This is a genomic window from Cupriavidus sp. 01T418, from assembly GCF_056398885.1.
In genome coordinates this window covers 1-54653 of sequence record NZ_JBFTQG010000027.1, presented here as the reverse complement: position 1 = coordinate 54653, position 54653 = coordinate 1, and the positions used below count along the sequence as shown (strand labels likewise).

At 66.2% G+C, this 54653-nt stretch carries 57 protein-coding genes, 1 tRNA gene and 1 pseudogene (1 of these 59 running past the window's edge); 25 read left to right on the top strand and 34 right to left on the bottom strand.

Features of this window, described 5'->3' with window-relative positions; all coding sequences use genetic code 11:
• Nucleotides 1–43 carry the 3' portion of an indolepyruvate ferredoxin oxidoreductase family protein gene (locus tag AC1DQ3_RS23330; protein ID WP_477122525.1) on the top strand. The gene continues 3551 nt to the left of window position 1, outside the view, so 43 of the gene's 3594 nt are visible here — the last part of the coding sequence; its start codon lies off the left edge, out of view; it ends in the stop codon at nucleotides 41–43.
• Nucleotides 44–92: 49 nt separating this feature from the next.
• On the opposite strand, the gene AC1DQ3_RS23325 is transcribed toward AC1DQ3_RS23330, so the two are convergent.
• Nucleotides 93–707, bottom strand: coding sequence for an HD domain-containing protein (locus AC1DQ3_RS23325; RefSeq protein WP_477122524.1), 615 nt, complete (start codon nucleotides 705–707; stop codon nucleotides 93–95).
• Between the two features lie 275 nt (nucleotides 708–982).
• Here AC1DQ3_RS23325 and AC1DQ3_RS23320 point away from each other — a divergent pair, with 275 nt between their 5' ends.
• Together AC1DQ3_RS23320 and AC1DQ3_RS23315 are read left to right on the top strand one after the other, a co-directional pair.
• Nucleotides 983–1393: a VOC family protein gene (locus tag AC1DQ3_RS23320; RefSeq protein WP_477122523.1), complete on the top strand. Its 411-nt coding sequence runs from the start codon at nucleotides 983–985 to the stop codon at nucleotides 1391–1393.
• A gap of 141 nt (nucleotides 1394–1534) precedes the next feature.
• Nucleotides 1535–2794: an MFS transporter gene (locus AC1DQ3_RS23315; RefSeq protein ID WP_477122522.1), complete on the top strand. Its 1260-nt coding sequence runs from the start codon at nucleotides 1535–1537 to the stop codon at nucleotides 2792–2794.
• Nucleotides 2795–2807: 13 nt separating this feature from the next.
• On the opposite strand, the gene AC1DQ3_RS23310 is transcribed toward AC1DQ3_RS23315, so the two are convergent.
• Nucleotides 2808–3701, bottom strand: coding sequence for a DODA-type extradiol aromatic ring-opening family dioxygenase (locus AC1DQ3_RS23310; RefSeq protein WP_477122554.1), 894 nt, complete (start codon nucleotides 3699–3701; stop codon nucleotides 2808–2810).
• A 316-nt stretch (nucleotides 3702–4017) separates the two neighbouring features.
• Here AC1DQ3_RS23310 and AC1DQ3_RS23305 point away from each other — a divergent pair, with 316 nt between their 5' ends.
• Both AC1DQ3_RS23305 and AC1DQ3_RS23300 read left to right on the top strand, forming a co-directional pair.
• Nucleotides 4018–4341 (top strand): hypothetical protein, encoded by a 324-nt coding sequence (locus AC1DQ3_RS23305; protein ID WP_477122521.1) that lies wholly within the window; start codon nucleotides 4018–4020, stop codon nucleotides 4339–4341.
• A 226-nt stretch (nucleotides 4342–4567) separates the two neighbouring features.
• A complete protein-coding gene (locus tag AC1DQ3_RS23300) occupies nucleotides 4568–5884 on the top strand; it encodes an MFS transporter (RefSeq protein ID WP_477122520.1) in 1317 nt (438 codons plus the stop codon).
• A gap of 112 nt (nucleotides 5885–5996) precedes the next feature.
• Here AC1DQ3_RS23300 and AC1DQ3_RS23295 read toward each other — a convergent pair whose 3' ends face one another.
• From AC1DQ3_RS23295 to AC1DQ3_RS23285, 3 genes are all read right to left on the bottom strand, one after another.
• Nucleotides 5997–8804 carry a DUF2339 domain-containing protein gene (locus tag AC1DQ3_RS23295; RefSeq protein WP_477122519.1) on the bottom strand — a complete coding sequence of 936 codons (2808 nt, stop codon included), beginning with the start codon at nucleotides 8802–8804 and terminating at the stop codon, nucleotides 5997–5999.
• A 161-nt stretch (nucleotides 8805–8965) separates the two neighbouring features.
• The gene (locus tag AC1DQ3_RS23290; RefSeq protein WP_477122518.1) at nucleotides 8966–9178 is read right to left on the bottom strand and encodes a hypothetical protein; all 213 of its coding nucleotides are present in this window, start codon (nucleotides 9176–9178) and stop codon (nucleotides 8966–8968) included.
• Nucleotides 9179–9190: 12 nt separating this feature from the next.
• On the bottom strand, nucleotides 9191–9313 hold the full coding sequence (locus AC1DQ3_RS23285) for a hypothetical protein (RefSeq protein WP_477122517.1): 123 nt from the start codon (nucleotides 9311–9313) through the stop codon (nucleotides 9191–9193).
• A 121-nt stretch (nucleotides 9314–9434) separates the two neighbouring features.
• Here AC1DQ3_RS23285 and AC1DQ3_RS23280 point away from each other — a divergent pair, with 121 nt between their 5' ends.
• Nucleotides 9435–10121, top strand: a complete 687-nt coding sequence (locus AC1DQ3_RS23280) for a DNA-3-methyladenine glycosylase I (protein ID WP_477122516.1) — start codon at nucleotides 9435–9437, stop codon at nucleotides 10119–10121.
• 575 nt (nucleotides 10122–10696) lie between these two features.
• Nucleotides 10697–11083, top strand: coding sequence for a hypothetical protein (locus tag AC1DQ3_RS23275; protein ID WP_477122515.1), 387 nt, complete (start codon nucleotides 10697–10699; stop codon nucleotides 11081–11083).
• 144 nt (nucleotides 11084–11227) lie between these two features.
• Here the strand turns inward: AC1DQ3_RS23275 and AC1DQ3_RS23270 are convergent, their stop codons facing one another.
• The gene (locus tag AC1DQ3_RS23270; protein ID WP_477122514.1) at nucleotides 11228–12283 is read right to left on the bottom strand and encodes a CAP domain-containing protein; all 1056 of its coding nucleotides are present in this window, start codon (nucleotides 12281–12283) and stop codon (nucleotides 11228–11230) included.
• A gap of 1177 nt (nucleotides 12284–13460) precedes the next feature.
• On the opposite strand from AC1DQ3_RS23270, the gene AC1DQ3_RS23265 reads away from it, so the two are divergent.
• The 3 genes from AC1DQ3_RS23265 (at nucleotide 13461) to AC1DQ3_RS23255 (ending at nucleotide 17097) form a co-directional block, all read left to right on the top strand.
• Entirely contained in the window at nucleotides 13461–14837 is a 1377-nt protein-coding gene (locus AC1DQ3_RS23265; protein WP_477122513.1) for a hypothetical protein, read from the top strand.
• Nucleotides 14838–15315: 478 nt separating this feature from the next.
• Nucleotides 15316–16299, top strand: coding sequence for a hypothetical protein (locus AC1DQ3_RS23260; protein WP_477122512.1), 984 nt, complete (start codon nucleotides 15316–15318; stop codon nucleotides 16297–16299).
• A gap of 339 nt (nucleotides 16300–16638) precedes the next feature.
• On the top strand, nucleotides 16639–17097 hold the full coding sequence (locus tag AC1DQ3_RS23255) for a hemerythrin domain-containing protein (protein WP_477122511.1): 459 nt from the start codon (nucleotides 16639–16641) through the stop codon (nucleotides 17095–17097).
• Nucleotides 17098–17167: 70 nt separating this feature from the next.
• Here the strand turns inward: AC1DQ3_RS23255 and AC1DQ3_RS23250 are convergent, their stop codons facing one another.
• The 20 genes from AC1DQ3_RS23250 to AC1DQ3_RS23155 form a co-directional block, all read right to left on the bottom strand.
• On the bottom strand, nucleotides 17168–17677 hold the full coding sequence (locus AC1DQ3_RS23250) for a CinA family protein (RefSeq protein ID WP_477122510.1): 510 nt from the start codon (nucleotides 17675–17677) through the stop codon (nucleotides 17168–17170).
• On the bottom strand, nucleotides 17677–17925 hold the full coding sequence (locus AC1DQ3_RS23245; protein ID WP_477122553.1) for a hypothetical protein: 249 nt from the start codon (nucleotides 17923–17925) through the stop codon (nucleotides 17677–17679). The genes AC1DQ3_RS23250 and AC1DQ3_RS23245 overlap by 1 nt, the downstream gene beginning before the upstream one ends.
• 150 nt (nucleotides 17926–18075) lie before the next feature.
• The gene (locus AC1DQ3_RS23240; protein WP_477122509.1) at nucleotides 18076–18399 is read right to left on the bottom strand and encodes a DUF2188 domain-containing protein; all 324 of its coding nucleotides are present in this window, start codon (nucleotides 18397–18399) and stop codon (nucleotides 18076–18078) included.
• 204 nt (nucleotides 18400–18603) lie between these two features.
• Nucleotides 18604–18679 (bottom strand) — tRNA-Ala (locus AC1DQ3_RS23235).
• Between the two features lie 40 nt (nucleotides 18680–18719).
• Nucleotides 18720–20441, bottom strand: coding sequence for a thiosulfohydrolase SoxB (gene soxB / locus AC1DQ3_RS23230; RefSeq protein WP_477122508.1), 1722 nt, complete (start codon nucleotides 20439–20441; stop codon nucleotides 18720–18722).
• Nucleotides 20442–20514: 73 nt separating this feature from the next.
• Nucleotides 20515–21030 carry a TlpA family protein disulfide reductase gene (locus AC1DQ3_RS23225; RefSeq protein WP_477122507.1) on the bottom strand — a complete coding sequence of 172 codons (516 nt, stop codon included), beginning with the start codon at nucleotides 21028–21030 and terminating at the stop codon, nucleotides 20515–20517.
• A gap of 8 nt (nucleotides 21031–21038) precedes the next feature.
• Nucleotides 21039–21731, bottom strand: a complete 693-nt coding sequence (gene soxX, locus AC1DQ3_RS23220) for a sulfur oxidation c-type cytochrome SoxX (RefSeq protein ID WP_477122506.1) — start codon at nucleotides 21729–21731, stop codon at nucleotides 21039–21041.
• 16 nt (nucleotides 21732–21747) lie between these two features.
• Nucleotides 21748–22572, bottom strand: coding sequence for a sulfur oxidation c-type cytochrome SoxA (soxA, locus tag AC1DQ3_RS23215; protein ID WP_477122505.1), 825 nt, complete (start codon nucleotides 22570–22572; stop codon nucleotides 21748–21750).
• A gap of 124 nt (nucleotides 22573–22696) precedes the next feature.
• On the bottom strand, nucleotides 22697–23152 hold the full coding sequence (locus AC1DQ3_RS23210) for a DsrE family protein (RefSeq protein WP_477122504.1): 456 nt from the start codon (nucleotides 23150–23152) through the stop codon (nucleotides 22697–22699).
• A gap of 145 nt (nucleotides 23153–23297) precedes the next feature.
• Nucleotides 23298–23609, bottom strand: coding sequence for a thiosulfate oxidation carrier complex protein SoxZ (gene soxZ / locus AC1DQ3_RS23205; RefSeq protein ID WP_477122503.1), 312 nt, complete (start codon nucleotides 23607–23609; stop codon nucleotides 23298–23300).
• 63 nt (nucleotides 23610–23672) lie between these two features.
• A complete protein-coding gene (gene soxY, locus AC1DQ3_RS23200) occupies nucleotides 23673–24128 on the bottom strand; it encodes a thiosulfate oxidation carrier protein SoxY (RefSeq protein WP_477122502.1) in 456 nt (151 codons plus the stop codon).
• Nucleotides 24129–24272: 144 nt separating this feature from the next.
• The gene (locus AC1DQ3_RS23195; protein WP_477122501.1) at nucleotides 24273–24602 is read right to left on the bottom strand and encodes a c-type cytochrome; all 330 of its coding nucleotides are present in this window, start codon (nucleotides 24600–24602) and stop codon (nucleotides 24273–24275) included.
• A 136-nt stretch (nucleotides 24603–24738) separates the two neighbouring features.
• On the bottom strand, nucleotides 24739–25779 hold the full coding sequence (locus AC1DQ3_RS23190) for a c-type cytochrome (protein WP_477122500.1): 1041 nt from the start codon (nucleotides 25777–25779) through the stop codon (nucleotides 24739–24741).
• The gene (gene soxC, locus AC1DQ3_RS23185; RefSeq protein ID WP_477122499.1) at nucleotides 25763–27136 is read right to left on the bottom strand and encodes a sulfite dehydrogenase; all 1374 of its coding nucleotides are present in this window, start codon (nucleotides 27134–27136) and stop codon (nucleotides 25763–25765) included. Before soxC ends, AC1DQ3_RS23190 begins: the two co-directional genes overlap by 17 nt.
• A 135-nt stretch (nucleotides 27137–27271) precedes the next feature.
• A complete protein-coding gene (locus tag AC1DQ3_RS23180) occupies nucleotides 27272–27679 on the bottom strand; it encodes an ArsR/SmtB family transcription factor (RefSeq protein WP_477122498.1) in 408 nt (135 codons plus the stop codon).
• A 111-nt stretch (nucleotides 27680–27790) separates the two neighbouring features.
• A complete protein-coding gene (locus AC1DQ3_RS23175; protein WP_477122497.1) occupies nucleotides 27791–29059 on the bottom strand; it encodes an FCSD flavin-binding domain-containing protein in 1269 nt (422 codons plus the stop codon).
• A 28-nt stretch (nucleotides 29060–29087) separates the two neighbouring features.
• Nucleotides 29088–29414: a c-type cytochrome gene (locus AC1DQ3_RS23170; RefSeq protein WP_477122496.1), complete on the bottom strand. Its 327-nt coding sequence runs from the start codon at nucleotides 29412–29414 to the stop codon at nucleotides 29088–29090.
• Between the two features lie 247 nt (nucleotides 29415–29661).
• Complete coding sequence (locus tag AC1DQ3_RS23165; RefSeq protein ID WP_477122495.1) at nucleotides 29662–30492, bottom strand: BON domain-containing protein; 831 nt, start codon at nucleotides 30490–30492, stop codon at nucleotides 29662–29664.
• 68 nt (nucleotides 30493–30560) lie between these two features.
• Nucleotides 30561–31148 (bottom strand): phosphoheptose isomerase, encoded by a 588-nt coding sequence (locus AC1DQ3_RS23160; RefSeq protein WP_477122494.1) that lies wholly within the window; start codon nucleotides 31146–31148, stop codon nucleotides 30561–30563.
• 109 nt (nucleotides 31149–31257) lie between these two features.
• A complete protein-coding gene (locus AC1DQ3_RS23155; protein WP_477122552.1) occupies nucleotides 31258–31626 on the bottom strand; it encodes a YraN family protein in 369 nt (122 codons plus the stop codon).
• Between the two features lie 39 nt (nucleotides 31627–31665).
• Here AC1DQ3_RS23155 and rsmI point away from each other — a divergent pair, with 39 nt between their 5' ends.
• Nucleotides 31666–32613 carry a 16S rRNA (cytidine(1402)-2'-O)-methyltransferase gene (gene rsmI / locus AC1DQ3_RS23150; RefSeq protein WP_477122493.1) on the top strand — a complete coding sequence of 316 codons (948 nt, stop codon included), beginning with the start codon at nucleotides 31666–31668 and terminating at the stop codon, nucleotides 32611–32613.
• A gap of 84 nt (nucleotides 32614–32697) precedes the next feature.
• On the opposite strand, the gene AC1DQ3_RS23145 is transcribed toward rsmI, so the two are convergent.
• On the bottom strand, nucleotides 32698–33447 hold the full coding sequence (locus AC1DQ3_RS23145) for a septal ring lytic transglycosylase RlpA family protein (protein WP_477122492.1): 750 nt from the start codon (nucleotides 33445–33447) through the stop codon (nucleotides 32698–32700).
• A gap of 317 nt (nucleotides 33448–33764) precedes the next feature.
• Here AC1DQ3_RS23145 and AC1DQ3_RS23140 point away from each other — a divergent pair, with 317 nt between their 5' ends.
• From AC1DQ3_RS23140 to AC1DQ3_RS23130, 3 genes are all read left to right on the top strand, one after another.
• A complete protein-coding gene (locus AC1DQ3_RS23140) occupies nucleotides 33765–34415 on the top strand; it encodes an MBL fold metallo-hydrolase (RefSeq protein WP_477122491.1) in 651 nt (216 codons plus the stop codon).
• 3 nt (nucleotides 34416–34418) lie between these two features.
• Nucleotides 34419–35111, top strand: coding sequence for a 3'-5' exonuclease family protein (locus AC1DQ3_RS23135; protein WP_477122490.1), 693 nt, complete (start codon nucleotides 34419–34421; stop codon nucleotides 35109–35111).
• 158 nt (nucleotides 35112–35269) lie between these two features.
• Complete coding sequence (locus tag AC1DQ3_RS23130) at nucleotides 35270–35497, top strand: hypothetical protein (RefSeq protein ID WP_477122489.1); 228 nt, start codon at nucleotides 35270–35272, stop codon at nucleotides 35495–35497.
• 102 nt (nucleotides 35498–35599) lie between these two features.
• Here AC1DQ3_RS23130 and arsC read toward each other — a convergent pair whose 3' ends face one another.
• From arsC to AC1DQ3_RS23115, 3 genes are all read right to left on the bottom strand, one after another.
• Nucleotides 35600–35959, bottom strand: a complete 360-nt coding sequence (gene arsC / locus AC1DQ3_RS23125; RefSeq protein ID WP_477122488.1) for an arsenate reductase (glutaredoxin) — start codon at nucleotides 35957–35959, stop codon at nucleotides 35600–35602.
• Between the two features lie 349 nt (nucleotides 35960–36308).
• Nucleotides 36309–37577: a M20/M25/M40 family metallo-hydrolase gene (locus AC1DQ3_RS23120; RefSeq protein WP_477122487.1), complete on the bottom strand. Its 1269-nt coding sequence runs from the start codon at nucleotides 37575–37577 to the stop codon at nucleotides 36309–36311.
• 82 nt (nucleotides 37578–37659) lie between these two features.
• Nucleotides 37660–38925: an allantoate amidohydrolase gene (locus AC1DQ3_RS23115; RefSeq protein ID WP_477122486.1), complete on the bottom strand. Its 1266-nt coding sequence runs from the start codon at nucleotides 38923–38925 to the stop codon at nucleotides 37660–37662.
• A gap of 426 nt (nucleotides 38926–39351) precedes the next feature.
• Here AC1DQ3_RS23115 and AC1DQ3_RS23110 point away from each other — a divergent pair, with 426 nt between their 5' ends.
• The 5 genes and pseudogenes from AC1DQ3_RS23110 (at nucleotide 39352) to AC1DQ3_RS23090 (ending at nucleotide 43839) form a co-directional block, all read left to right on the top strand.
• Complete coding sequence (locus AC1DQ3_RS23110) at nucleotides 39352–40764, top strand: C4-dicarboxylate transporter DctA (RefSeq protein WP_477122485.1); 1413 nt, start codon at nucleotides 39352–39354, stop codon at nucleotides 40762–40764.
• 45 nt (nucleotides 40765–40809) lie between these two features.
• Nucleotides 40810–41499, top strand: coding sequence for a GntR family transcriptional regulator (locus AC1DQ3_RS23105; protein ID WP_477122484.1), 690 nt, complete (start codon nucleotides 40810–40812; stop codon nucleotides 41497–41499).
• Between the two features lie 400 nt (nucleotides 41500–41899).
• Entirely contained in the window at nucleotides 41900–42676 is a 777-nt protein-coding gene (locus AC1DQ3_RS23100; RefSeq protein ID WP_477122483.1) for an enoyl-CoA hydratase-related protein, read from the top strand.
• Nucleotides 42677–42694: 18 nt separating this feature from the next.
• Nucleotides 42695–42994, top strand: a pseudogene (locus AC1DQ3_RS23095) (AMP-binding enzyme); the annotation flags it as partial.
• Nucleotides 42991–43839, top strand: a complete 849-nt coding sequence (locus AC1DQ3_RS23090) for a crotonase/enoyl-CoA hydratase family protein (RefSeq protein WP_477122482.1) — start codon at nucleotides 42991–42993, stop codon at nucleotides 43837–43839. The pseudogene AC1DQ3_RS23095 and the gene AC1DQ3_RS23090, both read left to right, overlap by 4 nt.
• Before the next feature lie 48 nt (nucleotides 43840–43887).
• On the opposite strand, the gene AC1DQ3_RS23085 is transcribed toward AC1DQ3_RS23090, so the two are convergent.
• The 3 genes from AC1DQ3_RS23085 to AC1DQ3_RS23075 form a co-directional block, all read right to left on the bottom strand.
• Complete coding sequence (locus AC1DQ3_RS23085) at nucleotides 43888–44271, bottom strand: DUF2784 domain-containing protein (RefSeq protein ID WP_477122481.1); 384 nt, start codon at nucleotides 44269–44271, stop codon at nucleotides 43888–43890.
• On the bottom strand, nucleotides 44268–45185 hold the full coding sequence (locus AC1DQ3_RS23080) for a LysR family transcriptional regulator (RefSeq protein ID WP_477122480.1): 918 nt from the start codon (nucleotides 45183–45185) through the stop codon (nucleotides 44268–44270). Before AC1DQ3_RS23080 ends, AC1DQ3_RS23085 begins: the two co-directional genes overlap by 4 nt.
• A 136-nt stretch (nucleotides 45186–45321) precedes the next feature.
• Entirely contained in the window at nucleotides 45322–46260 is a 939-nt protein-coding gene (locus AC1DQ3_RS23075) for a LysR family transcriptional regulator (RefSeq protein WP_477122479.1), read from the bottom strand.
• A 351-nt stretch (nucleotides 46261–46611) separates the two neighbouring features.
• On the opposite strand from AC1DQ3_RS23075, the gene AC1DQ3_RS23070 reads away from it, so the two are divergent.
• Together AC1DQ3_RS23070 and AC1DQ3_RS23065 are read left to right on the top strand one after the other, a co-directional pair.
• Nucleotides 46612–47922 carry an MFS transporter gene (locus tag AC1DQ3_RS23070; RefSeq protein ID WP_477122478.1) on the top strand — a complete coding sequence of 437 codons (1311 nt, stop codon included), beginning with the start codon at nucleotides 46612–46614 and terminating at the stop codon, nucleotides 47920–47922.
• A 40-nt stretch (nucleotides 47923–47962) separates the two neighbouring features.
• Nucleotides 47963–49174, top strand: a complete 1212-nt coding sequence (locus AC1DQ3_RS23065; protein WP_477122477.1) for a M20 aminoacylase family protein — start codon at nucleotides 47963–47965, stop codon at nucleotides 49172–49174.
• On the opposite strand, the gene AC1DQ3_RS23060 is transcribed toward AC1DQ3_RS23065, so the two are convergent.
• The gene (locus AC1DQ3_RS23060; protein ID WP_477122476.1) at nucleotides 49159–50049 is read right to left on the bottom strand and encodes a hypothetical protein; all 891 of its coding nucleotides are present in this window, start codon (nucleotides 50047–50049) and stop codon (nucleotides 49159–49161) included. The two genes, AC1DQ3_RS23065 and AC1DQ3_RS23060, sit on opposite strands and share 16 nt — an antisense overlap.
• Nucleotides 50050–50413: 364 nt before the next feature.
• Here AC1DQ3_RS23060 and gcl point away from each other — a divergent pair, with 364 nt between their 5' ends.
• The 4 genes from gcl to AC1DQ3_RS23040 form a co-directional block, all read left to right on the top strand.
• On the top strand, nucleotides 50414–52189 hold the full coding sequence (gene gcl, locus AC1DQ3_RS23055) for a glyoxylate carboligase (protein WP_477122475.1): 1776 nt from the start codon (nucleotides 50414–50416) through the stop codon (nucleotides 52187–52189).
• A 115-nt stretch (nucleotides 52190–52304) separates the two neighbouring features.
• Complete coding sequence (gene hyi, locus AC1DQ3_RS23050) at nucleotides 52305–53087, top strand: hydroxypyruvate isomerase (RefSeq protein ID WP_477122474.1); 783 nt, start codon at nucleotides 52305–52307, stop codon at nucleotides 53085–53087.
• A gap of 16 nt (nucleotides 53088–53103) precedes the next feature.
• Complete coding sequence (gene glxR / locus AC1DQ3_RS23045; protein WP_477122551.1) at nucleotides 53104–54072, top strand: 2-hydroxy-3-oxopropionate reductase; 969 nt, start codon at nucleotides 53104–53106, stop codon at nucleotides 54070–54072.
• Between the two features lie 86 nt (nucleotides 54073–54158).
• A partial coding sequence (locus AC1DQ3_RS23040; RefSeq protein WP_477122473.1) for a DUF4147 domain-containing protein occupies nucleotides 54159–54653 on the top strand: 495 nt, incomplete at its 3' end.

Below are 54653 nucleotides of genomic sequence, written 5' to 3'. Positions count from 1 at the left end.
GGAGCAGTTCAGGCATCCGGAGACGGCGCAGCGGGTGGCTTGAGCGGATGCGGGGTCGGTAGCGGGGTTGGTAGCGCTCCGGGCAGGCCGGCTCAGGCCGGCTGCGCCAGCGTGCTCTCGTTCTCCTTCACGTACATCGAGTTACGCGGACGCGCGAACACGCGGCGCACCATCGGCTCGAAGAAGGACAGCGGCAACGTGTCGTAGTCCTGCATGAAGGCCGCGCCGTCGTACTTGGCGCAGAACTCGGCGGTACGCTCGAACAGTTCGGGCTGGCTGCGGAATTGCTCGCGCAGGTTGCGGTCCAGGCCGAGGTGATGGAAGAAGTAGTAGCCCTGGAACACGCCGTGCTTCTCGACCATCCAGAGGTTTTCAGGGCTGACGAAGGGCTTGAGGATGGCGGCGGCGATGTCCGGATGATTGAAGCTGCCGAGCGTGTCGCCGATATCGTGCAACAGCGCGCACACCACGTATTCCTCGTCGCGCCCGTCGCGGTGAGCCAGCGTGGCGGTCTGCAGGCAGTGGGTCAGGCGGTCGATGGGAAAACCGCCGTAGTCGCCGTCGAGCAGCTTGAGGTGATCGAGCACGCGGTCCGCCAGCGCCTGCGCGAACGGCATGAATTCCGCGGAGATCGCGGCCCAGTCCTCGCGCGTGCCTTGTTCCATGTGACTGAAGGTGGCACGGGCGTGCGCGGTCGTATCGCTCATTGTGGGGTCTCCGTGCAGCGTGATCCTGCATGTTTTGATGGGGATGAACGCCGATTCTGGCACAGGTTTCGCGGCTACACTGTCAAGGACTTGACAATGCCGCCGCGTGCCGCGGCGCATCACTGCCTTGCCGTGGATCCCGGCCACCAGCGCCGCGAGCATGGCCGACGACTGATGGCGCATGCCGGGCCATTGCTGATCGAGCGCGGCTGATTCCGGATCTGCGGCAACGCGCACTTGGCACCTGACCCGGCACCTGAAGAGGCAAAGCCACCATGTTCCGCATCCTCGGCATCGATCATCTGGTCCTGCGTACCGGCAATGTGACGGCGCTGATGCGCTTCTACGTGGACGTGCTCGGCTGCAGTGTCGAACGCGTACAAGCCGGGTTCGGCCTGACCCAGCTGCGCGCCGGCAGCGGCCTGATCGACCTGGTCGCGCTGGACGGCCCGCTCGGCCGCGCCGGCGGTGCCGGACCGGGCAGGGAGGGTCGGAACCTGGACCACTTCTGCCTGCGTCTCGATCCCTTCGACGCCGACGGGCTATACGCCCACCTGCGCGCGCACGGGGTGGAGCCGGGACCGATCGAGATGCGATTCGGCGCCGAGGGCAAAGGCCCGTCGGTCTATGTGCAAGATCCCGACGGCAATGTGGTGGAGCTGAAAGGACCGCCCGCAAACCTGTGACACAACATGTGATGCAAGGCAGGCATTCCGCCTGGATGCCCGCTACAATTCCCGCTTACCCCCTCGCCGCCGCTCGCGTCAGCCGCCTCCCCCTTCGCGGCGGTCGCCAGCGCGGCGGCAACGACCGCGTCCAGGCGCGCCATGACAAGACAAGACGCCCCACCCGGCCTGCCCCCCATCTCGCCACGCCAGCTGATCTGGACCCTTGGCGTCACCGAAACCGTTTCCTGGGGCACGCTGTACTTCGCCTTCACCGTCTTTATCGCGCCGATGAGTGCGAAGCTGGGCTACTCCAAGCCCTTCCTCGCCGGCGGTTTTTCGCTGGGCTTGCTGGTCTGGGCCATGTGCTCGTTCGCGGTGGGCCGGCTGCTCGACCGCGTGCAGGCGCGCATCGTGATGTGCGCGGGCTCGGTACTGGCAGGCTGCGGTTTGCTGCTGTGGGCCTGGAGCCCGAACCAGACGGCCTTCCTGCTGATGTGGATACCCCTCGGGCTGGCCATGGCCACCACCTTGTACGAGCCCGCCTTCGTGGTGCTGCGCCAGGCCTTTGGCGACGGCTATCAGAAGCCCATCGTTACCGTCACGCTGATGGCCGGCTTCGCCAGCACTGTCTTCGTGCCGCTGGCCCAATGGCTGGTGCTCCACCTCGGCTGGCGCGAGACGCTGCTGTGCTTTGCCGGGCTCAACCTGCTGGTGTGCGCACCCTTGCACGCGCGCCTGCGCTACGCGGCGCATGCCACCTACTCCGCAGCCCCTGCGCCAAACCCGTTGGCGGATGCCGCGCAGCCCGGCATCGCCCAGCTTGCCTTGCGCCAGCCGGTGTTCTGGGCGGTGGTGCTGGCCTTCACCGCGCTGGCGATGATTGCCTCGCTGCTGGGCGCCCACCTGATCCCGTTGCTGACCGAAAAAGGCCTGCCGCTGGGCGAGCAACTGGTGGTGGCGGCGTTGATCGGCCCGGCGCAGGTGGTCGGGCGCCTGGTCATGATGCGCTTTCCGGTGCGCCACCCGTTGCGGCTGTCGCTGCCGGCGTACCTGGTGATGAGCGTGGGGCTGCTTTGCTTTGCCCTCGGCTATGGCAAATGGCTGATGCTGGCGGCGGTGCTCTACGGCTGCGCCAACGGCATCAACACCATGCTGCGCGCCATGGCCATGCCGGAACTGATCTCGCGCCACCATTACGCCACGCTCAACGGGCTGATGCTGACGCCGGTGCTGCTGATGCAGGCCGCCGCGCCCTGGCTGGGCGCGCTGCTGTGGCGGGCCGCGGGCGGCTACTGGCTGATGCTGTGGGTGATGGTGGCCCTGGCGCTGGCAGCGCTGGCGGCCTTTGGCTTCGCGCTGCACCGGCGTGGGCTGTTGCGTGCATCCAGCCACCCGGCGGCGGTCAGGGACATGGCCTAGCGCCCCGGCAGGCTCACGCCGCCTTGCTCAGCGTGGGGTCAGGATGCGCGCCGATGCCCTCGAACATGAAGGTGTCCATCGCCAGCACACCGTAGGTCACCGCGTCGGCCACGCGAGCCACCCCCACTGGCGCCTGCGGCGCCGGCACGCCTTCGCGCGAACCCAGCGCTGCGCCCAGCGCCACGAAGAACGGCAGCAAGTGCTCGTCGGAAGGATGGGCGCGGCGGGCGTACGGCGCCTGCGCGCGGTAGTCCGCGATGCGCGCGGTATCGCCGCTGGCGAGCGCCTCGTCCAGCGCATCGATCATCCAGCCGCGAAAGGCTTCCACATAGGGCTCGACGGGCGCGCCATGCTGCTCGCGCCGGCCGCCGGCGCCGAAGACTTCCTGCAGGTTGTGGGTAAAGCTGCCCGAGCCCAGCACCAGTACGCCTTCTTCGCGCAGCGGCGCGAGCGCGCGGCCAATCTCGATCTGGGCCGCTGGCGGGAGATACGGATTCAATGCCAGCTGCACCACCGGGACGTCGGCATCCGGGAAGAAATGCCGCATCGGCATCCATGCACCGTGGTCCAGCGGGCGTTCGTCGTCCTGCAGCACCACCGCCGCGCCGGGAATGTGCGCAGCCTCCACCAGCGCCTTGACACGGTCGGCCAGCTCTGGCGAGCCGGGGGCGTCGTAGCGCAGTTTGTAGAGCGCGCGCGGGAAGCCGCCGAAGTCATGCCAGGCCTCCTGCCGCCGGCGGGTGCCGACCACCAGGGTGCTGTAGATCCAGTGCGCCGAGATGATCAGCACCGCGCGCGGCTTGCGCTGGCGCAGCACATCGCCAAGGGCGTCGAAGGCGGCGCCGCTCGGGCCCGGCTCGAGCGCGAGCATGGGGGAACCGTGTGAGACGTAGATGGCGGGGAGCATGATGTCGGCCTTCGAATCCATTGGATAACGGCATCAAGTGTGACAAAACTGGCCGCCGCTGACGGTAGACGTTTGCGGATACCTTCATCAAAAAACTTGAAGCGAAGACGTTGCGCCCGCCCTCCCGTCCAAGGATGTGGGGTGCCCCACACAGCGCTTCAAAGATTCGGCCGCTTTGCGGACAAACGGCTTATGATTCCATCACAAGGTCCCGTCCGGTTGCGCGGCGAGCGATGCGTCGTCCGCGCGAGCCGGGGCCAAACCCCGCAATGAATGGACACGATGCGCCACGAAGCGCGTCAGGCTGGAGAACACCGTGGTCAAGCGCACAGCCCACAGGACCTGGCTGCCCCATGCAAACTGGTGGCATCCAGGCGTGTATGCAAGCGGACCGGCTGTGCTCCTCTGGATTGCAGCCCGCCTTCCCGCCCCCTGGCTCACCGACCTGTTCAACGCGCCCGGCGCAGCCGCGCTGCTCAACCACTGCGGCGATACCGTTTTCGTGGCTGGCTGGGTAGGCAGCGCGCTGTGGCTGTGGCTCACGCGCCAGCGGCCCGAAGCACCGGCCCAGCAGCAGGAAAGCAGCCCGGACAAGCCCTCCGCGCGCAACACGCCGCGGCATCACGCCAGCCGGCCCTGAGCCTGCTGCCGCTGCCGGCACCTGACCAGCGCAGCATTCCGGCATTGGATGCGTGCTTCACGTGGAACACGTCACGGCAGCACGGCAGCGCGGACCACGGAGTCCCGGAATCACACGCCGTCATCCTGCCGGCTAATTAAAGAATCGCTTACTATTCTGCCCTTTAGGGCACATGCCCCGTTCCGGGGCGGGCCACCCACCGCTTTCTCATCGAGTCAAGAGCATCATGGAAGCCTCCGCTGCAATACCGCACGTTCACGAAATATCCAAAAACCAGCGACGAAAGGCGATCCTGGCCGCCACCATCGGCAACGGCCTCGAATGGTTCGACTTCACCGTCTACAGCTTCTTCGCGCTGATCATTGCCAGGCTGTTCTTTCCCACCGGCGACGACCTCACCTCCTTCCTGCTGACCGTGGCCACCTTCGGCGTGGGCTTCTTCATGCGCCCGGTCGGCGCCATCGTGCTCGGCGTCTACGCCGACCGCGTGGGCCGCAAGGCGGCGCTGACCCTGACCATCCTGATGATGGCGCTGGGCACGGCCATCATCGGCCTGGCCCCCACCTATTCGTCGATCGGACTGTGGGCGCCCGCGCTGATCGTGCTGGCCCGCCTGATCCAGGGCTTCTCGGCCGGCGGCGAGGTGGGTGGTGCCACCGCCTTCCTGATCGAGCACGCGCCCGATGCGCAGCGCGGTGTCTACGCGAGCTGGCAGCAGGCCAGCCAGGGCATTTCCTTCATGCTGGGCGCGGCCATGGGCGCGCTGGTGATCAATGGCCTGGAGCCGGAACAGATCGACGCCTGGGGCTGGCGCATCCCGTTCCTGTTCGGCCTGCTGATCGGCCCGGTCGGCATGTATATCCGCTCGCACCTGGAGGAGCCGCCCGCCTTCGAGGAGCGCCGCGCCGAGCGCGCCGCCAGCAAGGTCGAGTTTTCCCCGCTCACGCAGGTGCTGCGCGACCATCCGCGCGAAGTGCTGGCCGGCCTTGGCGTGACCATCCTGTGGACGGTATGCACCTATGTGCTGGTGTTCTACATGCCGTCGTATGCCAAGCAGCAGCTCGGCCTGCCGCTGGGCGCCACCTTCCAGTCCACCGCCCTGTGTGGCGCCATCATCCTGGTGCTGTGCCCGCTGATGGGCATGCTGTCCGACCGCGTGGGCCGCAAGCGCATGCTGGGTACCGTGGCCCTGGTCATCGGCGTGGTGGCCTATCCGCTGTTCCACTGGCTCAACGTCTCGCCGACCACCCAGACCCTGTTGATGGTCCAGGTGATCCTCGGCATTCTGCTGGCGGCCTTCACCGGCCCGGCGCCGGCAGTGCTGGCCGAACAGTTCCCCACCGAGGTGCGCTCGACCGGCCTGTCGCTGGCCTACAACTTCGCGGTGACCATCTTCGGCGGCTTTGCCCCGCTGATCGTGACCTGGCTGATTGCGTCGACCGGCAGCAAGCTGGCGCCGGCGTACTATGTCATCGCAGCTGCCGTGGTGAGCTTCATCGCACTGCTGTTCATGCACGACCGTACTGGCAAGCCGTTGCAGTAACCCGTCCTGCCGGCAAAGATCTGGCGCACGAAATGAAGAAGCCCAACCCTCCGCGCGGGTTGGTCTTTTTTATTGGCAGCAGCGCGCGCACCAGCCACGGAGACAGCCGGCGTCAGGTTGCCTCCTTTGCCTTCGGCGGCAAGGGCGAGAAGTAGCCGATCAGCAGCAGCAGCACGCCCACGCCGATAAACGAGATGATCCGCTCGACCCCCTTGACGAAGGACAGGTCGAACAGGAACAGCTTGACCACGGTCACGCCCAGCAGCGCGCCGCCGATGAACCATAGGGTGCGCGTGCCGCGCCGGGTAGCCACTACCATGGCGATCAGTGCCAGCACGGTCCAGAACACCGACAGCGAGGCCTGCACCAGCGTCGAGCTGCCCAGGTCCTGCAGCGTGTAGGGCACGCCGGTCCAGTGATGGAGCGTGCGCAACAGCATCGCGTTGAACCACAGGAACACCGTGGCCGACGCGGCATGCTCGAGGACGCGCGGCCGCGTTGCCAAGCCTTGGGCGGCAAGCCGGCGCTGCCAAAGCACCACCGCCACGATGGCCAGCAGTTGGGCGACGTCGAGCGGGTTGAGCAGCGGCAGGTAGAACAGCGGCGGCGCGTTGCCGTCGCTGGCCACGCTGGCGATGCTCCACAGCCACAGCAGCAGCGCCAGCGGCAGCGCGCCCCACAGCAGGTAGGCCCGCGCAAAGCGCGCCACCGGCCAGCGCAGGCGCCAGCCCCTGGCCGACAGCAGCGCCAGCAGCCCGCCATGGCCGTAGGCCCAGGCGCTCCAGCTCCACGCCCCTTCCGGCACGTAGGCGCGCAGCCGCCAGTAGGCTTCGGTGGAAAGCAGCACGCACAGCGCCCAGAACAGCAGCGCATGCATCGGTGCCAGCCGGACATCGCCTTCGCGGCCTTGCTGGCGCCACAGCAACAGCCAGGCCGCGCCAAAGACCACCAGCCAGGCCAGCGCGCCGACGCCGAGCAAGGGCGACGCCGACCAGATCGCGCAACTGGACATGGCCAGGATGGCAAGCGCCGGCGCCATGGCCAGCGCCGGCGTGCCGGCCAACGGCCACGCCAGCACGCGCCTCGCCAAATGCGCGAGCCACGCGCTCGATACCGCGAACAGGGCCAGCATGGCGATCAGCGTGCGCAGCTGCCAGTCCAGCCGGTCGTACCAATGATGGATCTCGGCCACGCCGCCGCCCAGCCACCACGACAGGCCCCACGCGGCGGCGGCAATGCCCAGCGGCGCGGCGGGCGCGAACCAGGCGCGCGCCTCGGGCCGCCCGTGCAGGCGCCAGCCGCTGAAGACGCCGGACACCGCCAGCAGCAGCGTACCCACGTAGCGGCTGTTCAGCACCGGCCACGCCAGCTGCGCCGTCTCGAGCAGGCTGCCCGCTGCGAAGGCCGCGCCCGCGGCCAGTTGCAGCAGCAGACCGGATGCCAGCGCCAGGCGGCGCTGCTGGCGCACGCTCACCCACACCACGGCTGCCCCTTCGACCGCCCACACAGCGCTGGTGGTACGCCCGTCGAAGGCCAGCGGCACGGCCAGCGCGGCAAAAATGACGCCCAGTGCCAGCATGGCCTCGAACAACATGCCCAGGCGATCGCGGCGCGCCGACAGCCACGCCGCCAGGCCAAGATAGAACACCGCCAGCGCCACCGAACTCCACGCCATGGCGAACGGGATATGGCGCACCAGCGCCGCTTGCAGTCCCATCGCCAGCAGCGGCGTGCCGAACACCAGCGTGCCGTCGACGTAGTCCTTCAGGCTGACCTGGCGGTGCAGCGCGTAAAGCAACGCAATGCCTGTGTACATCAGGAAAAACAGGATCAGGAAAGGCTCGGTGGTAGCCAGCAGATCGGAACGGTAGTTGAACATGCCCCACGCCGTGCCAATGCCGAAGGTAAACGCAAAGCCCAGCAGGTTCAGCTGGCGCCAGGCCCTGAACCAGGCAATGGCAAAGATGCCGGCATTGAGCAGCGCGTAATAGCTGAACAGCGTCACATGGTTGCCCCCGCCGGTCGAAATCAGCACCGGCGCGAGGAAGCCACCCGCGCTGCCGGTAAACGCCAGCACCGGGGCGTTCTGCAGTACCGCGAGGCCGCCCGCCAGCCCGCAGACGACCACCAGCAGCGGGAAGGCAGCCGCGGCCGGCAGCAGGCCATAGAGCTTGGTGGCGGCGAACACGGTGAGATACAGCACCCCGACGCCGCCGCCCTGCAGCACCAGCGCATAGGCCGCGCGCCGCTTGCGCAGCAGCCAGCCCGCCACCAGCAGCGCGACCGCGCCGGCGGCCACGCCCGCCAGCCGGATCTCGATGGGCAGCATGGCATTGTCCGACGCGTACTTGAGCAGGAACGCCACGCCGAAGAAGAGGATCAGGATGCCGACCCGCACCACGCTGTTGCCGCCCAGCAGCCAGTCGCGCGCGGCGGACACCACGCGTTCGATGAAGTCGGGCTCCTGCGGCGCGAATGCGGACGAGAGCGGGGGTTCCACGTGTTGGGCGGACTGATGCACGGAGCCGGCGGGGATTGGCGCTGACGCCGCGGGTGGCGGGACGAACGCCGGCTCGGGCATCGCCGTCGCAGCCGGTGCGGGTTCGAATGCCGAAAATTCCTCCTCCGCTACCGTACCCGCCGCTGCGACAGCCTGCGGCGGCGTTGCCGCGGTCTCGCCCCGCATGCGCGCCATTTCGCGCTTCAGCGTGGCCAGCTCCCGCTCGAGACTCGCCACGCGCGCTTCGAGCGTGGGTGCCACGGGCGCACCCTGCGATTCGCCATCGGTGCGTGGCCGTGTGGGCCGGTCGCTGATCATCCAGCCGAAGCCGAAGCCCAGTATCGCCCCCGTCAGGGCACCGCCAAACCCGGCCGCCGCGGCGCCGAGCAGCAAGCCAATCACCGCGAATATCCAACGCATCGGATGAGATTTCGCCTAGGAAGGTTGGGAAGAACGGCGGCGGCCAGCGGCGCGAAACCATGTGTTTGCCGGCATGGACAACCGCCTGCGTCATGCGCGCCCAGTGTAGCGCGGGGACGACATGCTCGGGCCCTGTCAGCCGATGGCGGCCGGCCGGGCGGTCACTCTTCGTCGCTATGGATATTGATCACGTGCCGCGGCTCGAACCACAGCGGCATGCCGGGCTCCATCTCCTCCGTGCAATAGGGCTGGTTGTCGAGATCGCCGCTATAGAGACCGCCCTCGCGGCCAGTGACGACCACCCACATGCGCTCCACGTGCTGCTCCTCGCGTTCCTTCTCATCGGTGGTGGTGATGCGAAAGATCAGTTTCACCAGTTGGCCGGGCTACAGCGCCTGCCGGGCCGCCAGCGGCGGCACCCAGAAGGTCTCGGGATGCGCCGCGCCGATGACCTCGCCGTCGTCGAGCTGCCAGCCGTCTTCTTCGATGGTCGCCAGTCGTTTGTCCATGTCAGTCCTCATCGGAAACGTTCCTCACGGCCGGCATGGTAGCAAATGCATCCTGCGCCAGCGCGGCAGGGACATGCCGCGCGAGTCGCTTTAAGATGGCGGATCAAAGGAGAACGCACTCATGGCAGCAGACAGCAACGTGGCAAGAAAGGCATCGAAACAGAAGGTGCGAAAGGAGACTCTGGAGACCCTGGACGTGCCACAGGCGGAGCGCGTGCGCTGCGGATGGTGCGGCACCCTGGAAGACTATTGCCACTACCACGACAACGAGTGGGGCTTTCCGGTTGACGACGACCGCCGCCTGTTCGAAAAGCTATGCCTGGAAGGTTTCCAGGCTGGCTTGAGCTGGCTCACCATCCTGCGCAAGCGTGAAGCGTTCCGCCGCGCCTTTGCCAATTTCGAAATCGAAAAAGTGGCGCGATTCGGCGAGCGCGATATCCAGCGGCTGCTTGGCGACGCGGGCATCGTCCGTCACCGGGGCAAGATCGAGGCGGCCATCAACAACGCGCAACGCGCTCGCGAACTGCTGGAGACGGAGCCGTCGCTGGCTGCCTACTTCTGGCGCTTCGAGCCCGATCCCGCCAGCCGGCCCGCGCGGCTGACGCCGGATGTCCTGCGCACCATGGCCATCTCGCCCGAATCCACCGCGTTGTCCAAGGACCTGAAGAAGCGCGGCTGGCGTTTTGTGGGCCCCACCACGATGTATGCATTGATGCAGGCCATGGGCCTCGTTAACGATCACATGGACGGCTGCACGACGCGCGAGGAGGCTTTGCTGGCGAGAAAGACATTCAAGGTGCCGCGCTAAGCCAAGGCGGCGGAATGCATACGTGGCGTGGCCTCCGAGAGGGTCACGTATACGTTCCGCGCAATGCTTGCCTTATTTCTGTCTGTATTGTTTACGTATACCAATATAGTAGTAGTAGGTAAACGGACCGTTTTTCCGTGGATAAGCCGTCTTTTCCCTTTCGGCTCAAGGACTTGCCAATAAGATAAGCTCCGGGGATTGCCCTGAGTTCACGGGATATCCCGGCAGCGTATACGTAGCGCGCAAAAACCGCCCGGAAGTTGTACGTATACGCCCACAGTCCACCCCCAGCCGGGGCACAGCTTTCCTGCCTGTTTATCCCCAGGGTTTTGCGCGGTTATCCACAGCCAGGCCGAGGCATTCACCCGCGCTTCGGGCGAAAGACTTGTTGCGTGCGATCCGACGTTGACAAGCACACTTGTCGGTATCCACCCAACATCCTCAGCCGGAAAGTGGCGGCGTATACACTATTTCCGCCTTTCAGGGGATGGCACGGTCCATGCGGTTAAGAGCTTCGAGAGCAGCGTCGATGCTCGTCTTCCCAACCGGAGCTTCCGCTCCTTCGGAGAACCGCAATGAAGATCCACTGCCATGAACCCCGAGAGAGCCGGCCCGCTTCGCGCGCGCAGGGCGCCATGCGAAAGCTGCAGCGAGCTGTCCTGCTGATTCGCGTGCTCGCGTTGTGTGCAAACAGCGTGGCGTACGCGCAGCCCGCCGCGCCGCTCAAGTCAATGGTTACGCCCGAGCAAAGCTTTATGCCGGGCTACCTGGAAGCCGTCTCCACTGGCTATGACAATGGCCAGGCGCTATATGAATCCGAGGGCATGGCGGCGGTGCGTTTGCCGCATCCGGTTGCGAACCGGCTTCGGCCGCCCCCGACGCCAGTCATGCCGGTATCCGTGCCCACGGGACCGGCGGCAGTTCCGGCTTCGCCGAGGGGCAGGAAGACACCTGCCGAGTGAGGATCCCGGGCCGGTACCAGCTTTGCGCTTCACCGGCACGCTCTAGTGCAACGGTCAGGACGGGTCACACAAAACGAAAAAGCCCGACTCGGATGAGTCGGGCGAGACCTGCACCGGGCCCACGTTCAGTGGCGCGGCAATGTGCTACCGGGTGGTGAACGACCAACTCAGATTGAGAGGCTTTCCGCCCAGGCTGCCAGTGACTTTCACGTTGTATTTGCTCGCGGCCGCCAGCGGCGCGAGGGGCGTACAAATCGCGATGCCGGCGGCATCCGCGGCGAGATTTGCGCTGCGCGCATCGACCTTCAGGCAATTTACGTTGTTGCCTTGCGCGTCGGTCAGCACGAATGTATCCGCATTGAGCACCAGACTGCTGTCGATGGCTTGCAGCGTGATGGGATACCCAAGCGTCTGGTTCTGGTAGCCGGGCGCGGGATTGGGGCTTTCAGTGTTCACCCAACTGCTCGGCGCGTCGGTCTGACCGGCAAAGGGATACGCCACCATCTGGTTGCCGGTACCGGGCATGGTCGCATCGGCCAGGTCGACAGTCTGGTAGAACGACGCCGTGGCGCCCCCCGCTGCCGTGCTCCTCTGCTCGGCATAACCGCTCCCCGCAGACTTGAAGCTGCCCAGCAGCGCGATCCGATGAAACGGCGCGTCGAACAGTTCGGACACCAATACGTCGTTTGATGACAGGTTCAGGACCGCGTTGGGATCCGAGCTCCATTTTGTGGCGTCCCCGACAACTTCCGCCATGGCGTCGGTCTGGTACTGTGCTTGCACGCGCACATCCGGAGAAGCGCCGGTGAAGCCCCGCAACGCGGGATCTTCGCTGTGCCCAAGGGTCTTGTTCCAGAGCATGTAATTGCTGTGGTTCTGCGCGGCCACACCGATCGCACCTTGCGCTTCCAGCGCGGGAAGGCCGACCTGCATGCGTCGGAAATTGGCGTAGCACAGGCCGGCCGTCTTGGGTTCGCCCAGCACCTGGTAGTTGGTGACGCCGGCATCGCCGCGCACGGGAAGCAAGCTGACGCCCGATGCATTCTGGGCGGCCGGGGCGTTGCCAGTCACTGTGAAGCAGGCGGTGACCGCACCAGCACCGACCGCCTGAGCGGTCCTGGCCGGGCTGATGTTGGCGGCAGCCGCCGGCGCCGCAGCGCTGGTGCCGTCGTCGCCGCCTCCGCACGCGGAGAGTGCCATGGTCGCGCTGCCCAGTATGAGAAGGGTCTTGGCAAGGTGAGCCCTTCCGGGCGTCGTTGAGTGATTCGCTAGCATTAATCCACAGAGTTGGTCCGGCCATCGCAACCGGTGGTCAGCCAAACATGCCGGGCCAAAGCCGGCCCCGAAAAGCGCGAACCAATCTTATTGGCGGGCATCGACGGACGTCCAGAATGCGAACAAATGCTTACATGTGACCGTTACGCGAGTGGTCGATAGACTCCATGCGCGCGCCGTTGCAGTCCCGATGTGGTGCGCCGGCGGATCACACGTAAGTCAATGTTATTTGTCTGTACGCTGCACAACACACGCCCATAAGATCACCGCTGCTCAGGTTAACCCCTGCGGGTTAACTCCTGCTGGTTAACCCGACTGCCTTTTTAGTCACAGCATTCCGTCGCATACGCACCGCCGTCAGGCTTATGCCTGGGTGAGCGGATGCTTGCGCGATTTTCGCCCGCTTCATCAACCTACTTAGACTACTTAGAGACCGATGCCTGGGAAACCTTTACTAGCGAACTCCATTCGACCGCGCACAGCGCGCCATTCTTACATCGCCCCTGGCCTCCAGCTTCTGGTGGCCGCCTGCGCCGCCGTAGTGCTGTCCGGCTGCGGTGGCGATGGATCCGATACAGCCTCCTCCGGCAGCACCCTTGCGACTGAGGCATACAGACACCGCTCACCCACGCCGTCCCCAACTCCCCCGGCCACGACGCCCCCGGCGACTACGCCCCCGGCCACGTCGCCCCCGGCAGGTGACATCCTTGATTCCTCCGGCAATCTGATTCCGTCAGCTTATGTTGCCATTGCTTCTGACTATAGTAGTGACCAGGCCATCGCGTATCGTTATGGCCAGAGTAACTCGACACCAGCAGCTGGAGCGCCCACCTACTGGAAGCCCGGCGATCACAAGTTCTACCCGCATGCCAATCCGTGTGACGGCGGTAATGACACCAACCCGCTTATCATTGCGCAGCTAGGCTCGACCGATTGCTCGCGAAACGATTTCGGGAGCAATATGGGAGACGTTATATACCGATCCGATGTTGCCTCGGACCCCGGGGTCACGTCCTTATTGACCTTGGATCTAAGCTCGGGGAATGTTACTGAGAAACCGCAGCTCCCCTGGGTTTTTGGCAATAGCCCGTCGAATCCTCAGTTGAATAATTATGTACCGGCCAATGGTGGTGTCTTGCCCACCAAGCCCATTGCGATGGCTCGATGCAGTGAGCACGACTGCGCACAATCCCTCGTTGCTTTTCAAAACGGTTTGATTGCTTCGGTTGGCACGAATACCGCATCTCACTTCGCTTCCGTGCAGATGCCCGCGGGTAAAGTGCCGACATCGATCGCCATTACGACGAACTCCGAGTTTGCCTTGGTGACGATCTGGGACACTGTGAACCTCAAGGGCCAGGTGGCAGTACTTGCACTTGGAAGCCTCGCTGACGGTAGCCAGGTGGGCGGCCCCTATGATTCCAGCCCGATGTCATGGCCGGGGCTATATCCGGGCTTGAGAAATATGTCCAATTTTGTATTTATCAAGCTGCTGGGTTTTGTCGATCTGCCTGGCATGGCGGCGCCGACGAGCATCTCCGCATCCACTGACTTTGGTGTGATGCAAGACAACAACACGCAAGGATGGTTGTATGATCCAGTGGGGGGTACTGGTGCCGATATGTCGTATCAGGATCTCAACCCAAGCGCCAGCAGCGTCAATCAAAAGAGCTTCGCGGTTGGCGGACTCAACGGGAACCTGATCTCGCGTTCCGGCGTAGCCGCAGTGGTATCGAAATCCGAAAAGAAAGTGGTGTTTTTGAACCTGAAGCCACTTTTTGATAAGGTGAACAATACCTACTTCCAGGGAACCCTTGCCTCTCTGCGCTCGACGCTGGCAAACACCGGCCTTGGCGACTCGCAGTGGCCTCAGGCATTTTCGGTGAATAATTATGCACCGACCATCATCAAGACGATGAGCCTGGCTCAAAGGCCAACGGCGGTGAAGGTTTCGATTTTGGCAAATCCCGGTCAAGCCTGGGTCGCAACCGAAGATGGCATTATTCATGCGATCAATGTGGCCGGCGTGCAGTCCGGAACGAACCTGGATCCCAACCTGATCAGCGAAGTGAATAGCCTTCAAGTCGGCAAGAACCCAACCAGCATGACTCATCGTGTGAATGTGGGGCTTGGCAACTCGAACACCGATATTTGGGTGGTCTCGCGGGGGGAGCAAAAAGTCCAACTCGTGAATACGGCAACGATGAAGGTTACAAAGACGCTTCAGGACTCTCGCATCGTGGATCCCATCACGGTAGACGAAACCCAGCAAAGTCCTCTGCTGACCAGCGTGATTACCCTTTCCGATTACGCAGGAAAGCAAGTGATGAATTATCGTTATGCTCCGATTTCCTTGCAGGGCGGAAATACGCCGCTCAATATTGGCATCGGTCAGTCGGGGAATGACGCGTTTGAGTTTGGCGGCACTTTTGCCGTGGCCGGCAAGCCGTTTAATTTTACCCAGAGCAATGTGCCCTGAGCGTAGCTTGATCTGTTGAAGCGTTGATCTGTGTTCACGATGGTGATTTGCATCCAGGCCTGACCCAGGTAAGGTCGCAATTTGCGTCGAATGTTGGCCATACCAGCATCATCCGACGCTGACATCTTCGCGATCACAGATCTCGATCTTTTCGTGCTCCTCCAGAGCTCTTTTATGCCCGCACGGTTCGCGCCATGCGGGCTTTTTCTTTGGCGTGCGCTGGCTTCTGCCGCCCCCACTTATGTCTCACCAGCCAGCGCCGGCAAGCTGGATCCCTCGCTCCTCAGGAACGCGATGCGCGGCAGATCGGATCGTGGTCACTTTCGTGCGCTGGTGCACAGAGCCATGTCGGCGGACATGACAATCTCGACGCAGGCCGAAAGGAACATATTGCTATGCGGAAAGTATCTGTACCGGATCGCGCCGCCGAGCGCCCGGCGAGGCGGGCAGCCTCCCATCGCCAGGCATGAACGTGGACATGATCAGCCTGACTTCCCCCGGCGAGGGCGGCGTCAAGGACTATGCCGCAACGCTGAACGGCCTGTTGCACGGGCGCCTGCTGGAGGCCACGCCCGCCCTGCCGCCCTCGTCGCTGGCCGGCGCCGACGTAATCCTGCACTACAGCGGCTATGGCTACGCAAAGCGCGGCGCGCCGCTGTGGCTGCTGCGGCGCTTGCGCGAGGCCAGGCCGCGCATGCGCACCTTCGGCGTGTTCTTCCACGAGCTCTACGCGGATGGGCCGCCGTGGAGCTCGGCGTTCTGGTTGTCGCCCCTGCAGCGTTACATCGCTGCCGAACTGGCGACGCTGGCGGACTTCTGGCTGACCAACCGGGAGGGGTCGGCGCTCTGGCTGAACACCCATGCACCGCCACGCTTGCACCGGGTGCTGCCGGTTTTCTCCAATCTTGGCGAGGGCGGTGTACACGACGGCGAGAGGCGTGCCGCGGTGGTGGTCCTGGGCGGCGCAGCGCTGCGTACCGGTACCTACCGTGCCGCTGGCGATGCCCTGTTCGATTGGGTCCGTCATGCCGGCTTCGAACTGCACGATGTCGGGCCACCGCTGGCCGATCCGGCTCTCGCCGCAAAGCTCGCAGAACGAGGCGCGGTCGTGCACGGTCGCGTGGAGGCTGACGAGGCGGGCCGGATATTGTCGGCGTCCACCTATGGCGTGCTGGCCTACCCGGTCGCCTACGCGGCCAAGAGCGGCGTGTTCGCCGCCTACTGCGCGCATGCCGTCTGTCCCGTGCTGCTGTCACGCCGCTCCGGCGTGCACGACGGGCTGACTCAGTTGCACTACCTGTCCTCACTCGATGCGATGACACCCGACATGCCCGCCGCCTGGCGCATCGGACAGGCGGCCAACGCATGGTACGTGCCGCACGCGGTACAGCGTCACCTGGCCAGCTTACGAGAAATGATGGGCGCGGCAGCGGCGCCCGCCGTTGCGCCTGCCGGCGGCTAATGTAGTGCGTCAGGTATGGGATCTTGCGATTAGACGTGGGGGCTCATCCTTCTGCAGGCCGGTCTGGCACTCGAACGTCGCCATCGGCGATCGTTGTCGCTGCATTCGGATGGTCATTCCCCTCGCATGCCACCTAGCTCCTCAAGCCTTATCGGGCGCTAGCACCCAGACGCGCGCCTGCTCCAGCCTCTCTAATGGGCGCTCCGGTCACAGCTGACAGTACTTCGCCGTGCGGAACACGCCCGGTACGCAATTTGCGTGTCATCCTGGGGCGACGGCTGCGCGGAGTGCTCATCGCATACCAGCCAAAAAATTGTAAATTCCCCCCCGGAGAACATCATGGATAAGTCAAAAATACCGCTTGAACAACGCCCGGCGCTGGGCCTATTGATGGACGACCATCGGGCAGTGAAGAAGCTCTTCAAACAATTCGAGGCCGCAAGGCAATCGGCGGAAAAGCAGTCAATCGCCCGGGAAACCTGCCAGCAGTTGTCTATCCACGCCCAAATCGAGGAAGAAATCTTCTACCCCGCGATTCGGGGCCTCTCGGACAAACTGGACGACATGTTGGATGAGGCAAAGGTCGAGCATGGTGTCGCAAAAGACCTAATTGCCAAGATTGAATCCGGTGAGCTGCTCGAGGCCAACTACAAGGTCCTGACCGAGTACGTCGGCCATCATGTTGAGGAAGAGGAAGGCGAACTCTTCCCGGCCGTCATCAAGGCCAAGGCCGATCTGCGTGCGGTCGCCGCAAAGCTCGAATCGCGCAAACTAGTGCTGCTCGGCGAACCTGCGTGATGAGACGTCGGCATCCGACGGCTGGCCAGGGGGAACTTACCGTGTCGAGCTTTGCAACACCCCTTCCCCGCTAATCATCTGTCTTGCCACGCGCCTGCTCGAAATAATAGGGAATTCGCATTAAAGCCCAGTCCGCCGCTGTCTCACGTATGACGTTGCGGTCGCCATGAAACTGAGTGGTCTCGCTGAATTCAATCGCAAGCTCGGTGCGGCCGCTCGCCCGAAAAACCCAGGCAAAACACTGCGTGCCTACGGGTGTACCATCGTCGGCGCCATCGTCCGCGACACCTGTATTGGCCACGGCCAGGTCTGCCCCGGACATCGCCAAAACGCCGCGCGCCATGGCGAGTGAAACAGGTTCGCTGGTCAATCCGTAGCGGTCGATCAGCGCGCGGGCGACGCCAAGCACCTCGATCTTCGCTTCGGGCGCGTAGGTCACTACCGCCAGCCGTAGGCAGCTCCCGCAGCCCGGCACTTCGGCCAGTCGAGAGGCGATAAGGCCCGCAGTACAGGACTCGGCGGTGGCGAGAACCAAGTCATGTCGTACCAAAAAATGCGCCACATCCCGCACGTCGCCCATCACTTCCTCCAGTGGCTTGCTATGCCGCGTGCGACAACTGGGGCTTGGCCTCTGTCGCGTCCCATCTCTTTACCGAAGGTCATCTTCCCGTGGCACTCCACGACGACGCGCTTAACGTCGACGAGCGATTCGCTCTGCGGCGTTGCACGAAGATTGGCCTTAAGGTCTTCTTCGCCGATCATAGCGCGCCGCATCGAGGTGGCATCGATGGTGCCTGCCCTGAGTAGGTCGATGCGAAGTCCGCCCACCGCGCGTGACAGCACAGTATGATGCACAGGTCGAACGCAGTTCCTTGCGAAAAGGCGGGGCGCCCTGCACTCCGCACCAGGATCCAGGCGGCTACGAAGATCACCGCGGCGCGCAAGGCCATCTGCCACCAGGTGAGCACCTCGCGCGTCTTAATCGGGGATCTTGTGGGGGTTGTGACCGAATAAATTCTGCTCGCGGATTTTGCCGTCACGCCCATGGATGGACAGTGCGACTTGCTCCCGCTTGGCCGATGCGGTGACCCAGGCGATGGCCTCTTCCTGCGTACAAAATAGTTGCCGGTCTGCCGGACTGTTGGCGATTTCAACCGCCCAGCCGTCATCGGCCGGCACGACATGCACATCCTTTCCCATGATGGTCTCCAGTGAGCTCCTGTCCGGCCCACTGTCACCCAGCGTACCCGGCGCGACAATCGGCGGCTGTCCTACATCGAATTCGCCACGGGTGCGCAGCATGCCGTCTATTGCCGGCGTCGGTGTCAGTGCTACGGATTTGCTACAGGAAGAACGGGGCATCTCCTATGTGGGTTCGGTGGGTTGCCCCCTGTATGCCCCCGGATTTCAATAGATCACACTGGACTATTTAGGAAACAAAAAAGCCGGGAAGCATTGTATCTATCTGGCTTCCCGGCCTTTCTTGGACTGCTCTGGAACTTATCCTGGTGGACCGAAGGAGGATCGAACTCCCGACCTCTGCATTGCGAACGCAGCGCTCTCCCAGCTGAGCTATCGGCCCGTGACGGACGATTGTAGCTCAGATTTCTGCCGCATATCAATCACGCCGCGATGCCTGCGTTGCCGTTCATTCCGCGCACCGTCGGCAGGTTCAGCGGACGTGCCGTGACCTCCCCGGAGGCCCGCAGCCACTGGGCCATCAAGTCCCAGATCGGCGGGCTGCCGCTCTGCCGGGCCTCCTCCGAGACGGGCGCCCAGCCGGCTACCTTGTAGGTCTTGCCGGCGTCGATGTGCTGGTCCTTGAGGCGCATGTCGGTGATGCGCCGGCCCATCGCCGCGGTGGGGTCGATGGTGTATTGCAGCCCGCCCACGCGCACCATGTCGCCGCCTTGCTGGTAGTAGGGATCCGGGTTGAAGAGGTTGTCCGCCACATCTTCAAGGATGGTCTTGATGGTCTCGCCGCTCATTGCCGTGACGGTGGTGTGCGGGTACGTAATGGCGGTCTGGTCCATCAGGTGTTCCATCGTGATGGCCTGTCCGGGCAGCAGCGTGGTGCCCCAGCGGAAGCCGGGCGAGAAGGCGATCTCGGCGCCCTGCACGTCCATCAGGCCATCCAGGATCAATTGGTCGAAGGTGCCGTTGAAATTGCCGCGTCGGTACAGCAGGCCGCTATTGCGCGCCAGCACTTCGCCGAGTTGCTTCTCGTACGGCGCGCGCACCTTGGCGATCAGCGCGTCCATGGTGGGATCGGCGGCGAGGTAGTTGGCGAAGACCGGCAGCAGGCGGTAGCGGAAGTCGCTGACCCTGCCACCCTTGACGTCGAAGTCGAGCACGCCGAGGAACTTGCCGTTGGAGCCTGCGTTGGTGACCAGCGTGGTGCCACCGGCGTTCTTGACAGGCACCGGCGCGGGCATGCCGTCGTGCGTGTGGCCGCCGAGGATGGCGTCGAGCCCGCGCACGCGCGAGGCGAGCTTGAGGTCCACGTCCATGCCGTTGTGCGACAGCAGCACCACGACCTGCGCGCCCTTGGCGCGCGCCTGGTCGATGACCTGTTGCAGGTTGTCTTCCTGGATGCCGAAGGTCCAGTCGGGCGTGAAGTAGCGCGGGTTGGCGATCGGCGTGTAGGGAAAGGCCTGGCCGATGATGGCGACCGGCACGCCGTTCATCTCGCGCATCACGTAGGGGTCGAAGACGGGATCGCCGAAGTCATTGGTCTTGATGTTCTGCGCGAGGAAGGCGACCTTGCCCTTGAAGTCGCGCTCGACGATCTCGGTGACGCGTTCGGCGCCGAGCGTCATTTCCCAGTGCGGCGTCATCACGTCCACGCCGAGGGCGAGGGCCGCGTCGACCATGTCCTGCCCGCGCGTCCACAGCGCGGTGGCCGAGCCCTGCCAGGTATCGCCGCCGTCGAGCAGCAGCGCGCCGGGCCGGCCGGCCTTGAGTCGCTTGATCAGTGTGGCGAGATGAGCGAAGCCGCCGACCTTGCCGTAGCGGCGCGCGGCTTCGGTGAAATCGAGATAGGTGAACGCATGCGCCTGCGCGCTGCCGGGCGCGATGCCGTAGTGGCGCAGGAAGGCCTGTCCGACCAGGTGCGGCGGCTTGCCCGCGTAGTCGCCCACGCCGAGGTTGACGTTGGGCTCGCGGAAATGCAGCGGCCGCAGTTGCGCATGGCAATCGGTGAAATGCAGCAGGTGCACATTGCCGAAGCGCGGCACGTCATAGAGCTTGCCGGCAGCCTGCGCGGCTTGTGCGTCGGTGGCGGGAAAGGTCATGCCGCCGGCGCCGGCAATGGCCAGCACCTGCAGGAACTCGCGTCGGTTCATCGTCGTCTCTTCTTGTGGATGGCATGCGCCGGTGTCGGACAGCGATGAGCCGGCGTCGCGTGGCCGAAAGCGGCTACTTTGGCGTTGGCCTGGCGTACTTCGCCAGTGCCGCTACTTCTTCTTCCAGCATTTCGCCGACTTCCTTCTGCACGACCTTGCCGTTGGCGTCGATCACGTACAGCTCGGGCAAGCCTTTGCGCTTGCCGAGCGCGGCGCGCAGCGCGGGCGTGTCCATGGCGGCCGGGAAGACGTAGCCGTGCTTCGCCATGTAGCCGGCGGCTTCCTTCGGGTCCCTGTCGATGCTGACCGCCAGCACCTGCAGCCCGCCGCGCGCGCCGCCGGTGCTGTCGTAGAGCTTCTGCAGGCGCGGGTTCTGCAATGCGCAGAAGGGACACCAGGACGCCCAGATCTCCACCACCAGCGGCTTGCCGGCCAGCTGCGCGGCGGTCACGGAGCGGCCGTCGAGCAGTTGCACCGCAGGCAGGCGCACAGTGTCGCCCACCTCCAGCGCCGCAACGGCGCCGCTCCAGGCGAGCGCGGCGATCAGCAGCGCGCGCCGGAACTGGCTGGACAAGCCGCCGGGCGTCATCGCGATGCTTACTGGTTGACCGGCGAGGCCGGGTCCAGCAGCAGCGCCATCACGTCGCGGATCTGCTGCTCGGTGAGGATGCCCTTGTGCCCGAAACGCGGCATGTTGGAGCAGGCCGAGAACGCGCTCGAATCCCAGATCTTGCCCCAGGTGTACTTGAGCACCGCTTCCGAATCGCCGCGCAGCTTGCCGTACTGGTACAGCGAGGGACCGATATTGCCAAACGAGATTTCAGCCTTGGTCATCTGGTGGCAGGCGTAGCAGTTGGCGCCGTTGGTGCCGCCGACCGCATCGGAAAACTGCATGCCGCGGCCGTTCTGCGCGGTCTTCTCGCCTTCCTTCCAGTCGCCCAGCCATTGCTTGTCGGCCGGGTACTTGATCTGCTTGAACTCGCCAGCCTCGATCTTCCTGGCCACCGCCGCCGGCACCTTGGTGCGGTCCGGGTAATCGCTGCATGCCTTCTGCATGGCGTCGCGATCGAGCACGCCTTCGACCGTGGCGGGACCTTTGGACGTGAAGGAGCTTTCGATCAGCTTCTTCATGTCGGCATCGCTGACGGCAGCGACCTTGGCGGCTTTCGCCGCCTTGGCCGCCTTGGCCGGCCTGGCGCTGTCCTCCGCGTGCGCCATGCCCGCGCAGGCCAGCATCGCAATAGTGGCGGCGGCGAGCGTGCACTGGGTGAATCTACGCGCTTGTTTCATCTGTGCTCTCCCTTGCTCAGCGCTTCATGGCCGGACCGTCATACGTGCCGCCGTTGGCATTCCTGGCGAGGAACAGGCTCAGCGCCGTGATCACGTCGGAACCATAGGCGGGCTCTGGAAAGCGCTGCTGGCGCAGGCAATCGTAGAGGCGGTGCTGCATCGAACGCACTTCGCCCTGCGAGACGCGGTAGGCCGGCCATGTGGTGTAGGCGGCCTGAGCGCCCTGCTGGGTCAGCAGGTTGGGCAGTTCCTGCAGGCGGATGCGCTGGCCATCGACGGCGTGGCAGGTGGCGCAGGCGAAGTCGTAGGCGCCGCCGCGGTAAAAGAACATCTTCTGGCCCAGCGCGTACACGCGCTTTTCTTCGGGATGGCTCAATGGCACGTTCATCTTCACGCCGCGCGACTCGCCGGCCAGGAAGGCCACCAGGCGCTCGATGTCGGACGGCTTGCCGGTGGAGGCGAAGGGGTTCTTCAGCGCTTCTTCCTGGGTCAGGCCCTGCAGCGTCACGCGGCAATAAGCCAGGCGCTGCTCCAGGTCCATCACGCGGCCGGTGTCCTTGAAGAAGCGCGGCAGCTCGGCGTAGGCGCCCTTGGTCACGCCCGGGCCCTTGCCCAGGTCACACTGTTCGAGCGAGGCGTTCCTGGGGCCGGCGGGCTTTTTCCAGAGTTCCTCGCCGGCGGCTTCCCACAGCTCGGCGGGATTGCCCTCGGCCAGCATCTGCCGGTACTTGGCGATTTCCTCGGCGGTGCTGCCCTGGGCGTGCACCGTGGCGGCGGCTAGCGCCAGGGCTCCGGCCACTGCCAGCGCGGCGCCGGTGCAACGGCGTCTGATCGTTTTCATGGGACTCCTCCTCGGGGCCTCGGGAGCCTGCCGCCGTGTGGCGCCAGGCCGTGCGGGCCGGTCTTATTGCTGGTCTTCCTGGTGCATGGCCCCTGGTTCGCACCGGTGCCTGCGCGAGTGTTACTTACGGCTTCAGATAGGCGTAGCCTTCATCAAACTGCAACCGGGCCACCTCAACCACGCCGGCGGGTACGACCTTGGCATCCAGCAGCAGGCTGGACTCCGGGATCTTGCGCGCCGTCAGCGTGTTGCGGCAGACGCGGAACTCGACGCCGGCGCTGGCCAGTGCGCCGACCGCCGCCTCGAAGGAATTGCCGCGCGCGTCACGCGCGCCTTCCACGATGAAGTCCACCCCGTAGCCGAACGCCACCACCACGATCCTGGTGTCCGGCGCTGCGTTCAGGTGATTGCGCAGGTTGGCCATGGCGCGCACCGCCTGGTCCGTGCCTTCGGACAACTGGTAGACCACCTTGACGCGCCCGCCCTTGCCGGCAGCCGCCGGTGCCGCCTGCGCCGCCGCCTTGGCCGACAAGCCGATTGCCGCCAGGGCCGCCGTTGCTCGAATAAATGCTCGCCGCATGATTGCTATCCTTCCGGTCGCACCCCCGCGCGCAACATGCGCCGGCCCGGGCCCGACATTCGAGCTGAACCATAGCAGAGGATGCCGTCGCCCGCTCGGCCAGTACCGGCCAGGATCAGCCAGTACAAGCCAGTACCGGGCTTGCTCAGGAAATGGTGGCTTCGTCGGTCCGCTTGTCGCCGCGGTTGTCGACCCAGGTCACCGTGATCTTGTCGCCCTTGGCGCCGCCCTTGAACTTGAAGTTCAGGAAGGGATCCTTGGACACGGCCGGGCCGAACTGGGCCTGGAATACATCCTTGCCCTTGCATTGCGCCGCCACGCTCTGGATATGCCAGGCAGGAATGATCTTGCCGGCCGCGTCCTTGCGCTGGCCGGTTTCCATATCGTGCTTCATCAGGATCTTGACGTCGACAACGCCGCCATTCTCGGCGGCACGCACGCGCATCGGGTCTGCCATGTTCTTTCCTCTCTCAGGTAATGGTGGGGCGGGAAATCCGCGTGTTGCGATGGGAGCGTGGCCTTAGCCGCCGCAACCGCCCAGCGTCACCTTGATTTCCTTGGACGCCACGTACCATTTGCCGCCTGCCTTGACGGCGGCGTACACCATCGAGGTCTGGCCCATCTTCACTCGCGTGGAGACGAAGGGCTCGGTGCCGGCGGGGATGGTGAAATCCGCTGCCAGCGTATTGGGGTTCTTTTCCACCAGGATGGCGATCTGCTCCGTGCCAGGGATATTGCTGGTCACGGCGACCGGCACCACGGCGCCGTTCTCGGCGATGTCGGGGGCGGTAAAGGTAATGCCGGTACTCTTCTCGGTACCGCTGCCGCCGAACGCCTTGATGACGTCGGCCACGCTCTTGCCGTCGAAGGCGGTCTTGTTCCACTCGGCGGCCTGCGCCTTGCTGATCAGGCCGGTGGCGGCCATCAGTGCGAGCATGGAGGTGGCCCGCAATACGTCTCGTCGTTTTGAATGCATTGTTTCCTCTTCTCCTGCGTCTTTCCGTTCCGGCTGGTTCTCAGTTGACCTGCCGTGCCTCGCGGCACGGCAGCGGGCGGTGCCATGCCTCACCTTTTTGTCCCGAAGCCGTAACCGGTCCGGGCAGGGCTTGCCCTGGGTGCCTTATTTGGCCGGGGCGCCTGCCAGCACCCACTCCACGACCGTCTTCAGGTCGGCATCACTCAATCCGGCATTGGCGGGCATCGGCACCGGGCCCCAGACGCCAGCGCCACCGCTCTTGACCTTCTTGGTCAGCGTTGCCAGGGCGTTCTTGTCGCCCTTGTACTTGGCCGCCACGTCCTTGTAGGCCGGGCCGACCAGCTTCTTGTCGACCTGATGGCAGCCCATGCAGGCGTTCTTGTTGGCGATTTCCTGGGCCTTGGCGGCATCGACCGCGGCGTTGGCCGAGGCGGCGCAAGCCAGCATCAGCATTGCGATGACAAACTGCTTCATGGGTAGTGCTCCGAAATTTCATGAGCCGTGGGGACGGCGATAGGCCACGCGCCACCAGCCATGCCAGTTGGCTCAGCCGGCGCGGCGGCGCTGCGGCGCGTTGGCCGTGCCACGGGGCATGGCGGCGGCCAGTGCGCTATTTTGCCTCAAGAATCCACCTCACCACGGTATGCAGGTCGGAATCGGGAATCTGCGGCTGGGGCGGCATCGGCATGGTGCCCCAGGCGCCCTGCCCGCCCGTCCTGATCTTGTGGGCCAGCGTGTCCTGCACTTCCTGTCCCTGGTACTTGCGCGCGATCTCGGCAAAGCCTGGCCCGACCAGCTTGCGGTCGGTGGCGTGGCAGGCCATGCACAGGTACTGGCTGGCCAGCCTGGCGCCTGCTGCCCCGCCGGGGCCGGCGGCCACGGGCTCACTGGCGGCGCTGCCCGCGGCGACGCCACGCGTGGGGCCCACCGTGCGCTGCTGCGCGGCCAGGTCGCCGTGGGCATCGCGGGCGTAGGCCGGCATGGTCGACACGAGCTTCACCGTGGCCGTGCAATCCTTCATGCACGCCGTGTTGCGCGTGTCGGCCTGGCCGCGCCCGGGCCACAAGCCGTGCTGCAGGGTCATGCCGTTGCGGTTTGGCAATGTCTGCTGCACCTCGGCGATATTGCGGTCCGACAGCGTGAAGTCCGCCGGCACGATATCGCCCAGGTTGAGCAGGTAGGCCGTGACGGCGTAGACGTCGTCGGCGGACAGGCTCCGCGGCGCGTTCCACGGCATCGCGCGGTGGATGTAGTCCCACAGCGTGCTGACGGTGCTGAGCTTCATCAGCGTGGTGCGGTACGGCTGGTTGCCGGTGAGCGATGCCACCCGCCCACGCTTGATGTCCTCGGCGGTGGTGCCGCCAACGATGGGCGAGAACACTTCGTTGGATTCACCGAAATCGCCATGGCACGATGCGCATTTGCCGTCCCAGATCCTTTGCCCCTGCGGCACGGTACCGCTGCCCTTGGGCAGGCCCTGGAAGTCCGGGCGCACGTCGATATCCCAGGCCTTGACCTCGGCCGGCGTGGCGGTGCGGCCGAGCGCGGCACGCGCGRCATCGGCCGGCGTCGCAGCGCTCGACACCTGGCCGCCCAGCGCCATCGCGGCAGCAAGCAGCGTGGCGCGGGCCGCCTTACTCAACATGGACATTGGAGACCTCGCCGCTGTCGGCCACCCGCCAGCTCTGGATGGCGTTGTTGTGATAGATCGAGCGCGTGCCGCGCACCGCGCGCAGTTGCGCCATGTGCGGCTGCACATAGCCGGTCTCGTCGATGGCGCGGCTTTGCAGGATGGCGGGGGCGCCGTCCCAGACCCAGTCCAGGTTGAAGCGCGTCAGGCATTTGGTCAGCACCGGCGTTTCCAGCCGCGCGGTGCGCCAGTTGCGCCCGCCGTCGACGGAGATATCGACGCGTTTCACCCGTCCGCGCCCTGACCACGCCAGCCCGCTGATGTTGTAGAAGCCGCGGCCTACCAGCTGCTGCCCGCCCGAGGGCGTGGTGATCACGGATTTGCACTCCTGGATCGAGGTGTACTGGCGCTGCATGCCGTCCGGCATCATGTCGACGTAGTGCACGGTCTCGTCCTTGGTGTTCCACGGCTGATCGCCCAGTTCCAGCCGACGCAGCCACTTGACCCACGATACGCCCTGCACGCCCGGCACTACCAGGCGCAGCGGATAGCCGTTCTCGGGGCGCAGCATCTCGCCGTTCATGCCCCAGGCCACGATGATCTCGTCGGCCAGTTCCATCGGGATGGTGCGCGTCATGCCGGAGCCGTCGCCGCCTTCGGCGAGCAGGTAGCGCCCGTGCCTGAAGTCCGCGCCGGCATCGTCGAGCAGGACCTTGAGCGGCACGCCGGTGAATTCGCAGCACGACAGCATGCCGTGGGTGTATTGCACCGTGGGCACGGCCACGTTGCCCCACTCCATGCCGGTGTTGGCGCCGCACTCGATGAAATGCATGCGCGACACCGCCGGCAGGCGCATCAGGTCGTCCATGGTGTAGACGCGCGGCGCCTTGACCAGGCCGTTGATCATCAGGCGGTGGCGAGCGGGATCGATGTCTTGCCAACCTTGGTGATGGCGCTCGAAATGCAGCCCGTTGGGCGTGATGATGCCGAAGAAGCCCTGCAACGGCGCGAAAGAAACCGAAGCGGCGGACACGCGGGTCAGCCCCGGCGACTCGCGCCGCACCAGGTTTTTCTCGTACGCGGAGGGCTGGCCATAGGGATGCGCGGCAACCGCCTGGCCAAGCGTGGTGGCCCAGGGTTGCGGCGTGAGGATGGCGTCGTCGCCGGCAGCTTGCGCTGCGCGCGCCCTGCCGCCGGCACCGACGCCAACCCCGACGGCCAGCGCCGCCGCGGCACCCAGGAAACCCTTGCGCAGGAAATCCCGGCGCGGGCTGTCCGGCGTGCCCAGGCCATGTTGCGTGATGTCCTGCTGTAGCGAGGCGCTGACGAAATGTTCCGGCGCACGCACGATGCGCCCGGGGCGGCTCTGTTCCGGCACTGCGGTCTCCTCCGTTCGGTTCGTCCGGCACGCAAGCGCCGTCGGCCAACCTGATATCGGTCAACGCCCGCGAATGCGGACTGCCGCCGCACAACTGCGCGAGGGTGGATGCCGTACCCCGGCGCGCACCTCGCCTTAGCGGCTGCGGCGGCGCGGCGCCGGTGCGGCCTGCGGCATGAAGCGGTCGACCATGCCCTCGGGCAAGGCGCTGTCTTCCAGACGGCTGGCCACCTGCACGCAGACGGTGCGGCACAACTCGATCACGCTCTCGTCCTCGATGGCATAGAAAACGAGATTCGCTTCCTTGCGGCGCGACAGCACACCCGCGCGGTACATCGCGGTGAGATGCCGCGAGACATTGGTCTGCGACGATCCCACCGTTTCCACCACGGTGCCCACCGGCTTCTCGCCATCGCACAGGGCGTGCAGGATCTTCAGCCTGGTGGGCTCCGCCAGCAGACTGAAATACCCCGACACTTTCTCGAACACGCGATCCATCTCGTCCATGCCGTCCAATATATCCGTATATGCGCAAGTGCGCATATAGTGTTTACCACTGCGTGCGGCGCTTTTGAATGCGCGCTGGCCTGCAACCTTGGGGACATCTGTCATGCGCACCACGACCCTGTGCGCGCCGCGCTTATCCTGCCGCGCTCACCCGAGCATGTCGCTCCAGATCGCATCCGCCCATGCCTGGGCATAGGTGCCTTCCAGCGCGTTCGGCGCCGCCGACAGACCGCCCGCGCCTGGCACCGTGACCATGGTCTTTTGCGCGGCATCGTAGCGATGCACGCTGGCGATGTGGACTGCTTCGCGCGCGGATGTGAAGCTGTAACAGGTGTTGTTGTAGAGCGGCTCGGGGTTCGGCGCTTGCCCGGCGAGCAGCGACACAATGGCGGCCGCCGCCACCTTGCCGTGCTGGTTGGCCATATGGCCCGACTTGGGCATCAGCGGCGCGATCTGGATGGCGTCGCCGAGCACGTGGATATTGGGCGCGGCCTTCGATTCGAAGGTGAGGAAGTCGACTTCGCACCAGCGGCCGTTGGCGGTGGCCAGCCCGCTGGCCACCGCGATGGCGCCCGCGCGCTGCGGCGGCAGCACGTTGAGCACATCGGCGCGCTCGTCGTCCTGCACCTCGAACTTGAGCGTGCGGGTGGCGGGGTCCACGTCGACGGTGTTGTACTGCGGCCGGTACTCGATCATGCCCTTGTAGCGGGTGGCCCAGACCTGCTTGAACAGCGCGCCCTTGGAAGTGACATCGGGATTGGCATCGAGGATCAGCACCTTGCCGCGCGGCTTGGCGCGGGTGAAATAGTCCGCGACCAGGCAGGCGCGCTCGTAGGGACCGGGCGGGCAGCGATAGGGCGCGAGCGGAATGGAGATGGCGAAGGTGCCGCCATCGGGCATTGCTTCGAGCTGGCGGCGCAAACCCACCGTTTGCGGGCCGGCCTTCCAGGCATGCAGGATCTGGTCGCCGCCCGGCCGGGCAAGGCCCGGGATCTCGCTGGAGAGCATTTCCACACCGGGCGACAGCACCAGCCGGTCGTAGGGCAGCGTGCCGCCGCCGGCGAGGCGCACCACGCGGCGCGCGGGATCGATCGCGCGGACATGGTCGCGCACCACGTTCACGCCGTGACGCCTGGCCAGCGCATGGTACGACAAGGTGACGTCGTCGATGCGCTTGCTGCCGGCAAGGACCAGGTTGGAAAGCGGGCAAGAGACCAGGCTGGCGTTGGGCTCGACCAGCGTGACCTCGATGCCCTGTCCACTCCATTCGCGCAGGTAACGCGCCGCCGTGGCGCCGCCATAGCCGCCGCCCACCACCACCACCTTGGCCTTGCCGGTGGTGGTGGCCGCATGCGCGCCGAATGCGCCGAGCGCGGCGGTGCCGGCAAGCGCGCCGAGAAATTCACGTCTTTGCATCTGGGAGTCTCCTTTCCGGCCGGGGCGCCTAGCGCATGGCGGCGAACCAGCCGGCGATGGCTTCGATCTGCGGGTCGCTGTAGCCCTTGGCGATCTGCTGCATCACCGTGGCTGCGCGCTTGCCTTGCCTGAAGTCCTGCATCTGCCGGACCAGCTCGGACTTGTCGCGGCCGGCCAGCCCTGGCACCGCGCTCCCCGCGGGAGCACGGCCTGCCGGGCCGTGGCAGCCGGCGCAGGCGGCGGCCCAGTTGCGCGCTTGCAGCGCGGTGGCATCGGGCGACTGCGCGTGCGCGCCGCCGGGCAAGGCCAGCAGCGCCAGCGCCGTCAAGGCGGCCAGTGAGGGGGTCTGGATCATGGTTTGCTCCGGGATCGCGCCGCGAGGGCGTGCCAACCCTAACACACCGGAGCGCGCGCATGTGACGCAAAAACCTCAGATCGAACTACGCTGGTTGCTGCCGGAAGAAGTTCAGCGGAGCGTGAGGCAGAATTCGGCCGCCCGAGATGGCCGCCGCGGCGCGAGGCGCTGCAATGGGTACGCCGCGCAGTCATGTGCGCGGCGCACCGCCGGGCGGGGCGCGGGGCCGCCCCGTCCGGCCCGCCGTTCAGGGCAGGTTGCGGCCGGGCGGCAATGCCACCGGCGAGGTAACAGGCGTGGTCGTCGCGCCTGGGGTAGCGGCCGGCGTCGTCTGCTCGGGCGCTGACTGGACTGGCGCGGGCGTGCCCGACGAGGTGCCCGACGAGGTGTCCGGCGGAGCGGTCCGCCCGGTAGCGGCAGCATCGAGCCTGGCGCTCTCGGCTTCGGTCACGTAGTCGAATGCCCTGACCACCTTGACGACGCCGCTGGCATTGCGCGCCACATCGGTGGCGCGTTCGCCCTCTGGCGGGGTGACGACGCCGAGCATGTAGACCACGCCCTTCTCGGTAACGATCTTGATCGAATTCGACGGCACGCCTTCGGCGGTGACCAGCATGGTCTTGACCTTGCTGGTGATGAAGGCGTCCTGGCTCTGCGTGGCGAATGACGGCGACGATACGATCTCGATTTCGTCGATCACCTCGCGCGTATTGGGCAGGCCCCGCACGTACTGCTCGATCTGCTGCTTGACCGTGGTGTTCTCGGCCTCGCCGGTCAGCAGCACCTTGCGGTTGAAGACCGACACGCTTACGCGGGCCTGGCCGTTATAACGCGAGTTGATGGTGTTCTCGGCCTCGAGCTGCAGGCCGCGGTCGATGGTCTGGGTAGAGGTGGGCCGGCGGTCGGTGGCCATGGTCACGCCACCGGCCATGCCGGCAGCGATGATCGGGAAGCAGCCGGCAAGCTGCGTGGCTGCAACGGTCAGCGCCGCCACCATGGTCGCGGTGCGGGCCAGGCGTGGCAGGGTCCCGGTCGGCCGGGAAGCGTGGGATTCACGCGGGTTGGGCAGAGTCGTCATGCGGTCCTTGCTTGTAGCAGTGAGGCAAAAATGGAGACTGTGTTTGCGCGCGGCATCGTCGGGCGGGCTCAGCCCTCGCCCAGCAGCGCTTCGTCGATACCGTCGCACAGGCAGTGCAGGGTCAGCAGGTGCACTTCCTGGACGCGCGCGGCGCGCTCGCTGGGCACGCACAGGTTGACGTCGAATTCGCCGAGCAGGCCGGCGAGCTCGCCGCCGCCCTTGCCGGTCAGGGCCACTACGCCCATCTCGCGCTGCCTGGCGGCCTGCACCGCGGCGATCACGTTGGCGGCATTGCCGGAAGTGGAAATCGCGAGCAGCACGTCGCCGGGCTGGCCGAGCGCTTCCACCTGCTTGGAAAACACCAGGCTGAAATCGTAGTCGTTGCCGATGGCAGTGAGGATCGCGCTGTCGGTGGTCAGGGCGATCGCGGCCAGGCCCGGGCGCTCGCGCTCGAAGCGGCCGATCATGTCGGCGGCGAAAAGCTGGGCAGCGCAGGCCGAGCCGCCGTTGCCGCAAACGAGGATCTTGTTGCCGCTGGTGAGCGCGCCCACCAGGCGTTCGATCGCCGCGGCGATATGGGGCGCCATCAGCGGTGCGGCCTGGCGCTTGGTCTCTGCGCTGTCGAAAAAATGTTGCTGGATGCTATCGATATGCATGGCTCGATCGGCCTTCTTGTGTTCAAACGCTTTTCAATTACGGCATGCGCCGCAGATACAGCGCAAGATACAGCGCATTATGACGCACGCGCCCGGGCTCCCCGTCGCTTCATTGCGCCGCGCCGGCATCGAAGGCATCGCGAATCCATTCGAGGCGCCCCGGCTCCAGCGCCACCACATCGAGCCGGCAGCGCGGCGCGGCGCCCTGCTGCGCCTGCGCGGCCAGGTAATGCTCCGCCGCCAGCAGGATGCGCCGCTGCTTGGCCGGCGTGACGCTGGCCGCCGCGCCGCCGAAGGCACGGCTGGCGCGCTGGCGCACCTCGACAAAGACCAGCGTGCTGTCGGCCTCGCGCATGATCAGGTCGATCTCGCCGCCTTTGCAGCGATAATTGCGAACCACGAGCGCCAGGCCCTGCCTTTCCAGGTAGGCCAGCGCGCGTCCCTCGGCCCGGGCGCCTCGCGCCTGCGCCGGGGACATCGTGGATTTGAATGATGGATTCAACGGAAGTTCTCAAGCATGACTGACTGGATCTCCCTGGCGGCCGGCCAGTCCTACCCGTCCGGCACCCTGTACGTGGTGGCTACCCCGATCGGCAACCTGGCCGATCTCTCGCTGCGGGCCTTGCATGTGCTCGGCCTGGCCGACGCCGTGGCTTGCGAGGACACCCGCAATACGGGTCAGCTGCTCACGCGCGTGGGCCTGCACCGGCCACTGCTGGCTGTGCACGAACACAACGAGCGCGAAGCGGCGGAGCGCATCAACGCGCGGCTGGCCGCGGGCGAGCGCATTGCCTACGTGTCCGACGCCGGCACGCCCGGCATCTCCGATCCCGGCGCGCGGCTGGTGGAAGCGGCGCGCGCGGCCGGCCACGCGGTGGTGCCGCTGCCTGGCCCGAGCGCGGCGGTGGCGGCCTTGTCGGTGGCTGGCGAGATGCTCGACAGCGGCGACGGCCGTTTCACCTTTGCCGGCTTCCTGCCGTCCAAGGCGCGCGCGCGCAGCGAGGCCATCGCCGGACTGGCTGCACTCGACCACGCCTGGGTGGTCTATGAGGCGCCGCACCGCATTGCCGACACCCTGGCGGCGCTGGCCGCGGCGCTGCCGCCGGCCAGGCGGCTGCTGATCGGCCGCGAGCTGACCAAGCTGTTCGAGGAAATCAAGGTGCTGCCCGTGGGCGAGGCGCCAGCCTGGCTGGCCGAGGAAGCGTCGCGCGCCAAGGGCGAGTTCGTGCTGGTGGTGGAAGGTGCGGCGGCCACGGCGCCGGATGCCGGCCAGCCCGACGCCCGCGCGCAGCAGGTGCTGGCGCTGCTGCTGGCCGAGTTGCCGGCCAAACGCGCGGCCAAACTTGCGTCGGCCATCACCGGCGCGCCTACCGATGCGCTGTACCGGCTGGCGCTGGCGCAGCGCGCCGGGCACGGCGAGGAGGAGGGGAAGGGGAACGGGGAAGACGAAGAGGCTACGGAGTGAGTCGTTTCGGAGCGTGAGCACGGCCTCGGCGGATAAGCCGACGGCGTCGCGGACCCGGCATCCCTGCGCGGCCCGCATCGCGGCTCAGCGGCTCTTGTGCCGGGCCACTGGCTTGCGCGTCTTGCGCGCTGCGGGCGTCGGCGTGGCCGGGCTGTCGGCCAGTTCGGCGTCGGGCCCGGCGTCTTCGCCGCCATCGCCCGCCTCGTCACCGCCTGGCGCGATCTGCGGCCCCAGCGCCGCCACCTCGGAGCGCGACAGGCGGCGGATCTCCACCTGGGTCGAGCCGTGCTCGGTGAAACCGAGGCGCTTGGCCGCCCCGTACGAGACATCGAGTACGCGATTGCCGTGATACGGCCCGCGGTCGTTGATGCGAACCACTGCGACCTTGCCATTGCGCAGGTTGCGCACCAGCACCCAGCTATCGAGCGGCAGCGAGGGATGCGCCGCGGTCATCGCGCGCATGTCGAAGCGTTCGCCATTGGCCGTCTTGCGGCCATGGAAACCCTTGCCATACCAGGACGCCATGCCGCGCTGCTCATAGGACCCCAGGTCGGGCCGCAGGCCCTCGAAAGATCCCTGGCCGACGCCCTCGCCCTCGCCGCCCCAGCGATACAGGCCCCAGCCGTTGCTGTTGTCTTTCCGGGCATCGCCCTTGGCCGCTTTGGCAGGCTTGGGCGGCTTGGCAGCCGCCCGCGTGGCGGCGGTGGGCGCGCCCTCCTGGGACTCCTGGCCCGGCGGGATCGCGCAGGCGGCCAGCGCCAGCGCGCACATGGCGTGCCCGCACAGGCGGAGGATCCGCCCTGGGCTGGAAAGGTGGGAGGCTAACCTAGGCATCGCGGGAGTCTAGCATCATGCAGTTACGCCTATGACCTTGATTTTGTTACGAATTGTCTTTAATTCGCTGCAAAATCCGTACCCGAATCGGCGGCCAAGGGGCGCGAAGCCAGTCCTGGCAAGGCTTTCACGGTGTGATGCCCGCGCGGCTTGCACCCTTGCATACGCCGTCGGGCCGGGCACGTCCCATCAGGCTCAACGCTACAATGCGACCACTGATCCGATCGCCAGCCGAGCTTCCCGGCACATATATTGTGCCGCATGAGGCCCTCCGATGCGACCTGACCCCCCTGTGTCCCCTGCTCATTTTTCACGCCATGCAAGTTTTACTGATTCCCGTGACGCCCTTCCAGCAGAACTGCGCGCTGCTGATCGACGAGACCACTGGCCGCGCGGCGGTGACCGATCCCGGCGGCGACCTTGACCGCATCCATGCCGCGGTCAAGGAGCACGGGGTGACACTGGAGAAGATCTTCCTCACCCACGGGCACGTGGACCATTGCGCGGGGGCGGCAGCCCTGGCGCGCGAGCTCGGGATCCCGATCGAAGGGCCGCACCAGGACGAGCGCTTCTGGATCGATCAATTGCCGGAGCAGACGCGCCGCTTTGGCTTTGGCCACGCCGAGGTCTTCGAGCCGCAGCGTTGGCTGGACACGGGCGACACCGTGCAGTTCGGCAGCGAGACGCTGGAGGTCTACCATTGCCCCGGCCACACGCCCGGCCACGTGGTGTTTTTCTCGCGCCCGCACCGGCTCGCCATCGTGGGCGACGTGCTGTTCGCCGGCTCGATCGGCCGTACCGACTTCCCGCGCGGCAACCATGCCGACCTGATCCGCTCGATCCGTACCCATCTGTGGCCGCTGGGCAGCGACGTCAGCTTCGTGCCCGGCCACGGCCCGGTCTCCACCTTTGGCGAGGAGCGCAAGCACAACCCCTATGTCGCCGACCACCTCATCGATGCAGGCTGAGCCATGGTCAAGCGACAGGCACCTGACACCCGCCCCGAAATCTATGTGAGCACCGATGTGGAGGCCGACGGCCCGATTCCTGGCCCGCACTCCATGCTGTCGTTCGCTTCCGCCGCGATGCTGGCGGACAAGACCGTGGTCAGCACCTTCTCGGCCAACCTGGAGACGCTGCCGGGTGCCGCCGGGCATCCGGCGCAGATGCAGTGGTGGCAAACGCAGCCGGAAGCCTGGGCGGCCTGCCGGCAGAACCTGGAACTGCCCGAGCGGGCCATGGTGCGCTACGTGGAATGGGTGGAAAGCCTGCCCGGCAAGCCGGTCTTCGTGGCCTTCCCGGCCGGCTTCGATTTCACCTGGATGTTCTGGTACATGATGCGTTTCGCCGGCCGCTCGCCGTTCGGCTGGGCCGCGCTCGACATCAAGACCATGGCTTTCGCCATGACCGGGCTGCCTTACCGCAAGACCGTCAAGCCGGCGCTGCCGGCCGCTTGGAAAGATCCGCTGCCGCACACCCATGTGGCGCTGGACGATGCGCTGGAGCAAGGCGCGCTGTTCTGCAATATGCTTGCCGAATTGCGTGCCCGCGAGAGCAGGCTCGCCGCCGCGCCGGCCGTTGCCGGAGGCGATGGCGCGCCGGCTGCCCCGGCTGCTCCGGCTGCCCCGGCTGCTCCGGCTGCCCCGGCTGCTCCGGCAGCCTGATCCGGCTCGCGCGCGGATCTCCGGCGCTGGCCTCGCATCCTGCGCCGCGCCAGCTATAGTTAAGGCGTATATGGCGTTCGAACCCACCCGATTTCAGGGCGGCCGCGTCGCCAGGCCATATACAGAGGCTCGCGTGCCACGCCCAGGAGGTGTCGCCCATGCGTTTCCACCCCGATCTGCACCTCAGGCAGTTGGCCGGCCGGTTGCACTGGCCGCATGGGACGCCGTCGGCACGCGAATCCACGCGCCCGCACTCGCTGCAAGACGACGCCGAAGTCGCCAAGGCCATTGTCTACGTCAGCGCGCTGACCCTGGTGAGCCTGCTGGTGGTCCTCGCGGCAATCGCTTTCGGTCAGGAGGCCATGCACTGGCTGGGTGTTCCCTAGACGATCCACCTGAAGCAATTCAGCCGTCTTGACCGGGCCGGCCCCCACTGCGTGGGGGCCGGTTTTATTCTGGTGCCGCGGTTTGCCGGAACCGCAAACGGCTCAGACCAGCAGCGGGGCCACGTTCTCGGGCGGACGGCCGATCGCGGCGCGGCGATTGCGCACCACCACCGGGCGCTGCAGCAGGATGGGTTGGTCGGCCACCGCGCCCAGCAGCTCGGCATCGGTCAGGCCCGGGTCGGCCAGCCCCAGTTCCTTGTAGGGTGCTTCGTTGTCGCGGACCATCTCGCGCACCGGCACGCCCAGCATGGTATGCAGCTGCTTGAGGGTAGCCAGCGTGGGCGGCGTCTTCAGGTATTCCACGATCTCCACGGTCTCGCCCAGCCGGGTGGCGGCGGCCTCGACCAGCGCCAGGGTTTCGCGTGATTTCGAGCAGCGGGGGTTGTGATAGATGGTGATCATAAAGGAACTCCTGGTTCGGTGTCGGGGCAGCCGGGCGTGCGCCGGTGATGCCTTGCCCGGGACTGGAACCCGCACTATACAAGCGGGGCCGCCCGCGCGCATGCCCCGCTGGAGCCGGGGGTCGGCGATCTGCGGCTGCGCCTCGAAACTTGTCAGGGCGATGCAGGCGAGCACCTGCTTGGGGACGAGGTCGCCGGAGGGCGGGAGGGGATTTCCGAGAAAATTCTACGGAAGAATTAATCGCGATTCTAATTCTTAGAATTTATTCTTCGCGTGAATTAATTAAGGCAAGCCGATGTCCCGGTTCGCCGGCCCCGGGCGCAACTTCGCCCAGGGCCGTCAAGCCTTGTCAGCCCATCAGGTCCGACAGCGCCAGCGCCACCACCTTGGTGGCACGATTCAGGTCGTTCAAGCGCAGGTTCTCATCCGAGTTGTGGCCGCGCGCTTCCATCAGCGTGCGCGGGCCGGCACCGTACAGCACGGTGGGGATGCCGTACTTGGTGTAGTGGCGGGCATCGGTGTAGAGCGGCGAGCCTTGCACCGGGATCTCCACGCCGAACACCTCCTCCGCACGGCCCTTGAGGACGCCGATCAGCTTCTCCACGCCCGGCAGTTCCGACAGCGGCTCGGCCAGGATGATGCGCTTGACCTTGACCTCGATGCCAGGACGGTCCTTGGCGGCATTCTCGACCACGGCGCGGAGCTCGCCTTCGGCGTCGAAGCCGATTTCCTCGGGGATCATGCGGCGGTCGACGCGGAAGGTCACCAGGTCCGGCACCACATTGGTGTTGATGCCGCCCTTGATCAGGCCGACGTTCAGCGTGGCGGTATCGATGCCCAGCGTCTTCGACTTGCGCGTGGCGAGTTCGGCGCGCAGGCCGTAGATGGCTTGCAGGATGTGGGTGGCGGCTTCGATCGCGTCCACGCCGGTGTGCGGCATGGCGGCGTGGCCCTGCTTGCCCTTGACCGTGACTTCCACGTGCAGGCAGCCATTGTGGGCCGAGGTGATGCCGTAGGAAAAGCCCGCCGAGATGGCGTAGTCAGGCTTGCTCAGGCCCTGGTCGAGCAGGAACCTGGGACCGATGTCGCCGCCGGTTTCCTCGTCGTAGGTGAATTGCAGTTCCAGCGTGCCGTTGAGGCTGGCGCCTTGCTTCTCGGCTTCCATCAGCGCCAGCACGGCGTAGGTGTAGGTGGCGAAGTCCGACTTGGACACCGCCACGCCGCGGCCGTACATGACCGGGCCGTGCTCGCTGTCGGCGATCTCGCCGCCGTACGGGTCCTTGGTCCAGCCCAGGCCGGGGGGCACCACGTCGCCGTGGGCGTTCATGGCGATGGTGGGGCCACCCTTGCCGAAGGTCTTGCGCACCAGCAGGTTGGTGGCGCTGATCATGCCGGCGGCCTTGACCAGTTCATCCGGCACCTTGTGCGCTTCCACCTTGAAGCCCAGGCCTTCGAGCAGCACCTTGGCGCGGGCGCCGTGCGCATCGCAGTCGCCCGCCGGGTTGTCGGACGGCACCTTGACCAGTTCGGCCAGGAAGGCTTCCTGCGCGGGGCGTTGCGCGTCGATGTAGTTGGTGAGCGTGGTCTGCAGCGGGTTCACGTTGTCTCGTGCGGTCATGTTTTATCTCTAAATCTAGATTTAAAAGTAAAAGCTGAAGGTTTTTCAGGATCGGGGATGCTGGCGCCGGGGCGTTTAATGCCTATTGGTGCCGTGCGGAATGCTTGTCGAAGTGCTCGACGAAATCGCCGAATACGGCGGCAGCGCTGGCGGCGTCTTCCGCAGTCATGATCTCGGTGGGGTGATGGCTGATGCCGCCGTTGCCGCAGCGCACAAACAGCATCGCCACATCGGCGATGGCGGCGATGGCCATGGCGTCGTGCCCGGCGCCGGAAGGCAGGTGGCGTACCGGCAGGCCCTGGCGGGCGATGGCCTCGGCCCATTGCTGCTGCAGCCAGGGCGCGCAAGGCACGCTGACGGCTTCATGGGTCTTGCGGACTTGTACGCGCACATTGCGGCGGGCGCACACGCGCTCGATTTCCGCCAGCACGTCGTTGACGGCAGCCTGGCGCACGGCGTCCTCGCCGGCGCGGATGTCGATGGAAAACACCGCGCGGCCGGGCACCACGTTGGCTGCGCCATTCGGCACATTGAACTGGCCGACCGTACCCACCAGACCCGGCAAGCCGCCGCAGCGGCGTTCGATGAAGAGGCCGATCTCGGCGCCGGCCATCGCCGCATCGCGGCGCATGTCCATCGGCACCGTGCCGGCATGCCCGGCCAGTCCTTCGAGTTCCACAATAAAACGGGTGGCGCCGGAGATCGCAGTAACGACGCCGAGCGGCAGGCCCTCGTTCAGCAGCACCGGGCCCTGCTCGATATGGACTTCCACGAAGGCCAGCACCTGCTCGCGCGCATGCGCGGCGGCGGGCAGGCCGGCGGGATCGAAACCGGCCTCGCGCATCACGTCGCGCATGGTCTTGCCGGAGTCGTCCACGTTGTCGAGCACCTTGTTGTCGAAGGTGCCGGCAATGGCCCGGCTGCCCAGCAGCGTCGCCTTGAAGCGCACGCCCTCTTCCTCGGCAAAACCGACCACCTCGATGGCAAACGGGAAGCGCTTGCCCTGCCGGTTCCATTGCGCCACGCAGGCAACCGGCAGGATCACGCCAAGGTTGCCGTCGTAGCGGCCGCCATCGCGCACGGTGTCGAAATGCGAGCCGGTGAGCAGTGCGGGCGCGTCGGGCGCGGTGCCCTCGTAGCGGCCGATCACGTTGCCGGCGGCATCGCGGCGCACCGTCATGCCGGCTTCGCGCATCCATTCGGCCAGTTGCGCGGCGGCGCCGTGATGCGCCTCGGTGAGATAGGTGCGGGTGAGCATGCCCGGCTGCTCGGTGTGGACGGCCAGGGTATCGGCCCAGGCCATGATGCGCGCCCCGGTTTCGGTAGCGGGCGTGAGGGTTGCTGCCATGCGTGTCTCCTGCTGGAAGTGCGCGAATGCGATGGCGCCGGATCATGCAAGCCCCGCCCCAGCGGCACCGCGCGGGTACCGGGCCGGTGCCCTGGGGAAAGTCCCAGGGGCGCCGCGACTCTCGTTCGAGAGCTCTATTCTGTGCGATTCATGGTAGCACAGTGAATTCAAAAATTGCATACAAAAATGATATGCACTATATTGGCTTCCATGTTCCGACAATTCGCTGCGGACAATCCGATCCGGACAGCGAATTGCGTGGATTCCGCTCCAACAGGAGGGCCAGTCCACGAGTCGCCGCAGCCCTCACCCGGCCACGCGCCCGGCACGTCAGGCCGGCCATCCCGCTACGCGGGCAACCGGCAATTCCTGCAGCAATGACAGGACGCGCCAGCCAGGCCTGGACGCGCCCGCATGGAGACAACGATGCACTCAGCAGTCCAGCCGCGGCCCGCTTCCGGCCGCCCGCAGTCCGCCCTCACCCGCTTTGCCCGTTCCCTGTTCGGCCAGGTCCTGATCGCTCTTGTGCTTGGCACTGCACTCGGCCTGCTCTTTCCCGAGTTTGCCGCCAAGCTCAAGCCGCTTGGCGACGGCTTTATCAAGCTGATCAAGATGTTGATCGGGCCGATCGTCTTCTGCGTGGTGGTGGCCGGTATCTGCGGCGCCGGCGAACTGAAGAAGGTGGGCCGGGTCGGCATCAAGGCGGTGCTGTACTTCGAGGTGGTCACCACGATTGCCCTGGCACTGGGCATTGCACTGGCCTACATCTTCCATCCCGGCTCCGGCATGAACGTCAACCCGGCCTCGCTCGACGCTTCGGCAATGTCCGCCTACGTGGACACCGCCGCCAAGGTCAAGAGCGCCGGCATGGCGGACTTCCTGATGAAGCTGATTCCCGGCACGGTGATGGGCGCATTCGCCAGCGGCGACGTGTTGCAGGTGCTGCTGGTGTCGATCCTGTTCGGCTGCGCGCTGTCGCTGGTGGGTGAGCGTGGACGGCCGCTGGTGTCGATGATCGATACCTTCTCGCACACGCTGTTCAAGATGATGAGCTTCATCATCAAGCTGGCGCCGCTGGGCGTGCTGGGCGCGGTGGCGTTCACGGTCGGCAAGTACGGCATCGGCTCGCTCAAGCAGCTCGGCTACCTGGTGGTGGTGTTCTACGGCGCGGTGAGCTTGTTCGTGCTGGTGGTGCTGGGCACGGTGATGCGCCTGTGCGGCTTCTCCGTGCTCAAGCTGATCCGCTACCTGCGCGCCGAACTGCTGGTGGTGCTGGGCACCGCGTCGTCGGACAGCGTGCTGCCGCAGATCATGAAGAAGCTCGAGTTCATGGGCATCAAGAAGTCGGTGGTTGGCCTGGTGATCCCCACCGGCTACTCCTTCAACCTCGACGCTTTCTCGATCTACCTGACGCTGGCCGCGGTGTTCATCGCCCAGGCTACCAATACGCCGCTGGCGCTTGGCGACCTGCTCGGCATCCTGGCGGTGGCGCTGGTCACATCCAAGGGCGCGCACGGCATTCCCGGCTCGGCTATCGTGATCCTGGCGGCGACGCTGTCGGCGCACCCGGCGATTCCGGCCATCGGCCTGGTGCTGGTGCTGTCGGTGGACTGGTTCATCGGCATCGCGCGCGCGGTCGGCAACCTGATCGGCAACTGCGTGGCAACCGTGGTGGTGGCCGCCTGGGAGAAGGACATCGACCGGGCGCGCGCCCATGACGTGCTCAACGGCAAGATCGACGCCACCGACCTGGACGCGGGACTGGCGCCGGCACCGCACGAGGCCGCGCCGGCCACTTCCGGGGCAGCCCGGCTGCCCGGCGCGGCCGCGGGGCGCTAGAATCTCGGCATTCCTCATATCGAGACGCAGCGCAAGCGCGCAATCATGCCCGAGCATATCGACCCTGCCATGACCGCCGAAGCGATCGCCGAAGACATCGTCGCGGCCATCGTTTCGCACCGGCTGCCGCCCGGCACCAAGCTGCGGGAGGAGGCCCTGGCCAGCGTCTACCGCGTGAGCCGCACCAAGGTGCGCGCCGCGCTGCTGATGCTGTCCAAGGACAAGGTCATCCAGATCGTGCCGGACAAAGGCGCCTTGGTGGCCAAGCCCAGCGCCGAGGAGGCGCGCGAAGTATTCGCCGTGCGCCGCATCCTGGAAGCCGCGCTGGCGCGTGAATTCGTGGCACGCGCCACCGCCGCCGACTACAAGCGCATCGACCGGCACCTCGCCGCCGAGAAAAAGGCGCTGACCGGCACCGATGCGCAAGCGCGCACCCGCCTGCTGGGCGATTTCCATATCATCCTGGCCGAAGTGGTGGGCAACGGCGTGCTGACCGGCATGCTGCAGGAGTTGTCGACGCGCAGCGCGGTGATCACCATGCTGTACCAGTCCCGCCGCGATGCTGCCTGCTCGTCCGACGAGCATCGCGAGTTTATCGAGGCTGCCCGCGCCGGCGACACCGAGCGCGCGGCGACCCTGATGGTGGACCACCTGAACCACGTCGAGGCGGCGCTGCATTTCGAGCAGGTGCCGCCCGCCCGCGGCAAGGACCTGGTGACGGCGCTGCTGGCCTGAGTCCGGCGTTTGCCGCTGCGCTTGACCTGCGTCAAGGCTGGCGCCGCGTCCTTGCCGCATCATCGATCCCGTCATGAAGCTGCGGGGGCGCGCTTCATGACACATGGCCCGTTCTTCGCGGACGGCAGCCCGCACGCCGGCCTGGGTGCGGGCTTTTTTTCATTCGCGCGGCGGCAATTCGTCCGCTTTCCCGCCTGCCGCCCTTGCCTTGCCCACCTTGTTGCGTACCTGGCGCAACGTCATTGCCGGATCCGTACGTGATCGAATCGTGGCTTCGGAGTAGGATGTCGGAGGCCCAGGTCAGAGGCCACATCAAAGACAAGACGACAATGGGCGATGCCGCGGCCGTACCGGCATCGGCGCATTCGACCCTCAAGACATCCACGACAAGGAGACTTCAATGACATCGCCCGTGCTCTATCACGCCGCCGAAGGCGTGGCCACCATCACCCTGAACCGCCCCGATGTGCTCAATGCGCTCAATGCGGAGCTGCTGGCTGAGCTGCGCGCCGCGGTCGAGCGCGCCGCACAGGACGAAGCCGTGCGTGCGGTCGTGTTGGCCGCCAACGGCCGGGGCTTTTGCGCCGGCGCGGATCTCGCCGGGCGCCAGTCCGAACTGAAGGACTCCGGCACGCTGCTGCGCGAGCGCTATCACCCGATCATCCTGGCACTGCGCAATATGCACAAGCCTGTGATTACCTCGGTCAACGGCGTGGCGGCCGGCGCCGGCATGAGCCTGGCGCTCGCCGGCGACGTGGTGCTGGCGGGACGGTCTGCCTCGTTCCTGCAGGCATTCTCCAAGATCGGCCTGGTGCCCGATGCGGGCAGCACCTACTTCCTGCCGCGCTATGCGGGCGAGATGCGGGCGCGCGCGCTGGCCATCCTGGCCGAGAAGATCGACGCCGCGGAAGCCCATCGCATCGGCCTGGTGTGGAAGGTGCACGACGACGAAGCCCTGCGGGCCGAGACCGCCAGGCTGGCAGCCCACCTGGCGCAGATGCCCACCTTTGCCTACGGCCTGATCAAGGAAGCGCTCAACGCCAGCCTGGAGAGCGACCTGCCCACGCAGCTCGAACGCGAGGCCACGATGCAATCGCGCGCGTCGAGCAGCGAGGACTTCAAGGAAGGCGTGGCGGCTTTCCTGGAGAAGCGCAAACCGGCATTCAAGGGACGCTGAAACGCCTCTTGCACGACCATGGGCCATCCCGCCGTGGCCGAGGCCGCGGTGATCGGCGTGCCGCATCCGACGTGGCAGGAGCGGCCGCTGCTGGTGGTGGTGCGCCGCCCCGGCAAGGCAGTCAGCGCCGCCGAACTGCTCGATTTCCTCGCCGCGCGCGTGGCGAAGTGGTGGGTGCCGGACGACGTCGCCTTTGTCGACGCGCTGCCCCACACGGCCACCGGCAAGCTGCTCAAGGTAAAGCTGCGCGAACAATTCAAAGACCATGTCCTGCCCACGGCGCAGGCACCCATTCAAGCAAGGAGTAACGCGACATGAGCACCAGCAGCGAACGCATCATCCTGACCATCGAAGACGGCGTGGCCGAGGTCAGGCTCAACCGCCCTGACAAGATGAACGCGCTCGATCCCGCCATGTTCGATGCGCTGATCGAAACCGGCCAGCAGCTCGCGCGCGCACCCGGCCTGCGCGCCGTGGTGCTGTCGGGCGCGGGCCGCGCCTTTTGCGCAGGGCTCGATATGCAGAGCATGGCGGGGCTGGCTGGCGGCGGCGAAGGTGGCGAAGGCGGCGAGAGCGGCGAGAGCGGCGAGGGCGGCGCCGGCCGTCTCGCGGCGCGCACCCATGGCATTTCCAATCGGCCGCAGTTCGCGTGCATGGTGTGGCGCGAATTGCCGGTGCCGGTGATTGCCGCGGTGCACGGCGTGGCGTTCGGCGGCGGGCTCCAGGTCGCGCTCGGCGCGGATTTGCGCTACGTTACCGCGGACACGCGCATGTCGGTGATGGAGATCAAGTGGGGCCTGGTGCCCGACATGGCCGGCATGTTATTGATGCGCGGACTCGTACGCCCGGACCGGCTGCGCGAGCTGATCTACAGCGGCCGCATCGTCGACGGCGAGCAAGCCTGCGCGCTGGGCCTTGCCACGGCCGTGGTGGACGACCCGCGCGCAACGGCACTGGCCACGGCGCGCGACATCGCCAACCGCAGCCCGGACGCGATCCGCGCGGCCAAGCGGCTGATGCAGGTGAGCGAGCACGGCGACGGTGCGGCCATCCTGTTGGCCGAATCGGTGGAGCAGGATCGCCTGATCGGCGGCGCCAACCAGCGCGAGGCGGTGACCGCCAATATGGAAAAGCGGGCACCGGTGTTCAAGCCGGCATCGTAGTCCACGCATGGCGCCGGCGCAGCCATTCTCGCCGGTGCCGTGTCATGCTTATGCCCGCCCGTTGGTGCGCCGGCGCTGCATGCGGCGGTAGAGCGCCAGGTAGACTGCCGCATTCAGCGCGAGCACCACGGCGCCGAGCACCATCTGGATCTCGCGCGTGAGGCCGTCGGGATAGATCAGCTGCATGACGTAATGCTGAATGAAATCGCCGCCATAGGCTGGCTGGCCCGCGCGCAGGCGCAATGTGCTTTCCAGCGGCGTGAGCGGGCAGATCCATCCGCTCCACTCCACCGCCACACCCCACACCGCCGCCGGCAGGTGCAGCCATGCGAGGCGTGGCCAGCGCCACACCAGCAGGCCGCCCAGCGTCACGAAGAGGATAAAGGCCAGGTGCAGCAGGACGACCGCGTCCGCCAGCCACGCCGCCATCATCGCCCTTGGCGCCCCGTCCAGTAGCCGGGCACCGCGAACGCCGCCTTCAGGTGCTCGATAAAGAAGCGGATCTTGGCCGGCACCGGACGCTGCTGCGGGTACACTGCCAGGATGTCGTAGTCGGGCAGCGCGTACTCGTCCAGCACGGTGATCAGTTCGCCGCTCTCCAGCTGCGACAGGATTTCCCACGTGGAGCGCCAGCCCAGCCCCAGTCCCTCGCCGGTCCAGCGATGCAGCAGTTCGCCGTCGTTGCAGTCGAGGTTGCCGGTCACGCGCACGGTCACGGTCTTGCCGTCCTGCTGGAAATACCAGCCGCGCTGCTGGCCGCCCTGCAGGTTGAAGGCCAGGCAGTTGTGCTGAGCCAGGTCGTCCAGCGTCTGTGGCACGCCATAGCGCGCGAAGTAGGCGGGCGTGCCGCAAACCACACGTTTATTGGTGGACAGCTTGATGGCGACGAAATTCGGATCGATGGCACCGCCGATGCGGATGCCCACGTCATAGCCTTCGCGCACCAGGTCCACCACGCGGTCGGTCAGGTTGAAGGAAATCTGCACCTCCGGATTCGCCGCCAGGAACGCCGGCGCATGCGGCGCCACGTGCTTGCGGCCGAACGCAGCCGGTGCCGACACGATCAGGTGGCCGGTGGCCTTGTGCTTGCCTTCGGCGATCAGCATCTCGGCACGGTCGAGATCGGCCAGTGCCTTCTTGCACTGCTCCATGAATGCCGCGCCCTGCTCCGTCACCACGATGCGCCGCGTCGAGCGGTGCAGCAGCTTCACGCCGATGCGCGCCTCCAGCGCATTGATGCGGCGCCCGATCATCACCGGCGTCACGCCTTGCGTCAGCGCGGCGGCCGCCATGCTGCCGTGTTCGACGACGGCGATAAAGGCTTCGATTTGTTTTAGCTTGTCCATGCTGTGTGTCTCCCGGGCGTCATTGTGGCGCATTTGGCGGCGGGTGGGCATGTGTGGGGGGCCATGGCACACCGCCAGCTTTGCACGAAGTCTCCGATAACGCCTTCAGATGATTCATCACCGCCACCACCCCCCCTCACCTGCCAGCCCGCACCGCAGGCCGCCCCCGCGGCATCCCCTGCGCGCGATGCCGGACTTCCTTGCTGAACTCCGCACACGCATGCGTCATCAGGTCCTCCGACCGATACACCAGGAACACCCGAAACTCCGGCAGCTCATCGCTGATCGGCAGACGCACCAACGACTCCGGATCCAGCCGCAGCGGCCCGGTGCCGTCGAACACAAAGTCCGACCACATGCTGATCAGGTCGGTGCGCGTGGCGAGTTGGAGCCCTAGCAGGTTGGAGGCGCTCTGCACGATGCGCTTGGGCATGTCGAGCCGGTGCATGCGCATCAGGCTGGCCAGCGGACTGCCGGGATCGTCGAGCGGGTCGAGCACGAGCCAGTCGGCGTCGAGCAACGGCCGCACCCGGCGTACCCGTCGCAGCGGATGGCCGGCGCGCACCGCCAGCGACATGCCGGTGGAGAACAGCGGTTCCCACTGGAACGCGCCGGTGCCGGGGCCGCTGTTGGTGGAGATCAGGCCAAGGTCGAGCCGGCCTTCGCGCAAGCCTTCGAGGATTTGCTGCGGGCGCTGTTCGAAGCCGCGCAGGGCCACATTGGGAAAGCGCGTGCGGAACGCGGCCATGGCGTCAGGTAGCGGGCCGCTGGAGGCGACGGCGGTCAGCCCGATATTGAGTTGTGCATCCGCGTGGCCGCGGATCGCTTCGATGTCTTCCAGCGCGTGACGCAGCTCCTGCTCGACAAGGCTGGCGCGCTTGACCAGCGCGACGCCATAGGGGGTCAGACTCACGCCGCGCACCGACCGCGACATCAGCGTGACGCCGAGTTCGCGCTCCAGTTCGGCAATCGCCTTGGACAGCGCCGGCTGCGACACATGCAGGCTGCGCGAGGCTTCGTGGATGCTGCCGTGCCTGGCTACCGCCAGCAGGACGCGCAGTTGCTGCAGTTTCATCTCTTGCTCCCTCCTTGGTGTTCCTGCGGCGGTTCCTGGCGCGCCCCGTTCGGGTGCGCCATGCCCGGCGAGCGTGCGCGCGGGACGTTTTCCGCACGCCAGCGCGTACCCGCCGCTGCACCTGCCATGCCCCATGGCACAAGGCCGCTCGGTACTTCTACCGATGGCGGCGCAACCCTGGTTATGACGGCGATGCCATTTGGTTATCAGGATGAAAATATATGATTTTTGGCTTCCCGTGTTTGCCTGAATACTGCATCGCCAGGGAGTCCCCACATTCCCTACGCTGGACGCAGGCAACCGCCGGCCTCCGCGACCCCCTCCCCCAACCAAGTTCGTGGAGACACCGACATGAACGATGCCACCCTGCCTGGCGCGCCGTCCCTGGCGCCTTCCCAGGCAACGTCCGCCGGCCCGGCACGCCAGAGCCAGTTCCGCCTGATCGCAGCCTGCTCGATCGGCAACGCGCTGGAGATGTACGACTTCACCGTCTACAGCTTCTTCGCCCTGCTGATCGGCAAGCTGTTCTTTCCTTCCGATAGCGCATACGGCTCGCTGCTGCTGGCGGTGGCAACCTTCGGCATCGGCTTTGTGATGCGGCCGCTGGGCGGCTTCGTGATCGGCAACTACGCGGACCGCCGCGGGCGCAAGGCTGCGATGACGCTGACCATTGGCCTGATGGTGCTCGGCACGCTGTGCCTGGCCTTCGCGCCGACCTACGCCTTCGCGGGCGTGTTCGGGCCGCTGATGATCGTGGCGGGGCGCCTGCTGCAGGGTTTCTCGCTGGGCGGCGAGATCGGCGCTTCCACCGCCATGCTGATGGAGTCCGGCGGCGTCAAGGGCCGCGGCTTCCGCGTCAGCTGGCAGCTCGGCAGCCAGGGCATCGCGGCAACGCTGGGCGCGCTCACGGCTGCAATTCTTTATGGCGCGCTGCCGCAGGCATCGCTGGAAAGCTGGGGCTGGCGCCTGCCCKTCGTGCTGGGCCTGCTGATCGCGCCGGTGGGGCTGTATATCCGCGCTCACCTGGATGAGACCCACACGGCGCAGCCGCACGCCCCCAGCCCGCTCGGCACGCTCTTCCGCGAGCACGGGGGCACCGTCGTCAAGGGCATCCTGGCCATCATCGGCGGCACGGTCGCCACTTACCTGGTGGTGTATTTCATGCCCACCTACATGATCCGCGAACTGCATCTGCCGCCGTCGCTGTCGCTGCTGTCGGGCTGCGTGACGGGTCTGGTGTGCCTGGTGGTTTCGCTGATCGCCGGCACGCTGGCCGACCGCATGCCGCGCCGCAAGCCGCTGGTGCTGGGCTCGATGGCCTTCACGCTGGTGTGCCTCTATCCGGCGTTCTGGCTGATGACCCATTACCCGAGCGTGCCGGTGGCGCTGTCGCTGTCCGCCCTGTTGATCGCCAGCGTCTATCTCGGCACCACGCCGATGCTGCTGATGCTGATGGAGATCCTGCCGGGCAAGGTGCGGGCAAGTGGCCTGTCGGTGATCTACGCAATCGGCGTGACCGTGTTCGGCGGCTCCTGCCAGTTCATCGTCACCTGGATGCTGGCCAAGACCGGCAATCCAATGGCGCCGGCCTTCTACATGATGGCCTGCGGCGCGGTGACCATCCTCGCGGTGTCGACCATCCGGGAAACCCGAGCCGATTGAGACTTTCCTCCCCCGCCGCTTCGTAGCAAAGGAATACAGAATGACCCGCGAACCCACCCTGACCCCCTTCCAGCTGCTGCCGCACCTGCTGCCGCAGATCCGGATCGATGCCGATACCTTTATCGGCATCCGCCGCCAGATCCATGCCCAGCCCGAGCTGGGATTCGAAGTGGGCGCGACCAGCAAGCTCGTCGCCACGCTGCTGGAGAGCTGGGGCTATGAAGTGCACACCGGCATTGGCAAAAGCGGCGTGGTGGGACAGCTCAAGTTGGGCAGCGGCACGCGCCGCCTCGGCATCCGCGCCGACATGGACGCGCTGCCCATCGTCGAAGCCACCGGCCTGCCCTATGCCAGCAAGAACCAGGGCAAGATGCACGCCTGCGGCCACGACGGCCACACCGCCATCTTGCTGGCGGCCGCCAAGGCGCTGGCGGACAGCCGCGACTTCGACGGCACGCTCAACCTGATCTTCCAGCCCGACGAGGAAAACCTGTGCGGTGCGCGCGCGATGATCGAGGATGGCCTGTTCGAGCGCTTCCCCTGCGACGCGGTCTATGCCTTGCACAATATGCCGGGCGTGCCGGCCGGCAGCTTCCGTGTCTTGCCGGGCCCGGTGAGCCTGTCGTCCGACGTGGCCGACGTGACCATCAGGGGCGTGGGCGGGCACGGCGCCATGCCGCACCGCGCGCGCGATCCGATCGCGGCATCGGCGGCGATTGTCACGGCGTTGCAGACGGTGGTGGCGCGCAATGTGGCGCCCGACGACACGGCCGTGGTATCGGTCGGTTTCATTCGTGGCGGCGCGACCCATAATGTGATTCCGGAATCGGTCACGCTGGGCCTGAACGTGCGCGCGGCGCGCCCGGAGACCCGCGCACTGGTCGAGCAGCGTATCCGCGAGATTGTCAGCCTGACAGCGCAGGCGCACGGCGTGGAAGCGCACATCGATTATCGCCAGCTGACGCCGCCGATGGTCAACACCGAAAGCGAGACAAGGCTGGCGCAGGCGGTTTGCAGCGAGCTGGTCGGCGCCGGCAATGTTGTGACGCATGCGCCCAAGGGCCTGAACGGCAGCGAGGACTTTGCCTGGATGCTCAACGAGGTACCGGGCTGCTACCTGATCCTCGGCAACGGCGAGGGCGAGTTCGGCGGCTGCATGGTGCACAACCCCGGCTATGACTTCAACGACCAGGTGCTGCCGCTGGGCGCCGCTTGCTGGGTCCGGCTGGCGCAGACTTACCTGACGGCCTGAGACCGCAGGGGCGGACCCGCTGCGGCGTCGTCCGCCTGCGCCGCCTCGTCCGCTTGCGCGGGCGTGCCGCCATCGCGGACTTCCGGTGGCACCGGCGCCGGCGATGGCACCGCAGGGGCCGCCGGCGCTGTAACGGGCAGGGTTGCCGGCGTTATTGCCGCCGGCATCGCCGCCAGCCCCAGCTGCGCGCTGATCTCCGCCGCTTCGGCCAGCACGTAGAGCAGCCGCCGCAGTGGCCGGCTGACCTGCAGTTGCAGGAAGACCGATAGCGCCGCACCCAGGACGAAGGCAATGCCGTACAGCGACAGCAGCGGCAGCAGGCTGCCGCCCTTGCGCGGCAGTTCAATCAACCCGCTGACCAGCGCCAGCGCAAACGGGCTCACCGCGAGCAGCAGCCCGATCGTCCGCGCCATCCCCTCCCACATCCGCAACTGCGCGTTGACGCGCCGGGCCCGCGCGCGCAGCGCCTGGGCCGGTATCCGCGCCAGCGTGCGCAGCAGCGCGCTTTCCGCCTCATCGTGCCGGTCGACCTGGTCAGCGAGCTGGCCCAGCGGGTCGCGCAGCCTGCGCGCGAGCGCGGGCAGGTGCGTCAGCAGCAGCGCCGCCAGCCCCGCCGCGCTGCCGCCCAGCAGGCTGTAGACCAGCCGCGCCTGCCACGGGGCCGGCGTCTGCCTGATCTGGTACTTGGTGTACAGCACCGCGCCGGTCACCAGCAGCGCGGCCAGCGAACAAGCCTGGAACAGCCACAGCAGGCCACGCTGCAGCCGCATCAGCCTGATGGCGGCCGCAGGCGATGCGGCGGCATCGGATTCGGCGGGCGGCTTCCGCTGGAGCGCGTCGAGCAGCTCTCGGGTGGGAGGGAGCCTGGTCTGCATGGTGATTCGGTTGGGATTGGGTGGTTCCTGCGCCTGCGCGGTGCGCGGGCACCGGCGCAATACCTGCACATTGTCGCCATTTGGCGCGCCCGCGGGGTGCGCGGCACGGTCGCTGGCGGGTCTATTGCTGCAATTCTCCACGCATCGTTGTCGTCACACAACGTATGGGAACAGGACGGCCGCGAGGCGCCCCGGCAACCAGTTTCCGGCACCGCGCGCCTTCATTCGATATCACTGGTATCGAATCAACTAATCTCCCTTCCCTTTATCCCAACCCGCTTGCGGGAATAGCATGGACTCCAGCAGTGATTCGCAGCAATTCATAGCCATTCACAAAACATCGCATCAACGATTGGAGACAGATATGCCGAAGATGAGAGCAGTTGACGCGGCCATCGCCGTGCTGGAAAAAGAAGGTATCACCACCGCGTTCGGCGTGCCCGGCGCCGCCATCAACCCGTTCTACTCGGCCATGCGCCGTGCTGGCACGATCGATCATTTCCTGGCCCGCCACGTGGAAGGCGCCTCGCATATGGCCGAGGGCTACACCCGCGCCGAAGCCGGCAATATCGGTGTGTGCGTCGGTACCTCGGGCCCCGCCGGCACCGACATGATCACCGGCCTGTACTCGGCCTGGGCTGACTCCATCCCCATTCTCTGCATCACCGGCCAGGCGCCGCGCGCGCGCCTGTACAAGGAAGACTTTCAGGCCGTCGATATCGAATCGATCGCCAAGCCGGTGACCAAGTGGGCCGTGACCGTGCGCGAGCCGGCGCTGGTCCCGCAAGTGTTCCAGCAGGCCTTCCACCTGATGCGCTCCGGCCGCCCGGGTCCGGTGCTGATCGACCTGCCCTTCGACGTGCAGGTCGCCGAGATCGAATTCGATCCGGAAACCTACCAGCCGCTGCAACCGTACAAGCCGTCCGCCTCGCGCGCGCAGATCGAGAAGGCCATTGCCATGCTCAACGCGTCCGAGCGTCCGCTGATCGTGTGCGGCGGCGGCGTGATCAACGCCGATGCATCCGAGCTGCTGGTGGAGTTCGCCGAACTGGTCAACGTGCCGGTGGTCCCCACGCTGATGGGCTGGGGCGTGCTGGCCGACGACCACCCGCTGCAAGCCGGCATGGTTGGCCTGCAGACGTCGCACCGCTACGGCAACGCCACGATGCTGGCATCGGACTTCGTGCTCGGCATCGGCAACCGCTGGGCCAACCGCCACACGGGCAGCGTCGAGGTCTACACCAAGGGCCGCAAGTTCGTGCACGTGGATATCGAGCCCACCCAGATCGGCCGCGTGTTCGGCCCGGACCTGGGCATCGTCTCCGACGCCAAGGCCGCGCTGGAACAGTTCGTGGAAGTGGCGCGTGAAATGAAGATGGCCGGCCGCCTGCCGTGCCGCAAGAGCTGGGTGGCGGATGTGCAAAAGCGCCGCCGCACCATGCAGCGCAAGAGCGACTTCGACAACGTGCCGGTCAAGCCGCAGCGCGTGTACCGCGAGATGAACCAGTACTTCCCGCGCGATGTCCGCTATGTGTCCACTATCGGCCTGTCGCAAATCGCCGCCGCGCAGTTCCTGTCGGTCAACGAGCCGCGCCACTGGATCAACTGCGGCCAGGCCGGCCCGCTGGGCTGGACCATTCCCGCCGCCATCGGCGTGAAGGTGGCCTCGCCGGAATCGGATGTGGTGGCCATCTCGGGCGACTACGACTTCCAGTTCATGATCGAGGAACTGGCCGTGGCCGCGCAGTTCAAGGTGCCGTACATCCACCTGGTGGTGAACAACTCCTACCTCGGTCTGATTCGCCAGGCGCAGCGCAATTTCGAGATGGACTACTGCGTGCAGCTCGCCTTCGACAACGTGAACTCGCCCGAACTCAACGGCTACGGCGTGGATCACGTGAAGGTGGTGGAAGGCCTGGGCTGCAAGGCGATCCGTGTGTTCAAGCCGGAAGACATCGCGCCGGCCTTTGCCGAAGCGCGCGACCTCATGGCCGAGTTCTCGGTGCCGGTGGTGGTGGAAGTGATCCTGGAGCGCGTGACCAATATCGCGATGGGCACCGAGATCGACAACATCAACGAGTTCGAGCCGATCGAAGACATCGAGGAAGCCATCCTCCGCGAAGAAGTGGAAACGGCGTAAGCAACGCGGGCTGACAAGCGCGGGCCATGAGCCCGCGCGCAGCGCTGCATCCCTCCGCCCCAATCACCGCATCCGCGCGAGCGGAACGCACAAGACAAGTCATCCGGAAACTGCAATGCCAAAACTTGCCGCCAACCTGACCATGCTGTTCAACGAAGTGGCCTTTCTCGACCGCTTCGAAGCCGCCGCGCGCGCGGGCTTCCGCGGCGTGGAGTTCCTCTTCCCCTACGCCTTCCACGCCGACCAGATCGCGGATCGCCTCAACCGTTTCCAGCTCGACCTCGTGCTGCACAACCTGCCCGCCGGCAAGTGGGAAGCGGGCGAGCGCGGCATTGCCTGCCACCCGGACCGCGTGGGCGAGTTCCAGGACGGCGTGGGCGAGGCGATCAAGTACGCCAAGGTGCTGGGCGTACGCCAGCTGAACTGCCTGGTCGGCATCCAGCAGCAGAACGTCAAGCGTGAACAGGCACAGGAAACGCTGGTGGAAAACCTGCGCTTTGCGTCGCAGGCGCTTGCCGCCGAGCAGATCGATCTGCTGGTCGAGCCGATCAACACCTTCGATATTCCCGGCTTCTTCCTGTCAGGCACGCAGCAGGCGCTGGACCTGATCGAACAGGTCAACGCGCCCAACCTCTACGTGCAGTACGACATCTATCACATGCAGCGCATGGAAGGCGAAATCGCCGCCACGCTGAAAGCCCACCTGCCAAAGATCAAGCACGTGCAGCTGGCCGACAACCCGGGCCGCAACGAGCCGGGCACCGGGGAGCTGAACTACCACTTCCTGTTCAAGTGGCTCGACCAGATCGGCTACGGCGGCTGGGTCGGCTGCGAATACAAGCCGCGCACGACCACCACGGAAGGCCTGGGCTGGCGCGCTGAACACGGCGTGCAGTAAGCAGACGAACCATCGCATCACCAAGACAGATTTCGACATTCCATCAAGGAGACATCACATGGCAAACCAACGCAACGTCGGCTTTATCGGCCTGGGCATCATGGGCGCACCGATGGCGGGCCACCTGCGCGCGGCCGGCCACACGCTGTTCGTGCATGACGTCAGTCCCGCGCCGCAAGCGCTGGTCGATGCCGGCGTCACGGTCTGCACCAGCGCCGAGGAAGTCGCCAAGCGCGCCGACATCATCGTGATCATGGTGCCCGACACGCCGCACGTGGAAGCCGTGCTGTTTGCCGAGAAGGGCGTGGCCGCCGCGCTCAAGGCCGCCGGCAAGGAAGCCGCGCACGGCAAGATCGTGGTCGACATGAGCTCGATCTCGCCGATCGCCACCAAGGACTTCGCCGCGCGCATCAACAAGCTCGGCGCCGCTTACCTGGACGCGCCGGTCTCCGGCGGCGAAGTGGGCGCCAAGGCGGCATCGCTGACCATCATGGTCGGCGGCCCGCAAGAGTCGTTCGATGAGGTCAAGCCGCTGTTCGACCTGATGGGCAAGAACGTGACGCTGGTTGGCGGCAACGGCGACGGCCAGACCACCAAGGTGGCCAACCAGATCATCGTGGCGCTGAACATCCAGGCCGTGTCCGAGGCACTGCTGTTCGCCTCCAAGGCGGGCGCGGATCCGGCGCGCGTGCGCCAGGCGCTGATGGGTGGCTTCGCGGCTTCGCGCATCCTGGAAGTGCACGGCGAGCGCATGGTCAAGCGTACGTTCGATCCGGGCTTCCGCATCGAGCTGCACCAGAAGGACCTGAACCTGGCACTGCAAGGCGCCAAGGCGCTGGGCGTGGCGCTGCCCAACACCGCTACCGCGCAAGAGCTGTTCAACACCTGCGCCGCCAACGGCCTGGGCAAACAGGATCACTCGGCACTGTGCCGCGCCATCGAGATCATGTCCAACCATGAGATCGCCAAGGGCGGCGCCAAGTAAGCAGCACCATCACGGCCTGCCCTGGGCAGGCCCGCATCATTCTCCGGCCGCGCGCGGCCGGAGACGCAGCACTTCCGGATCCAGTCATGTACGCCACCGATTCCCACTCCACGCTGCTGGTGCCCCGGCGCCCGGCCGGTCTTTCCGATCCACGCGCGCTGCTGCGCGACCTGTTCGATACCGCGGTCGGCGCCGTCAGCGCCACCCATTGCCTGCCGCCGCAGCTGCCGGCGCCGCCCAAGGGCCGCACGGTGGTGATCGGCGCGGGCAAGGCTGCCGCCGCCATGGCGCAGGCCGTCGAGGCGCACTGGCAAGGTGAACTGTCCGGGCTGGTTGTCACGCGCTATGGACATGGCGCGGCGTGCCGCCGCATCGAGGTGGTGGAAGCCGCGCATCCGGTACCCGACGAAGCCGGCCAGCGCGCCGCGCAACGCATGGTGGAACTGGTCGAGGGCCTCACCGCCGACGACCTGGTGCTGTGCCTGATCTCCGGCGGCGGCTCCGCGCTGCTGGCCGCGCCCGCCCCCGGCATCACGCTCGCCGACAAGCAGGCCGTGAACCGCGCGCTGCTCAATGCTCAA

Bases quoted from the DNA above. Each gene is read 5' to 3' on its own strand.
- AC1DQ3_RS23210 (WP_477122504.1), bottom strand. From the start codon at position 23,152: ATGCGGCGAGCATTTATTCGAGCAACGGCGGCCCTGGCGGCAATCGGC.
- AC1DQ3_RS23310 (WP_477122554.1), bottom strand. From the start codon at position 3,701: ATGCTCCCCGCCATCTACGTCTCACACGGTTCCCCCATGCTCGCGCTC.
- AC1DQ3_RS23110 (WP_477122485.1), top strand. From the start codon at position 39,352: ATGCACTCAGCAGTCCAGCCGCGGCCCGCTTCCGGCCGCCCGCAGTCC.
- rsmI (WP_477122493.1), top strand. From the start codon at position 31,666: ATGACTGACTGGATCTCCCTGGCGGCCGGCCAGTCCTACCCGTCCGGC.
- AC1DQ3_RS23180 (WP_477122498.1), bottom strand. From the start codon at position 27,679: ATGCGCACTTGCGCATATACGGATATATTGGACGGCATGGACGAGATG.
- AC1DQ3_RS23325 (WP_477122524.1), bottom strand. From the start codon at position 707: ATGAGCGATACGACCGCGCACGCCCGTGCCACCTTCAGTCACATGGAA.
- AC1DQ3_RS23275 (WP_477122515.1), top strand. From the start codon at position 10,697: ATGAAGATCCACTGCCATGAACCCCGAGAGAGCCGGCCCGCTTCGCGC.
- AC1DQ3_RS23065 (WP_477122477.1), top strand. From the start codon at position 47,963: ATGACCCGCGAACCCACCCTGACCCCCTTCCAGCTGCTGCCGCACCTG.
- AC1DQ3_RS23170 (WP_477122496.1), bottom strand. From the start codon at position 29,414: ATGATCCAGACCCCCTCACTGGCCGCCTTGACGGCGCTGGCGCTGCTG.
- AC1DQ3_RS23260 (WP_477122512.1), top strand. From the start codon at position 15,316: ATGATCAGCCTGACTTCCCCCGGCGAGGGCGGCGTCAAGGACTATGCC.
- soxB (WP_477122508.1), bottom strand. From the start codon at position 20,441: ATGAACCGACGCGAGTTCCTGCAGGTGCTGGCCATTGCCGGCGCCGGC.
- AC1DQ3_RS23240 (WP_477122509.1), bottom strand. From the start codon at position 18,399: ATGCTGCGCACCCGTGGCGAATTCGATGTAGGACAGCCGCCGATTGTC.
- AC1DQ3_RS23315 (WP_477122522.1), top strand. From the start codon at position 1,535: ATGACAAGACAAGACGCCCCACCCGGCCTGCCCCCCATCTCGCCACGC.
- AC1DQ3_RS23115 (WP_477122486.1), bottom strand. From the start codon at position 38,925: ATGGCAGCAACCCTCACGCCCGCTACCGAAACCGGGGCGCGCATCATG.
- AC1DQ3_RS23195 (WP_477122501.1), bottom strand. From the start codon at position 24,602: ATGAAGCAGTTTGTCATCGCAATGCTGATGCTGGCTTGCGCCGCCTCG.
- soxA (WP_477122505.1), bottom strand. From the start codon at position 22,572: ATGAAAACGATCAGACGCCGTTGCACCGGCGCCGCGCTGGCAGTGGCC.
- AC1DQ3_RS23320 (WP_477122523.1), top strand. From the start codon at position 983: ATGTTCCGCATCCTCGGCATCGATCATCTGGTCCTGCGTACCGGCAAT.
- AC1DQ3_RS23140 (WP_477122491.1), top strand. From the start codon at position 33,765: ATGCAAGTTTTACTGATTCCCGTGACGCCCTTCCAGCAGAACTGCGCG.
- AC1DQ3_RS23250 (WP_477122510.1), bottom strand. From the start codon at position 17,677: ATGGGCGACGTGCGGGATGTGGCGCATTTTTTGGTACGACATGACTTG.
- AC1DQ3_RS23285 (WP_477122517.1), bottom strand. From the start codon at position 9,313: ATGGACAAACGACTGGCGACCATCGAAGAAGACGGCTGGCAGCTCGAC.
- AC1DQ3_RS23300 (WP_477122520.1), top strand. From the start codon at position 4,568: ATGGAAGCCTCCGCTGCAATACCGCACGTTCACGAAATATCCAAAAAC.
- soxY (WP_477122502.1), bottom strand. From the start codon at position 24,128: ATGCATTCAAAACGACGAGACGTATTGCGGGCCACCTCCATGCTCGCA.
- AC1DQ3_RS23160 (WP_477122494.1), bottom strand. From the start codon at position 31,148: ATGCATATCGATAGCATCCAGCAACATTTTTTCGACAGCGCAGAGACC.
- hyi (WP_477122474.1), top strand. From the start codon at position 52,305: ATGCCAAAACTTGCCGCCAACCTGACCATGCTGTTCAACGAAGTGGCC.
- AC1DQ3_RS23175 (WP_477122497.1), bottom strand. From the start codon at position 29,059: ATGCAAAGACGTGAATTTCTCGGCGCGCTTGCCGGCACCGCCGCGCTC.
- soxX (WP_477122506.1), bottom strand. From the start codon at position 21,731: ATGAAACAAGCGCGTAGATTCACCCAGTGCACGCTCGCCGCCGCCACT.
- AC1DQ3_RS23270 (WP_477122514.1), bottom strand. From the start codon at position 12,283: ATGGCACTCTCCGCGTGCGGAGGCGGCGACGACGGCACCAGCGCTGCG.
- soxZ (WP_477122503.1), bottom strand. From the start codon at position 23,609: ATGGCAGACCCGATGCGCGTGCGTGCCGCCGAGAATGGCGGCGTTGTC.
- AC1DQ3_RS23135 (WP_477122490.1), top strand. From the start codon at position 34,419: ATGGTCAAGCGACAGGCACCTGACACCCGCCCCGAAATCTATGTGAGC.
- AC1DQ3_RS23085 (WP_477122481.1), bottom strand. From the start codon at position 44,271: ATGATGGCGGCGTGGCTGGCGGACGCGGTCGTCCTGCTGCACCTGGCC.
- AC1DQ3_RS23280 (WP_477122516.1), top strand. From the start codon at position 9,435: ATGGCAGCAGACAGCAACGTGGCAAGAAAGGCATCGAAACAGAAGGTG.
- AC1DQ3_RS23080 (WP_477122480.1), bottom strand. From the start codon at position 45,185: ATGGACAAGCTAAAACAAATCGAAGCCTTTATCGCCGTCGTCGAACAC.
- AC1DQ3_RS23145 (WP_477122492.1), bottom strand. From the start codon at position 33,447: ATGCCTAGGTTAGCCTCCCACCTTTCCAGCCCAGGGCGGATCCTCCGC.
- AC1DQ3_RS23255 (WP_477122511.1), top strand. From the start codon at position 16,639: ATGGATAAGTCAAAAATACCGCTTGAACAACGCCCGGCGCTGGGCCTA.
- arsC (WP_477122488.1), bottom strand. From the start codon at position 35,959: ATGATCACCATCTATCACAACCCCCGCTGCTCGAAATCACGCGAAACC.
- AC1DQ3_RS23165 (WP_477122495.1), bottom strand. From the start codon at position 30,492: ATGACGACTCTGCCCAACCCGCGTGAATCCCACGCTTCCCGGCCGACC.
- AC1DQ3_RS23295 (WP_477122519.1), bottom strand. From the start codon at position 8,804: ATGCGTTGGATATTCGCGGTGATTGGCTTGCTGCTCGGCGCCGCGGCG.
- AC1DQ3_RS23090 (WP_477122482.1), top strand. From the start codon at position 42,991: ATGAGCACCAGCAGCGAACGCATCATCCTGACCATCGAAGACGGCGTG.
- AC1DQ3_RS23155 (WP_477122552.1), bottom strand. From the start codon at position 31,626: ATGTCCCCGGCGCAGGCGCGAGGCGCCCGGGCCGAGGGACGCGCGCTG.
- AC1DQ3_RS23225 (WP_477122507.1), bottom strand. From the start codon at position 21,030: ATGACGCCCGGCGGCTTGTCCAGCCAGTTCCGGCGCGCGCTGCTGATC.
- AC1DQ3_RS23100 (WP_477122483.1), top strand. From the start codon at position 41,900: ATGACATCGCCCGTGCTCTATCACGCCGCCGAAGGCGTGGCCACCATC.
- AC1DQ3_RS23130 (WP_477122489.1), top strand. From the start codon at position 35,270: ATGCGTTTCCACCCCGATCTGCACCTCAGGCAGTTGGCCGGCCGGTTG.
- AC1DQ3_RS23105 (WP_477122484.1), top strand. From the start codon at position 40,810: ATGCCCGAGCATATCGACCCTGCCATGACCGCCGAAGCGATCGCCGAA.
- AC1DQ3_RS23060 (WP_477122476.1), bottom strand. From the start codon at position 50,049: ATGCAGACCAGGCTCCCTCCCACCCGAGAGCTGCTCGACGCGCTCCAG.
- AC1DQ3_RS23075 (WP_477122479.1), bottom strand. From the start codon at position 46,260: ATGAAACTGCAGCAACTGCGCGTCCTGCTGGCGGTAGCCAGGCACGGC.
- AC1DQ3_RS23120 (WP_477122487.1), bottom strand. From the start codon at position 37,577: ATGACCGCACGAGACAACGTGAACCCGCTGCAGACCACGCTCACCAAC.
- gcl (WP_477122475.1), top strand. From the start codon at position 50,414: ATGCCGAAGATGAGAGCAGTTGACGCGGCCATCGCCGTGCTGGAAAAA.